Consider the following 57,671-nt stretch of genomic DNA (forward strand, 5'->3'; position numbering starts at 1 on the left):
GACCTGGTGAAGAGAACTGATTTAGAAGAGGAAACAATTCAGGAAGTGAGAGGAATACTAAGCGCTGAGTTTGAATAAATCGCTATATTTGCCCCTCAATGAATTGAATCCGAACAAAAAAAAACGATAAGAAGAGTCCTGTTATATGGCAGTTGGAAAAAGACTTAGTAAAGTAGCACGAGAGTTCAATGTTGGACTTCACACCATTGTGGAATTCCTGCAGAAAAAAGGTTTCAAAGTTGAAACAAACCCGAATACAAAAATATCTGATGATATGTATTCGATTCTGGCACAAGAATATCGTGGCGATTCCCATGTTAAGAAAGAATCGGAAAAACTGGCTAAACTAAAAGAAAAATCAAAGAAAGAGTCCATCTCTCTTTCCGATATCAGAGATGATATTGAGCCGGTTAAAGAAAAAGAAAAACCGGCTGATGCACCGGCTGCCACTAAGGACTCAGGACCCAAAGTTGTGGGTAAGGTAGATCTTGATGCCTTTAAGCCTAAGAAGAAAGAAGCTGCTCCTGCTGAAAAGAAAGCCGAAAAAACGGTAAAAACCGAGAAAGCAGAAAAAGCCGATAAACCGGCGCCGAAAGTAGCAGACGAAGCAAAGGCAAAACCTGCCAAAGCCGAAGAAAAGAAAGAAAAGAAAAAGCCGGCTCCTAAGCCGGAACATATTCCCACCAAGGTAGATCCCGTTGACGAGATGAAGGTAGTGGGTAAAATCGAACTCGATAAAAAACCGACGCAGAAAGACGACAAAGCGCAGGTTACGTCGAAAAAAGACGAAGTGAAAGTAAAGAAAGTAAGCCCCAAAAAGACCGAGGAGGCAAAGCCGGAAGCGCCTGCTAAAGAAGAGGCCAAAACGGAGAAGGATGATTCCTTCAGACCTACTCAGGTGAAGAAGCTATCCGGCCCTACAGTGGTGGGTAAAATTGAACTACCCAAAACACCCTCCAAATCAGATAGTAAAGATGCCAATAAAAACGCCAACAAAAAGCGTAAGCGTAAGCGCATCAAAAAAGATAAAGAGAAGGTTGACATCAACCAGAAGCAGCAAGGCGGACAACAGGGAGCCGGTGGCGAACGTAAAGACCGTCCGCAACGTCAGCGTCCTGCACGCGTGAAGAAGCGTCCGATCAAAGCCGAGGTGAACGAGGAAGATGTGCAAAAGCAAATTAAGGATACCTTGGCCCGCTTAACCTCGAAAGGTAAAAACAAAGGTGCCAAGCACCGCCGCGAGAAGCGCGAACTGCAATCACAGCGTCAGCAAGCTGAGATGGAACAAGCAGACAAGGAAAAGTCAATCCTGAAAGTTACTGAGTTCGTAACAGCGAACGAATTGGCCAACATGATGGATGTGCAGGTAAACCAAATTATTGCTACCTGTATGAGTCTGGGCATGTTCGTATCGATTAACCAGCGATTGGATGCTGAAACACTGGCGCTGGTAGCCGAAGAGTTTGGTTACACCATTGAATTTGTGAGTGCCGAGGTGGTCGAGTCCATCGTAGAGGAGGAAGATAATGAAGAGGATCTGGTAGCACGTCCGCCAATTGTAACGGTAATGGGACACGTAGACCACGGTAAAACGTCATTGCTTGACCACATCCGTAAAGCAAACGTAATCGCCGGTGAGGCCGGTGGTATTACGCAGCACATTGGAGCCTACAACGTAACACGCGAAGATGGTCGTAAGATCACCTTCCTGGATACACCAGGTCACGAGGCCTTTACCGCCATGCGTGCCCGAGGTGCGCAGGTTACCGACATCGCCATCATCATTGTGGCAGCCGATGACAATGTGATGCCGCAGACCACTGAGGCCATCAACCACGCAGCAGCAGCAGGTGTACCGATTGTGTTTGCCATTAACAAGATTGATAAACCGGGTGCTAATCCCGATAAGATAAGGGAAGAACTGGCGAATATGAACTACCTGGTAGAAGAATGGGGTGGTAAATATCAGTGTCAGGAAATTTCTGCTAAAAATGGTGTTAACATCGATGAGCTGCTTGAGAAAGTACTGCTGGAAGCAGATCTACTGGAGCTGAAGGCCAATCCTAACAAGCGTGCCGTTGGTTCTGTAATTGAATCATCGCTTGACAAGGGACGCGGATACGTTACTACCCTACTTGTGCAGACGGGTACAATGCGTGTGGGCGATATGATTTTGTCAGGTTCGCATTACGGTCACGTGAAGGCCATGTTTAACGAACGTAACCAAAAGGTTGACGAGGTAGGACCATCAGAACCAGCATTGGTACTGGGACTGAACGGAGCACCACAGGCCGGCGAACGCTTTAACATTATGGAAGATGAGCGCGAGGCCAAAGACATTGCCACCAAGCGTGAGCAATTGCAGCGCGAGCAAGGCATGCGGACTAAAAAGCACATTACGCTGGATGAGATTGGCCGTCGTATTGCCATTGGTAACTTCCAGGAGCTGAACGTGATTGTTAAAGGTGATGTGGATGGTTCTATCGAAGCACTATCCGATTCATTGATCAAGCTGTCAACGGAAGAAATTCAGGTGAATGTGATTCATAAGGCAGTAGGTCAGATCTCTGAATCTGATATCATGCTGGCTACGGCATCCAATGCCATCGTTATTGGTTTCCAGGTGCGTCCATCGATGGCTGCCCGTCGTATTGCAGAGAAGGAAGAGATCGATGTTCGCCTCTACTCCATCATTTACGATGCCATCGAAGAGCTGAAATCAGCCATGGAAGGTATGTTGTCGCCTGAGATCAAAGAGGAGATTACAGCCACCATCGAAATTCGTGAGACCTTTAAGATTACTAAGGTGGGTACCATTGCCGGTTGTATGGTGAAAGAAGGTAAGATCAAACGCTCCAATAAAATACGCCTGATACGCGAAGGTATTGTGATTTATTCAGGAGAGCTGGGATCTCTGAAACGTTTCAAAGACGATGTGAAAGAGGTTGCTGCCGGCTACGAGTGTGGTCTGAACATTGACAAATACAACGATATTAAAGTGGGTGATGTTGTAGAAGCCTACGAAGAAGTTGAAGTAAGCCGTAAACTGTAAAACAGTTTTACACGATATAGAAAAAGCCCATCCTGACGGATGGGCTTTTTTTGTTGCTACCGACAAGGTACGCCACTCCCTTTTTGCTTGCACCACTAACAGCCTTACGAGCGAAAATAAAAGTGGTAGAAGATGAGTCAGAGAGTAGTGAAAAAAAGGATACGATCTTTATTGTCGTCTCGCAAATAAAGATCGCATCCTTATGTACAACCTTTTAATAATCAATGACTATAGTTGATTTTACGCTTGATTAAATCAATCCTGCCTTTAGTAAATTCTCCAAATCCTCCGGAGTATCAATACCGTGTGACTCTTCTCTTGTCTCTTCTACACGGATGGAATATCCATTTTCGAGCCAACGCAGCTGCTCCAGCGACTCAGCAGCCTCCAGCTGCCCCATGGGTAGTTGAGTGATTTGCATCAATATATCAGAACGATAGCCATACAGACCAACATGGTTATAATAGGGATGCTTCTCTGCCCAGTGGCTTTCTTCTTCCCCACGCAGGTAAGGAATGGGCGAACGACTGAAGTACAGCGCCCTTCTATCTTTACTCAACACCACCTTGGGTTTGTTGGCATTAAACAAATCAGCTGACGAAGTCACAGGTTTTACCAGGGTAGCCAGCTGCGTATCTTCTTGCTGAAAACAATGAGCTACCAAGCCTATTTGACGGGGACTAATAAAGGGTTCATCACCTTGTATATTAATGACTGCATAAAAATCACGCTGCTCCAGTTCCGTTACCCGCTGTAGAGCTTCGGCACAGCGGTCGGTACCACTCTGATGATCTGTCGAAGTCATTACCACACGACCACCAAAGGCAAGAACAGCAGCTTCAATGCGCTTATCATCGGTAGCCACATATACATAATCCAGCTGCTTGCAAGCTTGCTCATATACGCGTTGAATCATTGTTTTGCCACCAATATCAGCCAGGGGCTTGCCCGGAAAACGCGTAGAGGCATAACGGGCGGGTATAATTCCAAGTAAGGTCTTCATAATTGCATCCTTAATTTTTACACAAATGTATATAGTTAAGCCTACTTTTCGCTTTTAAAAGGCAGAAAGATGTAAGCACGCCGCCTACTTTTAACAAAAATTGTTGGCCCTGCATGAAACGAAAACGAAGCAGAATTGTAACTTTGTCAGTTAACACTGCAATAATTGCAGCTTTTTGTTTTAATAAAGCTGATATTGAGATAACTGTATAAAAATGGATTTACAACAAATCAAACAACGATTCGGGATTATTGGCAATTCATTTGGATTGAACCGGGCCATTGATGTGGCCGTTCAGGTAGCACCCACCGACTTATCGGTACTTATTACCGGAGAAAGTGGTACCGGGAAAGAGGTATTTCCACAGATTATTCATCAATCAAGCGCCCGCAAACACGGCTCCTACATCGCCGTTAACTGCGGTGCCATACCCGAAGGCACTATCGACTCAGAGCTATTCGGTCATGAGAAAGGGGCCTTTACCGGCGCCTTGTCCGACCGCAAAGGCTATTTTGAGGAAGCCAATGGCGGCACCATCTTTTTAGATGAGATTGGGGAGCTGCCTTTGAACACACAGGTGCGTTTGCTGCGTGTACTCGAAGCCGGTGAATTTATTAAGGTGGGTTCTTCAAAAGTACTGAAAACCGATGTGCGCGTGGTGGCTGCCACCAATGTAAACATGGAGAAAGCTATTAAAGAAGGAAAGTTCCGCGAAGATTTATACTACCGCCTAAATAGCGTGCCCATCAGCATACCGCCCCTGCGCGACCGTGCCGATGATATCTACCTGCTGTTTCGCAAATTTGCCAATGATTTTGCCACCCGCTACCGCATGCCGGCCATACGCCTGTCGGCTGATGCCAAAGAGATGCTGATGCGCTACCGCTGGCCCGGCAACATACGACAGCTGAAAAATATAACTGAGCAAATATCTGTTATTGAACAACAGCGTGAGATAGATGGTGAGGACATTGCCAAGTACCTGCCCTACCATGCGGGTGATAACCTGCCGGCCATTATTGATAACCATAATAAGGCCGAAACAGACTTTAGCAACGAGCGCGAGATACTCTACAAGGTCTTGTTTGATATGAAAAAAGATATGCACGACCTTAAAAAGCTGGTGCTCGATATGATGGAGAATGGCCATGTTAGCGAACCGGGTGAACATGCCAATATTATTCAAAAGCTTTACCAAGGCGAAGATGGCGATTTTGTTTCGGCCAACAGCAAAGTACCGGCCATGAGTTACTCCTCTCCTGCCCAAAACGAGGCGCAAGGCCCCATTCAGGACACGGAAGAATTTGTGGAGGAATCCTTATCGCTGGCTGATAAAGAAATAGAACTCATAAAAAAAGCCCTGGACAAGTACAATGGCCGCCGTAAACAAGCCGCTGTTGAACTGGGTATTTCTGAACGTACCTTGTATCGAAAAATTAAAGAATATCAAATAGAACGATGAAGATAACAAACATAATAGTGGCGGCTCTGGCTGTCCTTATCATCAGCGCCTGCTCTGTTAGCATGACCATGAGCGGTGCTTCCATCCCGGAAAACATCTCCACCTTCTCGGTGCAGTACTTCGACAACCGGGCACCCCTGATTAACCCGGTGCTCAGTCAAAATTTCACCGAAGGTCTTAAAGACCGTATCTCAAACGAGTCGCGCTTAAAGCTGGTGAATGGAACCGGTAATGTTGATTTCTCGGGTGAGATAACGGGTTACAGTGTACGTCCCATGGCCATACAGGCAGATGCCGTTTCGGCGGAAACACGCTTATCGATGACCATTAAGGTACGCTACAAAAATTACAAAGACCCCAAAGTAAATTGGGAGAGCACTTTTTCAGCCTTCCGCGATTTCCCATCAGATCAGAATATTAATGCTGTAGAAAATGACCTGACGACGGAGATGATTGAAGAGATAACAGAAAATATTTTTAACAAAGCTTTTGCCGACTGGTAGCACAAGACTGGTATTCTGTGTATGAAAAAAACTGACTTTTTTGATTTAGTGGCGCAACCTGCCTTGCTCGATGAATCGTCGTTGCCTGCTTTGCATGAGATTGTTGATGAATTCCCCTGGTTTCAGTCGGCACGCATGCTACTCATAAAAAACCTTCATACCCTGGAACATGTTCGTTTTAATGGAACATTAAAACAGTCAGCTGCTTATATTGCCGACCGCAAGCGTCTGTATGAACTTATTCATACAACAGCTGTGCAGAAAGTGCCCCAGAGCGAAATCATAAAACCGGCAGAACCAGCGAAGAAAACGCAATTGGCAGCGGCTCCTGTTAAAACTGACAAGCCAAGAGCTGGCATGACAGCTAAGGTCAGCTCCGTAAGTGAATATTTTCAAACCGATGATACCTTTGAGACGGAAAATGGTAGTACCATTGACTTCTCTGTGCTCCCCAAGAAAAAACCACTTGAGGAGAAGCCGGCCATGGTAATGCCAAGCGCCGATTTTCTGGGCTATGAATCTTCAGATTTTGTGGGCTATGAACTAAAAGAAAGCATAAATCCAGAGGAAAAAGAGGATGAAAGTCACTCCTTCTCGGGTTGGCTCACCATGCTGCGCCATGCTCCGGCAGAAACCGAGAGCAAACCGGTTATGAAAAAATCACAACAAATTATTGATAACTTTCTACAGATTGAATCGCCACGAATCGTACCCACTCCCAAGGCTCATTCAGATGTAGAAAATACATTATCAGCAGATAACGAACCAGAAAGTAATTCGGGCGACGATTTAATGTCTGAAACATTGGCCGACATTTACATCAAGCAAAAGCACTATGACAAAGCAATTACAATATATGAAAAGCTACGTTTGAAATATCCCGAAAAAAATGTTTACTTTGCACGTCGAATTAGCGATTTAGAAAAATTAACAAATTAAATAACCGAGCAAGATATGTACACTTTTATTTCAATATTAGTAATCTTAGTAAGTATCTTTTTGATCCTTATCGTATTGGTTCAAAACTCTAAGGGAGGCGGTTTGGCCTCTAACTTCTCATCACAAAACCAGGTGATGGGTGTACGTAAAACAACCGATTTCCTTGAGAAAGCAACCTGGACATTAGCCGGTGCCTTATTGGTACTTTCCTTTGTTGCCGTAATGGTACTACCAAAAGGACAAATGGGCGGCGCTGAAATTGATGAGAAACTAAACACTCTGCCTGCACAGCAAGAGATGCAAGCCTTCCCGGCTCCTGCACAAGGTGATGAAGCAGCTAACACAGAAGAGACACCAAGCGAAGATGCCAACTAGGCATATGCTTTAAAAATATAAAAAGAGGAAATCATAAACGGTTTCCTCTTTTTTTTTGCAATAATCCCAAGCTTTGGTATCAGTACTTCCAGGCACTTGCATACTTTGCTACTCTTCCATGCAGCACCCACCCTGCTATTTTGACCCTGTGGCAGCAACCCCCATGTCAGGAATCTGCAAAAAAGTCAGTGAAACTTATAAAAATATGTCATAAATTGCTTTGGCATGCTTTGTGAGTATCAAGCCATCGTAAATTTAAACAACATTAAAAATTAATTGATATGTCAGAATTAAAAGGAAGAATCTTAGCCGGCAAGATACTGGTTAAGCCTCAGGAAGCTGAAACAAAAACAGCTAGCGGAATTATCATTCCTGATTCAGCCAAAGAAAAACCACTACAGGGCCAGGTTGTATTGGTAGGCGATGCTAAGAAAGACGAAGCCATGGAAGTAAAAGTGGGTGACGTGGTTCTTTATGGCAAATATGGAGGTACTGAATTATCCATTGAGGGCGAAGACTATTTATTGATTCAACAATCAGACGTTCTTTACATCCTTTAATTATTAATCCTGAATATTAAAACGAAGAAAAATGGCAAAAGAAATAAAATTCAATATAGAGGCGCGCGACTTACTAAAAGAAGGTGTTGACGCATTAGCTGATGCTGTAAAAGTAACATTAGGCCCTAAAGGTCGTAACGTGGTAATCGACCGCAAATTTGGTGCACCCTCAATCACTAAAGACGGTGTATCGGTAGCCAAAGAGGTAGAGCTGTCTGATCCGTATGCCAATATGGGTGCTCAAATGGTAAAAGAAGTAGCCTCTAAAACAGGTGATGATGCCGGTGACGGAACAACAACTGCTACGGTATTGGCGCAGTCAATCATCAATGTTGGTTTGAAGAACGTAACTGCCGGTGCGAACCCTATGGAATTAAAAAAGGGTATTGACAAGGCTGTTGCTGCTATCGTTAAAAACATTAAAGCGCAGGCTCAGGAAGTAGGTGAACACAGCGAAAAAATTGAGCAGGTAGCTACCATTTCGGCAAACAACGACAATGAGATTGGTAAGCTGATTGCCGAGGCCATGGAAAGAGTGAGCAAAGAAGGCGTTATCACTGTTGAGGAAGCTAAAGGTACGGAAACTACTGTTGAAGTGGTTGAAGGTATGCAGTTCGACCGCGGTTACATCTCTCCTTACTTTGTTACCAACACCGATAAGATGGAGGCTGACCTGGAGAACCCATTCATCCTGATTCACGACAAGAAGATTTCTACCATGAAGGATCTTCTGCCTATCCTTGAACAGACAGCCCAGAGTGGTCGTCCGCTGATGATTATTGCCGAGGATGTTGATGGTGAAGCATTGGCTACATTAGTTGTTAACCGCTTACGTGGTTCTTTAAAAGTAGCAGCCGTTAAAGCCCCTGGTTTTGGCGATCGTCGCAAGGAAATGTTACAGGATCTGGCGGTTCTTACGGGCGGTACTGTTATCTCAGAAGAAACTGGTTTGAAACTGGAAGGTGCAACCATTGAAATGCTGGGTCAGGCTGAAAAAGTAACCATCGACAAAGAAAATACAACTGTGGTGAACGGTGCCGGTGCCAAAGAAGCCATTGAGGCGCGCGCCAACCAGATTAAAGCACAAATTGCCAACACTACATCCGACTACGACCGTGAGAAACTGCAAGAGCGTTTGGCCAAGATTGCCGGTGGTGTAGCCGTATTGTATGTAGGTGCTGCTTCAGAAGTAGAGATGAAAGAGAAGAAAGACCGTGTGGATGATGCCCTGAGTGCAACACGCGCTGCGGTTGAAGAAGGTATCGTTCCCGGAGGTGGTGTTACTTACATCCGCTCTATCGCTGCCCTTGCCGACATTAAAGGTGAGACAGAAGATGAGCAGACTGGTATCGAAATCATCAAGCGTGCCATCGAAGAGCCATTGCGTCAGATTGTATTCAACGCAGGTAAAGAAGGTGCAGTAGTTGTTCAGAAAGTAGCTGAAGGAAAAGATGACTTCGGATACAATGCCCGCTTCGACCGTTACGAGAATCTGCTGGAGAGCGGTGTGATCGATCCTGCAAAGGTAACGCGTATCGCCCTTGAAAATGCAGCTTCCATTGCCGGTATGTTCCTAACTACCGAGTGTGTATTGGTTGAGGAGAAAGAAGAAGCTCCTGCTATGCCTATGGGTGGCGCCCCTGGTATGGGTGGCGGCATGCCCGGAATGATGTAAGCATCAATCTAATAAATATCAAGAGAGGGAGGCTCAAAGGCTTCCCTCTTTTTTGTTTCCGAAATCTTGCTTGAAGGATTACGTTAATTAACTTTTTAGGGAACCGTTCCCTATAAGCGCCTTTGTGTTAGAGAACCGTCCCTTAAAACATCTTGAACGCTCTACAAGTAAAAGGATCGTATCTTAAAATTATGTTGTTTTAGTAAACAATACGCTCCTTTCACCTTGGTGTTTATCTTTAACTCAGCTATGGTCAGGTTTTAATTAATTAAGTATCTTTGTCATCCTTATCTGTTCATTGATAAGCTAATTGACTGAAAGTAACTGTAGATGAAAAATATTCGTAATTTTTGCATTATTGCTCATATCGATCATGGTAAAAGCACGCTGGCCGATCGCCTCTTAGGTTATACTGGTACTGTAACGGGTAAGGCCGCTCAGGATCAGGTGTTGGATGATATGGACCTGGAACGCGAACGGGGCATTACCATTAAGAGTAAGGCCATACAGATGGATTATGAGTTTGAAGGTGAAAAATATGTTTTGAACCTAATTGACACTCCTGGTCACGTGGATTTCTCGTACGAGGTGTCGCGCTCCATTGCAGCCTGCGAGGGTGCCTTGCTTATTGTCGATTCCACCCAGGGTATTCAGGCACAAACCATCTCCAACTTATACCAGGCCATCGAGCACGATTTGACCATTATACCGGTGCTCAACAAAATGGACCTGCCCAATGCCATGCCAGAGGAAGTAGAGGATCAGATCATTGACCTGATTGGCTGTGAGCGCGAAGAGATTATTCGTGCCAGCGGCAAAACTGGCGAAGGTGTAGAAGCCATTCTGGAGGCGCTGATCAACCGTGTACCCGCCCCTGTTGGTAACCCAGATGGTCCGCTTCAATGCCTTATCTTCGACTCGGTATTCAACTCATTCCGTGGTATCATCGCCTATTTTAAAGTTGTAAATGGCAGCATTAAAAAAGGTGATATGGTAAAATTCTTTAACACTGCAAAAGAATATGATGCCGATGAAGTGGGCGTATTGCGCCTGGGTATGGAGCCGCGTAAAGAACTAAAAACAGGTGATGTAGGCTATATTATATCAGGTATTAAAACCAGCCGAGAGGTAAAAGTGGGTGATACCATTACCCATGTTAAAGGAGGCTGCGCCAAAGCTATCGGAGGTTTCGAAGAAGTAAAGCCCATGGTTTTTGCCGGGGTATACCCCATCGATGCAGAGGACTATGAAGACCTACGCGCTGCAATGGAGAAGCTACAGCTGAATGATGCCTCCCTCACCTACGAGCCGGAATCATCAGCAGCGTTGGGCTTTGGTTTCCGATGCGGTTTCCTGGGACTGCTGCACATGGAGATTATCCAGGAACGACTAGATCGTGAATTTGATATGGCGGTGATTACGACCGTGCCCAACGTACCCTATATTGCCCACACCAAAAAAGGTGAAATCATAGACGTACATACGCCATCAGAACTGCCCGAACCCACCATTCTGGAGAAAGTAGAGGAACCTTATATCAGAGCTTCTGTCATTACCAAATCAGAGTTTATCGGTCAGATAATGACGCTTTGCCTTGGTAAACGAGGCACTTTGATGAAGCAACATTACCTGACGGCCGACCGTGTGGATCTGGAGTTTGAACTGCCCCTGGCGGAAATTGTCTTTGATTTTTACGATAAGCTCAAAAGTATCTCCAAGGGCTACGCCTCCTTCGACTATCACCCCATTGAATTCAGAGCGGCCAAACTGGTTCGCCTCGACATACTGCTCAATGGCGAGAGTGTGGATGCACTGTCCTCATTAATTCACTTCGACAATGCTCAAACCTTTGGACGACGCATGTGTGAGAAGCTGAAAGAGCTGATCCCGCGCCAGCAGTTTGACATCGCCATTCAGGCAGCGGTAGGTGCTAAGGTGATTGCCCGTGAAACAGTGAAAGCTGTGCGAAAAGATGTAACGGCCAAATGTTACGGCGGTGATATTTCACGAAAGCGTAAACTGCTGGAGAAACAGAAAAAAGGAAAGAAACGAATGAAGCAAGTGGGTAATGTCGAGGTACCTCAGAAAGCCTTCCTAGCCGTTCTAAAATTAGACTAAACAAAAGACTATACAATTATCATAAAAAATCCCGCCAAGCACTTACTGACGGGATTTTTTTATACGATTGAATTAATTACTCGGCTATAACCCGTTCATATTTTGAAGTAAAACTAATATCATACATCTGTCCGTTATACGCTTCACTAAACGAACCTGTCAGCACTAAAGTCGTATCAGTAAAATTAGCAACGGTTCGCTCGTTAAGCATTCCTTCTTCATCATCGACAACCACTAGGTGAATGGTATTATCGGTAAGGTTGAATAGCCCCTTCTCTTCGGTTATACCTTCAAAGATGATTTCAAAGGTGCCATCCGCATTAAAAATAATGGTTTCATCCAGTTCATTAATCGCTTCTTTTTCACCATTGATGGTTTCAGAACCGCTTACGAAACGCCACTGCCCAACAATATCATTTATAGTTACGTTAATCAGCATCGCTTCACCCTCGTCTTTTTCGCAGCCGGTAAATAACACTGAACTATTAAGTAAGGTTATTAGTACAATTAAAAGTTTTCTGCTCATTGTGATATATTATTTATATAATTAAGGCTGCAAACTTAGAATAAAAAATTACATAATGAAAATACATTATTACTACGTGTGAAGTTATAGCAGGACATGACTTTCAATAGTTCTTTCTCCAACAATAAATTACCAACATTGCAATTTACGCTTACAACATATAACAAAATATAAGGTGCAATACAACGACGATAACAATAATCCTATCAATAGTATTAATACAAAAAAGGCGCAAACCATCACAGCCAGCGCCCTATTCTGAATTTATGATTAATCTATGGACATGTGCGTTTTGCCGGTCCTATCATATTTTCAGGCTTTAAAATTTCCTGCAACTGCTCCTCAGATAGTATTCCTTCCTCCAATACTATCTCATACACGCCCTTACCGGTTTTCAGGGCTTCCTTGGCAATGCGGGTGCTATTTTTGTAGCCAATGTGCGGGTTTAGTGCAGTTACAATACCAATGCTCTTAAGCACCATATTTTCGCATATCTCACGGTTGGCAGTAATACCATCAATGCACTTCGTGCGCAAGGTATCCATGCCACGCATTAAAAACTGTATCGACTCCAGAATACTATGCACCAATACCGGCTCCATCACATTCAGCTGTAGCTGACCCGCCTCAGCAGCGAAGGTCACAGTCAGATCATTACCAATCACCTTGTAACAAATTTGATTCATCACCTCAGGAATTACCGGATTTACCTTACCCGGCATAATGGAAGATCCGGGCTGCATGGGCGGCAAATTTATCTCATTAAGTCCGGCACGAGGGCCTGATGACAAGAGACGCAAGTCATTACAAACCTTCGATATTTTAACGGCCATACGTTTTAAAGCCGATGAGTAGATGACATACGAACCCGTATCGGGCGTCGCTTCAACTAAATCCGATGCCAATACAATGGGGAAACCTGTAATTTCCCGTAAATGCTTAACACAAGCCTCTGAATAACCTTCTACGGAATTAATACCTGTTCCAATAGCTGTAGCGCCCATATTTACCTCCAGAAACAGATTAGCATTTTGTGTTAGCCGCTCAATTTCCTCTGTCAGGGTCATGGCATAAGCACAAAACTCCTGCCCCAATGTCATAGGTACTGCATCTTGCAACTGTGTACGCCCCATCTTTATTACATCGGCAAATTCATTACCTTTCTCTTTGAAAGCATTCACCAAAAGCTGTAAGTGATCAATAAGCACATAATTTTTCCTAATCAAAGCAAGCTTAATGGCCGTAGGATAAGCATCGTTGGTTGACTGCGACAGATTGACAATATCGTTGGGTGAGCAAAACTCATATTGTCCTTTCTCGTGGCCCATGAGTTCTAATGCCCTGTTGGCAATTACTTCATTGGCATTCATATTGGTACTGGTTCCGGCTCCTCCTTGTATCATATCAATGGGGAACTCTTTATCAAAGCGTCCTTCCATCATCTCTTTACAAGCCTGCACAACTGCATTCTTTATCTTGTCATTGACCAGCCCCAACTCATGGTTGGCCTTTATGGCACCCATTTTAACGGCACCCAGCGCCCATATAAAATGACGATAATGGCTCAGGCGAGCGCTTGATATATTAAAATTTTCGACGGCACGTTGTGTTTGCACTCCATAGTATGCATCAACGGGTACTTGCAATTCTCCCAGCAAATCGCTTTCAATACGTGTTGCCATAATGTGTGGTTTTTTAAATGTTTGTCATACAAATATTATTGTTTTTTTCGAAATAGAATGCTGTCATTGGTCACTTTGCAAAGGCAGGCGTAAAGCAGATGCAGGCAGTTTAAAAGCCATCCTAATGCTTTTTCTTTAAACTGCTATAACGCATTTATGGTAGAAGCACAAAAATGATGTTTTACACCCTTTAAGTTTCAAACTGTAAGTTGAGGAGAATACCTGTATTGATATAATTTAGAATGTATATAGATTAAGCTCCTTATTATGTCCAGGTCTATTGGTGATATAAATCGAAAAAAGGAGCCCGTTAAGGCTCCTTTTAAATATGATTACTCGTGAATTTGTTTACTTACTAATCCACATTTTTGTTGACACAAAGTTATCACCATCGTTGCCGAATGCAGCTTGACGCTCCATGGCTGCGTTGATGTGCGCTGTATTGTTCATACGCTCTCTGTCTGGGTAATCCAAACGACGCGGACGAACACCACCAGTTATACCACCATTATGGAATGGGGTTGAGAAGAATGCATCTGGTGTTTGCTCCACACCTGGCTGTGCATCCTTAATGTTTTCCCAGGTATATGCTGGTAAATCAATATCCTTTGAATATGGAATGCCTACTGGAGTTACAGAAACCAGTGACCGGTTCCATAAAGCAAAAGCTTCGTAACCATTGAGGAAAAGCGACTTCCAACGCTCCAAGTGAATTGTTTCAGCCGTTGCCGCCCCTAAATTAGCAATATAAGCAGCTGCCATATCCTCATAAGTGCTTGCATCACCAGTCGTTTCCTTATACATTTCCATGTAAGTAGCAGGTGAAGCACTCTCCTTATAAAGGGCTGGGTACTTGCTCATGTTTAACTCAACAGCTTTTGTCAGGTTAGTAGTAGCATCACCAGGAACACTCCATCCCTTGGCAGCAGCCTCAGCAAGAATGAAATAGGTTTCGTCACCACTAAAGATTACGGTTGGTGCTGTGCGCGAACCTACTGTTTCGGGATTTACAGCACACAGTGTACGGTATTGAGCATAATCAGCATCATACTTATATATATACAGTACTTCTTTCTTATCATTTCTCACTGTATCGTTAACACCAAGGCGAGCAGCATTAACGAACCAGTCAGCATTAACTTCTACTCCTTCAACTTTCATCAGACCTCTTACAGCAGCAGCAGACTCAGCTCCACCTCTCTCTGGATTAAATACCACTGGTTTCCACGCTTCGCCAGGACGGGCAGCTTCTTCAAAAGGATTGAAGTATGTTTGGCCAGTCCATGCTCTGAACTCACCACCCTGACTGATGATTTGACAAGCTGTATAGAATAAACGAGGGTCTTTGTTCTGCTGAGCCATACGCAGGTATTCTTCACCAAGGAAAGCATAGGCGAAACCACCCGCTTTACCATTAATAGCCGAACCAGCGCCATTCTCGTGAATTCCCCACGCACCACCAACTGTGCTATGCTTTAATAAGGCTGCCGATGTTTTAATGTCAACTTCAGTAATGTAACCAGCCGCATTAGCCGCAGCTTCCTCTACAACACCCTGAGCCCAAGCTGCATCAGCAGTAGACGCACGCATACCTATTCTAAGTAACAATGAGTTAGCCAAACGTGCCCAAGCCTCGCGCTGTTCATCAATTGACAGGTGCCCATATACCAAATCATACTTAGAGCCAAATGGAGCGTTCTCACTGCTTAGCAGGATATCTCTGGCGGCTCGTAACTTAGCAACCATGCCTTTGTATACATCTTCCTGCGAATTATACGCGGGGTAGAAAAGCAATTCGTTGAAACCTAAGCCAGCTTCTGAGTAAGGAATGTCCCCGTATAAGTCCGTCAAACGCTGGAAAGAGAGTTCCAACATAATGTCAGACTGTGCCAGTTTGACATCGTTCGAACCATTTTCATCCTTTTCCATTAATTTACGTTGCATATCGCGACCGTCTTTAATGGTGTTGGTGAATAACACTGACCATTTGGCCTCTGAAAAGCCATCTGACAGTCCGAAGCCCTGTCCTGTTGTATAACCACATTGAGTAACCCCAGCAATTGGACCAGTCATGATTAAGTTCCCACGCCACTCTTCATGTCCGTTACCGGCATACAATAACTGTACTTTTCCAAACTGAAATCCAGCGTCCAAATCTTCAACCCGGTTCGGGTTGTCATTAATTTTTTCAAACTCATCGGTACAGGCACTAAACATGGTTAGCACTGCAGCGAATAATAATATACTTAGCTTTTTCATTCTGATTAAAATTTCACGTTAACATTGAAACCAAAGCTTGCTGGTAAAGCCATGTTACCATATTCAATACCCTGACCTCCGTTACTGATTGAGTAAGTGGATTGAGGATCAATATTGTCAGTAGAACGGTAAAGGTATCCTAAGTTTTTACCGAACAAACCTACCGATGCGCTCTTGAAGTACTTAGAGTCTGTAAACAACTGACTTGGCAAACGGTATGACAGACTTAATTCGCGTAACGACACAAAAGAAGCATCATATACAAATAGCTCATCAATTGATGCTAAGGCACCGTAAACATCCTCAGGACGAGCTGTTGTTGTCTGACCTTCTAATTCAGCCGAGCTCCATGCTTGTCCTGCAACGTATTCGCTTCTTCCAAGTGTATTTTCGTGTTTACCCATTGCGTAAGCTGAGGCTTCAGTAGCTGAATAAACTTCACCACCAAACTTAGAATCGAACAGTACGTTTAATGTAAATTGCTTGTAAGTTAAAGTATTGCTCCAACCTAACATTACCGGATGGTAAGCACCACCTAATTTTGTAAACTCGTTAGAAGCCTGTGGCAAACCATTTTTACCGATTACTATCTTACCATTCTCATCACGAACAAAAGTACGCCCCATGATGGCACCATATTCCTCACCCACAGCTGCAATCACATTTACACCAGCTCCACTCATTAGGTTCAACTGAGTTACATCGTCAGCCAATTCGGTTACTTCGTTGATGTTATATGCGAAGTTAAGTGAGGTATTCCATGAGAAATTGGCACTACGGTATGGATTAGCATACAATACAGCTTCCCATCCCCTGTTTTCGATAGAACCTGAGTTAACAATTGCCTCGTTGTAACCTGAAGCATTAGATACATCGATTGGCATAATCTGATCATCAGCTACTGAATTGTAATAAGTTACATCTAAGCCTAAACGGTTATTCAAAAATTTAATATCGGCACCAATCTCATAAGAAGTCATAATAGATGGCTTCAAGGTAGCGTTAGGAATCGTAGCTCCGTCAATACCTGCCACAATATTGTTTCCCCCACCCCATGTTGGATGTGCATTATCATCTGGCTTGTATTGTAACACTAATTGATAAGGATCGGTATCAGAACCTACCTGAGCCCATGAACCACGTACTTTTGCAAAGGTGATCCAGCTTGGCATCTCCACCATTTCAGATACAATCACAGAAGTACTTACAGATGGGTAGAAGTACGAGTTGTTATCAGAAGGTAGTGTTGACGACCAGTCATTACGTGCAGATAAATCAAAATACAACATGCTGCCATAACGGAACTGAGCAGTACTGTAAACAGAATTGATGCGTTTACGGCTATAATCAACAACCTGAGTATTATCGTTACCAAATCCAGGACGTTGTAAATCAGGTAAAGTAAAACCAACAGAGTAAATGCTTAACCCTTCATACTCACGATCCATACGCGAAGCACCAGCATTAACGGTTAAACCAAGTTTATCGGTAAAGTTACGATCATAGTTCAAAAGAAAATCGTAGTTCGACTCCACTTCGTCAGCCTTCATCATACTACCACGACCATCAGTGTAATAAGGTGTTCCAATTGGGTAAACCGACTCGTTAGCAAAGAAAGTCATGTCGCTACCGGCCCTCACCTGAGCGTTTAAGTGGTCTGTAATATTCAGTTTGGCATTCACCAATGACATTACGCGCTTCTTACGATATTGGTGATCAATCTCGTTGGTTGTCCAATAAATATTGCTGTTACCATTAACTCCTAATCCAATTGGCAAACCTGTCACAGGATCTTTATAGTTCCTTAAATCATCAAGCGACACGTTATTAGGCACACCTAACAACTGAGAAGTTGGGTTAAATGGTGTGGCACCCATCATCGCATTCTCAGACTCTTCATCGGTATAAGAAATCTTAGCGTTGATTTCTAAACGGTCGTTAAATGCTTTTGTACCACCAGATACATTAAATGTATTACGGTCGTATGAAGTTCCGGGAACTAAACCATTGTTAGTTGTATTAGAATAAGATAAACGAAGATTCGCTTTCTCTGTATTGTGATTAACAGCTACAGAGTTCGTCCACGTCATACCTGTATCAAAAAATTCGCGTTCATTATCATAAAACTTGTAATCCTTTTGCTGCCCGTTATAATTCACATACGAATTTGTATCACTGTACTTAGCACCCCACATGCTTGTTTGTTCTCTACCTGCATCGATAGTCTGAGGTGCATTCCCTTTGGTACCCTGACCATAAACCTCTTGCCAATTAGAATAAATACGGGCTTTATCGAAAGTAATGTTCGAGTTAAAATCAACAGTAGTACCCTGCTCACCTTTACCTGACTTAGTAGTTACCAGTACTACACCATTGATAGCGCGTGAACCATACAAAGCCGTTGCAGCAGGACCTTTTAGTACTGAGATATTTTCAATATCATCAGCCGAAATACCTGACAAACCGTTTCCTGAGTCAACACCTCCGTTATCCGCGTCATCAGCGTTAGAGAACTGAGTGTTTGAGATAGGCACACCGTCCACCACGTATAAAGGCTCATTAGAACCTGAAAGCACAGCAGCACCACGAATCAGTACAGATGATGAACCACCCGCACCCTGCGATGAAGTATTAATCTGAACACCAGCCATACGACCAGAAAGTGCACCCATTGGGTTAGCATCTTTCATTGTTTCAAACGCTTCTTCACCTACTTCAACAGCCGAGTATCCCAAAGCTTTCTTTTCACGCTTAATACCAAGGGCAGTAACAACCACTTCGTCCACATTCATTACATCTTCCTGCATTGTCACGTCATAAGAGGCATCTGGTGCAACGGTAATTTCCTGACTGGCAAAACCAATAAAAGAATACACAATTACACTATTTGCTGGTACTTCTAAGGTAAATTGTCCATCCAGGTTGGTAATGGTACCGGTTGTGGTTCCTTTAACAGACACATTTACACCTGGTATGCCCATACCAAACTGATCAACAACAGTACCTGATACAGTTACATCACCCTGCTGTACAGCACTCTCATGAGCTGCATCAGCAACAATCACTACCTGATTACCATACAGTTTAAATGTGGCATTTTGAAGCACATCGTTCAGTACCGCTTCAACACTCTGGTTATTGGCCGCTACCGAAACAGTTTGCTGCACATCCACCTGCTCTTCGTTATAAACGAAAACCATTTTACTCTGTGCCTCAATTTCATTAAGACATTCGCGAAGCGTAACCTCGCGTAACTGAAGATTAACCTTTTGCTCTTTCAAACGGATTGCTGCTGACAGCGAATTGGAGCCAAAAATTGTAATTAAACAAGCAATGATGCTTAGCTTAATCAAATTTTTTACCCGAACCGGAAAGAAGGATTTTAATTTCCCAGTGAAATTCATAAATTTGATTGTTTAATTAAATGATTAAAAATTATTCGAAAGGGTGTGTTTTTGACCGAGCGCACCCTTTACTTTATTCTGGTCTATATAATTCTATTCTACTTCCATTTATTTTACATTCAACCCCTACTAAATCACACAAAGCATTTATAACATTCTCTGGTTCTTCTTCCAAAAGAAGCTTACCACTAAGAATATCTGATTCACTAAGCAACTGCTTATCAAAGACTATCTGGTAATTATAATAACACTCTACCTGCCTAATCAATTGGCTGAATGTAGCGTGATTAAGTGTCAGATAACCATCTTTCCAGCTTGTATACAATGCAGGATCAACACTGAATGTACTCATTCTGTTAAGTCCCTTATTCAAGCTTGCCTTTTGCCCAGGCTCAAGCACCACTTTCTGAGCGCTGTTATTATGTTCTATTTGAAGAGAGCCATTAACCAGAACAGCTTCCCCATTTTGCTCACCATCATAAGCATTAATATTAAAAGCAGTACCCAACACAGTATAAGTCATATCATTAGTCAATACTCGAAAGGCCTTACTGGGATTATGTGCCACTTCAAAGTATCCTTCACCTACCAGCATCACTTCCCGCTTATCACTATTTCTAAAATGGTTGGGGAAAATAAGTTGACTCCCTGCGTTTAACCATACCTGCGTTCCATCAGCCAACAATATTTTGGCCGTTTTACCATAAGGAACTTTCAGGGTATTAATGAAAACAGAGTTGCCATTCGGCACTTCATCCACTACTTTATCTTCAACACTCAACTGTTGTCCATTGTGTATCAGCTCAATACTAGCATGGCTTACCGTCGTTTCCATAGTATCCCCACGAGTAGTTGTGATGGTAGTATTCGTTAGCAAATCTTCCTGCTCCATCACAAAAGCAAATAAGTCATTTTCAACAGGTGCCGACGGAATAAGTATATATAGAGTTACTAAAAGCAATATGGAAGCAGCTGATGACAGGAAAATAAGCTTGCGATGACTCTTTTTTTCGTATTGAAAATTAACACCATAACGATCGACAAAACAATTCCATTCATCACCCGCCTCGTGCTCAAGTTCATGCTGGCGGGACAAGCTCTTAAAAATCAACTCGTTCATTTCTGACTGCTTAAGCCATTGACTTAAAGTCAGCATGTGCTGAGCATTAGCAGTACCCGCTAAATAACGCTTTATTAAACTCCTTATATTTTCGCTAACAATCTTCATCCTCTACTACTAATACATGCAAAAGAGCATACCCCCACAAAAAAAATTGATCTTTTTTAATACTAAAAAACAAAAAGTAGTAAAACGAATCCTACTACATGCCGCAACCTAATGCGTAACATTTTATTGGCCAATGTTATATGGCGCTCTACTCCTTTGGTTGTTATATCAAGATGCTCGGCTATTTCGGCGTGGGACTGTCCTTCAATCTTTGCCAAACGAAATACCTCCTTGCGTTTTCCCGGCATTTCATCAATGGCCTTTTTTATTTCATCAATAACATAAAGATCCTGATCCCCAGCTGCTGGCAAATCAAAATCTACTTTATATACATGCTCGATATCCTCACAGTGCTTGGCAAAATCAACAAAGCGAGCATGAACTTCATCTTTCTTCAATACATTTAAACAGGCATTGCGTACTGATCGGAATAACAATCCTTTAAGCGATTGATCACAGTCTATTTCGCTTCTATTGGACCACAATTTAAAAAAAGCCTCCTGAACAATGTCTTCGGCCTCATCGCGCCGAGCCACAAACAGGTTCGCGTAATTTAATAAGCGCTTAAAGTGAGCCATATAGAATTTCTGAAATGCTTTCAGATTCCCTGCTTGTATTTTTTTTGCCGTCTCTTTTCCCCGGATCATAATACACCCTTTAAAAGCATGAATTTAAATAGCTGTTATTTTTACGTTACGAATATAGTCTTCCACCCATCGAAAGGACTCCACAAATGTTCATACTATAAATTACCATCCCATTAAAACACTAAAACCCTCTCCGCCTGATCCTTAAGAGACCTGGCTAAATGAGCATTGTACATTCAATAAGCGCATAAGGAGATGCTTTTAAAGAATTTTAACCCCCCTGAGTAGCTCTTAAAAAGTTAAAAAGTGCAACTTCTTGTGAAGAAGACAGCACAATTTCATTTATTCATCATCAATTATTAGGAGCTTCATAAAGTATTACAAGCCACTGATCAAAAATACATTCGGATCAAATGCAATATAATCAGTTAGATAATCGGCAGACCGAATTACATAAAAAGGCGGCTTAACTATTCAACATTTTAAAACTATCTTTGCAAAAAAAAGAGCCTATGACAACTCGTAAAGTACGCGTGCGCTTTGCGCCAAGTCCTACCGGACCCCTTCATATTGGTGGTGTTCGTACCGCCTTGTTTAATTATTTATTTGCCAAAAAACATGGTGGCGATTTTATTCTTCGTATCGAAGACACCGATTCAACCCGTTTTGTTGAAGGAGCCGAAGAGTATATCAATGAAAGCATGGAATGGTTAGGTATGACCATTGATGAAGGTGTAAAGCAAGGAGGTGACTACGGTCCGTACAAACAAAGCGAGCGTCGAGCCATTTATAAAAAGTATGCCGACCAGCTGATCGAAACAGGCTGGGGCTACTACGCCTTTGATACGGCTGAAGAACTGGATGCCCTGCGTGCCAAAGCCGAGGCTGAGAAAAAAACCTTTGCTTACGATATGCACACGCGTCAGCACCTCAAGAACTCCCTGTCTTTATCGGCAGAAGAGGTGAAACAGCGTATGGAGGCCGGTGAGCCATGGGTGATCCGTTTTAAGATGCCGGAAGATACTACGGTTAAAACCAACGACATGGTAAGGGGCGCAGTTACCTTTAACACCAATACCCTGGACGATAAAGTACTTTATAAAAGTGCCGATCAACTGCCTACCTATCACCTTGCCAATATAGTGGATGACCATTTAATGGAAATTACACACGTAATACGAGGTGAGGAATGGCTACCCTCGGTACCCTTGCACATTATGCTATATCGCGCACTAGGATGGGAAGAAAGCATGCCACTATTTGCCCACTTACCGCTCATTCTTAAACCGACAGGCAAAGGTAAATTATCGAAACGCGATGGTGATAAAGGAGGCTTCCCGGTATTTCCCCTTAACTGGCAGCTGGAGGATGGCATTGCAGCCGGCTACCGCGAGAGTGGTTACTTTCCCGAAGCTGTTATTAACTTATTGGCTTTGTTGGGCTGGAACCCGGGCACTGAGCAGGAACTTTTTACAATGGATGAGCTCATTGAACTTTTCGATATCGAACGGGTGAACAAATCGGGTGCCCGCTTTGATCCTGATAAGGCCCGATGGTTTAACCAGCAGCACCTCGTCCGTAAGTCGGATGATGAGCTGGCCACCCTTTATCAATCAGTACTAAAGGAGCACGGACATACACCGGATACCACTTATGTATCGCAAGTAGTTAGTCTGGTTAAAGAACGTGTTAACTTTGTGAGTGAACTATGGGAACAAAGCGCCTTCTTCTTTGAGGCACCCCTAAGCTATGATGCCAAGGTAGTTAAGAAACGCTGGAAAGGCGATGTACCCGCTTTTATGACTTCCCTGACAATGATTTTGGAGGCCCTGGAAAAATGGGATGCTGAAAGCATAAAGGCCTGCATTGCCGAGCATATTGAAGAGAATGGTCTTGGCTTTGGTTTAGTTATGAACGCCTTCCGCCTGGCTTTAGTGGGTGGTGGTTTTGGCCCCGACCTAATGACCATTGCCGAAATGATTGGTAAAGAAGAAACTATTCAGCGTATTAACAATGCCGTTGAAAAGCTGGCTTAAGAAATACCCATTGATATTTCTTTATTTTTTCAACCACAAATTCCTCAATTATTGGGTTCGTATTGCGAAACTATCTGTTTAAATTGGTGGAATTTGTGGTTCTATATTTTAAAATAAATATTAAAATCGAATTCCCTTATAATTACAAAGTAACACTGGTGATTTAGGGAAACAGTAGGATTTTAGGTGCTTTTCTGAAGTTTAAAACTTTGGAAAAGCAAATATTATTTTCTTCCAAAGTCGGCCGGTATCTCACCCCAGTTTTTGGTATCCCACTTCATAATCTTCACTTGTACCTTATTATTTTTCAGCCACTCCTCGGCCCGGTGTACCAGCTCAAACAGCTCTTTTGTACGAGGTGTCTCTGCCAGCTTTGACTTACATGTTTTTTTCGACACCCAGCCCATAGCTATCTTAGAGTCGGTATAAATGGGCAGATTCAGATTATTCTTCTGCAAATAAGAGATACCATGCACCAAGGCAAGAAACTCACCAATATTGTTGGTGCCCAAATCAAATTTTTTATGAAATAGCTGACGACCATCTTTGGTATATACCCCCTGATACTCCATTACCCCGGGATTACCGCTGCAGGCAGCATCCACAGAAATACTATGCTCCACAATATTCTTACGTGAATTGATGGAAGAAACACCGCCTTTGCTACCTTTGGCGGCTCCTGACATGTATTGCTTATAATCACTGCGAAAAGCTCTTTCAGCCTCTTCCTTACTGGCAAAACCCTTATACTTAGCAGCCGGAAATCCTTTTATCTGCGCCTGACAAGCCGGCCAACTGGAGTATATTCCGGGCATAGCCCCTACCCACACCACGTAAAATTTATTTTTCGCCATAAAATACCGTTTCCTACAAAGATAATTCGATTTCCTATAATCAAAGAATATCCATCTCATCAATCAGGTGGCTGGCGCCTGCCATCTTATCCACTACAAAAAGTACATAGCGTATATCAACACAAATACACTTTTGCAGCTCATGCTCAAAGGCCAGGTCGCCTGTCATGGCCTCCCAGTTACCATCAAAGGCAACACCAATTAAATGACCCTTATCATTAATCACCGGACTACCACTGTTACCACCCGTAATATCGTTGTTGGTAATAAAGCATACAGGCATCTGCCCATTGTCCAGCTGATAATTACCATAATCATTGCCATGAAATAACTCTTCCAGCTTAAGGGGCACTCGAAAATCAGGCCTATCATGGTCATCCTTTTCTATAATACCTTCCAGGGTAGTATAATACTTGAACTTCACGCCATCTTTGGGTTCATAATCACCCACGGTACCGTATGACAGCCGAAGCGTGCTGTTGGCATCCGGATAGACACTGCTATATTGACGCTGCTTAAGGTAACCTTTAACAAGCAATCGCTGAGCTTCATCGCGTTGGCGATTAAGACGATCATGTATATCAATCAACTGATAGAAGTGGGATAGTATTTGATATGAAAAGACGATGGCCGGATCGTCAAAAAAAGCTTCACTATCTCCACTCTCCAACAAAGCAATCATATCTTGCTCGCTTGCCAGTGCCGTCTTTTGATATAAGTCATCTACAAAACGCGACGGATTATCCACATTTTTCTTACCCAGTAAACTTTCCAACTTAGGACGCAGACTTTCATGCGTATTATCCAGGTAATACTTTAGCATTGCCTCAAAAACACGTTGATCAAGACGTGCATCGTAACCCTTGTAAAGAGTTTGTAAGGTATCCAGCGCCTCCTTCATATATTTGGCGTATTGTTCAGATTCCCGAACCTTGGTAAGCTCCATAAATAAGCTGCTTACCTCCAGGGCAAAATTAACAATCTCGGCGCCCTGCAACATGGTCTCCTGGGTTACCGTTTCTGCGTGCGTTAATTTATTCCCTAACAGATAGGAGGCTTCTATCAGCGGCAATACTTTTCCATACTTGGCCCGGCGCGTGGTATCAGCCTGCGCCCATTCACTAAATGCCTGCTCCTTGCTCTTCCGGTTTTGGATTACCGTAAGCTTCTCCAGTGCTTCATTTTGACCAATGGCATACTTCCAGTAATTACTCGATTCTGAATATTTAGCGGCATATTGTATGTTCGTAAAGTCAGAAGCAGCCATAGCTTCCTCCCAAATCCTCTGTTTGATACCGCGTACCTCAGCTACCACAGGGTTAATCACATCCTTTACCTCCTTCACTCCATAGGACGATAGAAAACGCTGTGTATGACCCGGGTATCCCAGCGTCATAGTAAAATCTCCTTTTTGATAGCCCTCCAGACTAATCTGGAAATGCTTTTTGGGTGTAAAGGGAACATTTTCGGGCGAGTAGGGTGCCGGTGATCCATCGGGAGCACTGTAAACGCGAAAAAAACAAAAGTCTCCGGTATGGCGGGGCCACATCCAGTTATCGGTATCTCCTCCAAATTTACCAATGGCAGAAGGTGGTGTGCCTACCAGCCTTACATCTTCATAGGTTTGCGTGATAAACAAAATGTAGGAATTCCCATTAAAGAAGGGTTTTACGGTAGCCTCCAACTGTGTGCGCTCGTGTGCTTCCTTTTCAATACAGGCACTGATACTGTCAACCAGTGTTTGACGGGCCTCTCCCTTCAAAGTATCCAACTGTGAAACAATCTGACGGGTAACATCATGTGCCTCCACTAAAAGAGTGGCCGTTTTACCAGGGTTGGGCAGCTCTTCTTCTGGCGAAGCCGCCCAGAAACCATTCTCCAGATAATTATGTTCCACACTACTGTGTTGCTGTATTTCGTTATACCCACAATGATGATTGGTCAGCAACAAGCCCCTATCACTAATAAATTCTCCGGTGCAAGAGCCTTGGTCCAGCGACACCACAGCATCTTTAAGGGAAGGCGCATCATGACTATAAACGGATGCAAAGGGGATATTCAAACCCTTTTGCTGCATCATTTCCAGCTGGGCATCACTAATCAGGTAAGGCAACCACATGCCCTCATCGGCCTTCATAGCAGGCGACAACAGCATCGTACTTAGTATAAAAAAGAGTAAACGCATTGAGTTAGCTATTTATCAAGAATTGCGAAACTACTAGATTATTAAAGGGATTACTATGACCCGGCCGGTATTTAAGCTATTTTAACAAAATATACATCCTCAAACTAAAAGGGCCGTGCCTTAATGCGCTTTGCACAAAGACACGACCCTTAAGCCTTAACAATATTATGACTGGTTATTTAACCAGTGTCATTTCGTCAATTAGGTTAGTAGCACCTGCAAATTTATCAATAATGAACAGCACATAGCGAATATCCACATTGATACACTTTTGCAATTCTGTTTCAAATGCAATATCACCACTCATGGCCTCCCAATTACCATCGAAAGCTAAACCAAACAGGTGACCCTCAGCATTGATAACAGGACTGCCACTGTTACCTCCGGTAATATCGTTGTTAGAGGTGAAACACACAGGCATATAACCTGCTGCATCGGCATACTGTCCGTAATCTTTATTTTTCCACAACTCTTTCAGTTTAGCAGGCACTTCAAACTCAAAGTTATCCGGATCTTCTTTCTCCATAATACCCTCAACCGTTGTGAAATGCTTATACAACACGCCATCGCGTGGCTCGTAATCACCCACCTTACCATATGATAAACGCATGGTAAAGTTAGCATCCGGATAGAAAACTTTCTCGGGCTGCATCTCCATCAAACCGGCAATAAACAAACGATTATTCTTATCGATGGCCACTGCACTTTCGGCTTCCTTATTCTTTATCTCGCGATATTTATCAATGGATGAAACACCACCAATAAAGGCTAAATCTTTCCGCAGTTCCTTCAATGATGGTTTTTCCAGGAAAGCGTTAAAACGAGCCTCGTCCATAAACAGTGATTTGTTATACAGATAATCAGCAAACTTTTGGAAATCACCCTTAAACTTCTTATTGATGGTCGCATAGAATGAAGGATGATATTGGGCATCAATGTCATCATTATACATCTTCAGCAAAGCACCAATTACCTTACGATCGGTTTCCGGGTAGTAATCTTTGAAGAAAGATTCTCCGGCTGCTTTCAGGCTGGCCACCGCCTTATCAATCTTCTCCTGATCTTCTTCCTCCAGTGCCTTCTCCAAGGCTGTAGCACGGTAGGCAAAATACAAGGCCTCGGCACCGCGCAATTGACACTCGGCAAGGAAAGAAGTGGCTTTTACATAATCAGCACGCTCTGCATAAGCCTTCTCAAGATTGCTGAGTACATTACCGTACTTAGCTTTGCGGGCCGCATCAGCCTTTACCCATTGGGCAAACTCGGCTTCCAGCGCACGCTTCTGCCCCAGCACATCAAGCTTCTCCAGACCACGGTTCATACCAATACTGTTTTTCCAATAGTTTGAGCTACGGGCAAATTTTGAGGCATACTGAATATTCACCTTCTCATCGGCACGCATATCGGCCTGCCAGATATCTTGCTTCACACCGCGTGGCTTAATGCGGGCATGGTTAATAATTTCCATACGCTCGGCGATCCCCCACGATGTAAGGTAACGCTCCGTACTACCGGGGAAACCAATAGTCATGGCATAATCATCCATCTGTACACCCTTTAAAGAAACAGGCAGGTGGTGCGCCGGCTTGTAGGGCTTGTTATCCTTTGAATACTCAGCTGGCTTACCATCAGGTCCACAATACACACGGAACATACTGAAGTCGCCGGTGTGACGGGGCCACATCCAGTTATCTGTATCAAATCCAAATTTACCGATTGACGATGGTGGCGCACCCACAAAACGAATATCCTTAAATGTTTCATAGGCAATCAGGAAGAATTGGTTGCCCTCGAAATAATCTTTAACACTAATTTGGTAGTCATTACCTTTCCGAGCCTCTTCCACCAAAGCAGCAGCCACTTCTTTAATTTTAGCCGCACGAGCCTGCTCACTCATATCATCCGTAAGTTCGGCATTGATGTCGGCAGTAACATCGGTCATATATTTGAGGAAGGTAACCTTAAGCCCGGGAGCCGGTAGTTCCTCCTCATGACTCTTAGCCCAAAAACCATCCTTCAGGTAATTGTTCTCCACAGAGCTTAACTCTTGTATCTTACCATATCCACAGTGGTGATTGGTCAATATCAAGCCCTGGTCAGAAATCAACTCACCGGTACAGCCACCACCAAAAATAACAATGGCGTCTTTCAAACTGCTATTGTTGATACTGTAAACTTCCTCGGCAGAAAGTTTAAAGCCCATCTCCTGCATCTTCTCAATGTTCAACTTATTAATCAGTGGCAATAACCACATTCCCTCATCGGCCTTGGCCAACGGGGCAAACCCCATAACGGCTACAAGCAAAATCGCTGCTATTCTTCTCATTCTGTTACTATTTAATTTTTATTGTCAAAATCAAGCCTAATACACTATATACAAACCACTTGTCATTATATATAAACACCTGGTTTCACAACCTTAATCGTTATATTTTCTTACTTCGCTCAAAGATATAATTTTTGATGAAAAGAAATGATGACTCCTAACACCTACATACCATAGAGAAACACAGGGGATATATTTTTGTTGAATATATGACAAAGAGAATTACTAAGCTGACATGCAAATAAAAATCAATGACTAAAAGATACTTTTATCGCACAATACTCTGTTTTAAAAAATTGTAAAATATTATTTAATATATATATTTGTACACGAATGTTTTAATCTAAATCTAATTGAATATGAAAAAAATTGTTGCAATGATTGCCGTGATGGCAATGGTATCCGTGAGCGCATTAGCGCAAACTTTTGGAGTAAAAGCTGGTGTTAATATCGCCAACATTAAGTATTCGGGCAGCGGCATGAACATCTCTCCTGACTCAAAAGTTGGTTTAGCAGTTGGAGCTTTTGCCAAATTCGATATTACCGAGGCTTTTGTAATTCAACCAGAATTGCTCTATTCAGAAAAGGGTGCGAAACTTGATATAAGCGAAGGTGGTGAGAGATATAAGTCAACTATGAAATTAAATTATTTATCAATTCCTGTAATAGCTAAGTATTACGTAGCAGAAGGATTTAGCCTACAAGCAGGCCCACAGTTTGACTTTTTATTATCAGCAAAAGAAGATTGGGATGCGACTATTGGTGGAATGTCTGAATCAGGTGAGGATGATATTAAAGAAGATGTTACAGGTCTTGATTTCGGCCTTGCCTTAGGTCTTGGTTATGAATTTACTTCGGGTCTTGGTATTGATGGCCGTTACATCATTGGTCTTTCTGAACTGGCAGATAATCCGGAAGAAGGGGTTGACACAAAATCAAAAGGGTTTCAATTTACATTGAGCTACTCATTCTAATAAAACAATGAATACTTAAAAACCGGCGCAAGGCCGGTTTTTTTTATTTGAATAAACTCATTTGCTCATCCAGCAGGCGAAAGCTTTTACGGTGGATCGGTGTGATACCATGCGCCTTTATGCCCGCACGATGAGCCTTTGTGGGATAACCTTTATTTTTATCCCAGGCATAATGTGGATATTGCTCATGCATGGCCAGCATAAATTCATCGCGATGTGTTTTGGCCAACACGCTGGCTGCCGCAATGGACAGGTACTTGCCATCACCTTTAACAATGCAAGTGTGCTCAATGCCTTTGTAGGGAATGAAGCGATTGCCATCAATCAGCAAATGCTCAGGCTTTGTAGTAAGCTGATCAACGCTGCGGTGCATCGCCACATACGAAGCCTTGAGGATATTGATCTCATCTATCTCCTGATGATCGACAAAGGAGACCGCCCAAGCCACGGCTTCCTTTTCAATAATAGGGCGCAGCGTCTGTCGTTGTTTTTCCGTTAGTTTTTTTGAATCATCCAGCAGCGCATGACTAAAGTCGGCAGGCAAAATTACGGCCGCAGCCACCACCGGGCCGGCCAAACACCCACGACCGGCTTCGTCGCAACCGGCTTCCATCACATCACTATTTAAAAAAGGCAGTAGATTAGCCATTATAAAATTCCTTACTAATGATACTTCTCAACACTGCTTACTCACTGTAAATAACTTCCAGAACAGTCTGTCCAACAGCTTTCAGCGTATTTTTATTAATATTATCCATGGTGTCGTTGTGCGTATGCCAGTAATCGCCAAAGCCATGGCGCGCATCAGGATTGTATTGGATGATATTAACACAAGGAAAGTTACGCAAGTTGGTCACATAGACATGATCATCGGTAATCCACCCTCCACGATCCTTTTTAAAGTGATAACCATATCCCAGCTGATGCGCCGTATCCCATATATACCTAACCAAGCCGGGATCATAATTCATTGAATGCTGTTCCTGATAAAAATAAGCATCGGGTGCCCCCACCATATCCAACAAGATTCCATAGAGCGCACGATAATCGGGGGTATGGGGATGCTTGCCCCAATACTGCGAACCTAAACACCAGGTATCGTCCTTGGGTGAAAGATTCAGGTGAGCAGGCTGCCCATAGTCTTCGGCATCGAAAAAGATAATATCGATACCCACATTGACGGGTTGCTGCTGCAGCTGACGGGCAATTTCCAACAGCACCCCTACTCCGCTTGCTCCATCGTTGGCGCCGTCAATAGGTTGATTGCGCCTAGCGGCATCCGTATCGTAATCGGCAAAGGGTCTGGTGTCCCAGTGAGCACAAAGAAGCACTCGCCTTTTGGCTCCCGGATTATATTGTCCAATAATATTTTTGGCATGCAACACCGTATTGTCAAAGGCAATTACCTTGGCTTCCTGCACAACCACCTCTGCACCAAAGCGGCGCAACTGCTCACTTAAATAAGCAGCACAAGCAGCATGCTCCTCGGTGTTGGGCACGCGCGGTCCAAAAGCCAGCTGCTCAGCAATATAATGATAGGCCGAATCACTGTTGAAAACCGGTGCTGCTACTTTGGTAGCTTTAGTTGACGCCCCTTGTTTCGTATTATCGCCCTTTAAGAAATCACAGCCCGACAAAAATACTCCGGCCAACAAGCCACAAACTAATAGTGCAGAAGTTAATAGTTGCTTCATATCTTTACTTTATGCTCCATTCGAAGCCATCTTTTGTATCTTTTATTACCACACCCAAGGCCTGTAGCTCATCACGAATCTTATCGGCAGTGCCCCAATCCTTATTGGCCTTTGCATCGTTGCGTAAATTCAATAACAGATCAATCGTATTGGATAAGAGGGCATCGTCTCCACCATGTCCGCTCTCTGTTTCTTCTACCGACAGCCCCAGCACATCCACTACCATGGTATGTATCAACTCTTTCAGGTCTGTCACATCATCGGCTGTTAGGCTCGCCGTACCTGCCACAACACTATTGATGCTCTTAACAAGCTCAAATAAGTGAGCAATCAATATGGGTGTATTCAAATCATCATTCAGCGCTGCATAGCACTTGTTACGCAGCTCATTCACACTAAAAGATGAAGCGGCAGATGCTTCGAGCTTATCAAGCTTGCGGTAGGCCTCCATTAATCGTCCCAGCCCTTTTTCTGATGCCTGCAATGCATCGTTGGAGAAATCCAGCGTACTTCGGTAGTGCGCCTGCAGGATGAAGAAACGCACAGTCATAGGACTATAGGCCTGCTCCAACTTTTCATGATTACCGGTAAATAGCTGCTCCAAGGTAATAAAGTTACCCAACGACTTACCCATCTTTTGACCATCGATAGTAATCATATTATTGTGCATCCAATAACGCGCCGGGGTGTGACCGTGCGCCACTGTGCTTTGCGCTATCTCACATTCATGGTGAGGGAACAAAAGATCCATGCCTCCACCGTGAATATCAAATTCCTTACCCAGATATTTGGCACTCATGGCCGAGCACTCGAGATGCCAACCGGGGAAACCATCGCTAAAACGCGAAGGCCAGCGCATGATATGTTCAGGAGCTGCCTTTTTCCAAAGGGCAAAATCGAAACTGTTTCGTTTCTCAGTCTGCCCATCCAGCTGACGTGTTGTACTCAATAGATCTTCAATATTACGCCCCGAGAGCCTACCATAATGATGACTCGAGTTATATTTCTCAACATCAAAATAAACGGAACCATTGCTTTCATAGGCAAGCCCCTTGGCCAATATATCTTCTACAATCTGCAGTTGCTCAATAATGTGTCCTGAAGCACGCGGTTCAATACTGGGCTTTTCCACATTCAGCAAATCCATGTAATGATGGTAGCGATCGGTATAAAACTGCACTACCTCCATGGGCTCCAGCTCTTCTAGGCGAGCTTTTTTACCAATCTTATCTTCACCGCTGTCGGCATCACTCTCCAGGTGACCCACATCGGTAATGTTACGCACATAGCGTACCTTATAACCACTATGCTTTAAATAACGAAATAATACATCGAAAGTAATGGCCGGACGTGTATGTCCCAAATGCGGATCACCATACACCGTTGGACCACAAACATATAAACCCACATGATGGGGGTTAATGGCTTGAAACTCTTCTTTTTTTCGGCTTAGGGTGTTGTATATAAATAACTTATTCTCCATTGGGTTGAACCATTTTTTAAACAAGCCGCTAAATTACAAAATTCTAACGCTTAATGGCACCCAATTGTGGTTTAAATAGTCCTAAAGCTTATCTTCGGTTTTCACAATGTCACCATTCTGATAATGCACAACTTTGATGAGCTGATGATCCTCATCATAGAACGAGTGCGTGCCAGTAAAAATTTTACCATTCACAAAAAAGCCTTGCTTTTCAGCCTGCCCTTTCAGGTTGTACACTGTGTGCTGCCCGGTACCATTAAACTCCGCTACCGTTCGGTCTACGGCAGCTACCTGCTGTGGGGCGCGCTCATCGGTAAGCACGGTCGTCGTTACCGCCACATTTTCCCGAAACTCGCCATCATCGTACACACGCTCGGTAATCAGGCGTCCTCCGTCATCATATATTCTTAAAGTACCTGTGGCTTTACCCTTTTTCCAAACACCCGAGTATTTTAAGGTTCCATTATCATGATAGTATTTTTGTGCACCACTACGCTGCCCATCCTCATCATAATTCCAATCGTAGGCCAAACTGCCACTTATATTGTAAAAACGGTAGTTGCCCTGCCAATGATCGATGTGCCAGTTGCCCTCTTCCGACAACAAACCATTCTCGTAATAAAACTGAGCAGGACCAATGGCCTTACCTCCCTGATAACTAATCCTATGTTTTACATTACCATTGGGATAATAAGTAATCCATAAACCCTCTTTTTGATTACTCACAAACTTACCTTGCTCCACAATCTTATCACCCTTATCATTAAAAGAAAGCCACAGCCCCTGCTTTCGATTTTGGTGATCAACAACATTAATGGTATCTCCCTGATAAAGCACAAATGATTGCGCACTGACACCAATTGTAAAAAACAGAAATAGATTTATAAAAGCGTATCGCATTCTCATATTTTGGATGTGGTGTAACTTATGTTCTAAATCTTTTATACCGTAATAAGGGCAAAAAGGTTATCATAAAGGCAATACAATTTGAAACCAAATTAATTTTATACCTTTGATTAATTAAAGCGGCAAATTGTGTTCGCACCTGCGAAACTCTTCAAATGCATGCCTAATCAAACCCATCCTAAACAAGAATAAAAAGACAATGGGAAAAAGCAAAAAGAAAAAACACTCACGTAAAAGTGAGCTTCGACAATTAATACAGGGACTATTTTTCAATAACCCCAAACGAACTTATAATTACAAACAGGTATCCACCACCTTGGAGGTAAAAAAGAAGACTGGGCGGCAACAAGTTCAAATCATTCTTAACGAACTTTTTGAATCGGGTTACCTCACAGAAGTTGCGGCCGGCAAATATAAGTTATTAAGCCGCGGTTCCACCCTAACAGGTGTGGTTGACATGACCGCCTCAGGCTCGGCATACGTTGTTCCGGACGAAGAAAACGAAGGTGGCGATATCTTTATCCCCCGCAATAACATGAACCATGCGCTAAATGGCGATCATGTAAAAGTATTTATGCATGCTCGACGACGCAACCGACAGCCCGAAGGAGAAATCGTTGAAATATTGAAACGCCGCCGTGAAACGTTTGTGGGGGTAATGCAAGTTTCGCGTGGACTGGCATTTCTGGTTGTTGACGACCGTGTGATGCCGCATGACATATTTATCCCGGCGAGAGGACTAAAGGGCGCTAAAGATGGACAAAAAGCCGTTGCACGCATTGTGGAGTGGCCCGAACGTGCCAAAAACCCCATTGGCGAAGTAGTTGATGTATTGGGTGATGCCGGCGACAACCAGGCCGAGATGCATGCCATTCTGGCTGAGTTTAACCTGCCCTACCGCTACCCTCAACAGGTAATTGATGAAGCAGAAACCATTGATGCCACTATCTCGCAAGAAGAAATAAAAAAACGCCGCGACTTCAGGCAAGTGACCACCTTCACCATCGACCCAGCCGATGCCAAAGACTTTGATGATGCCCTATCGGTACAAAAACTGGATAACGGCAACTGGGAGGTGGGCGTTCACATTGCCGATGTAACCCATTATGTGGAGCCCAAGACCTTACTTGAACAGGAAGCCTTCGAGCGGGCTACTTCGGTTTATCTGGTAGATCGTGTGGTACCCATGCTACCCGAGCGCCTGAGTAACTTCATCTGCTCACTTCGACCCAATGAAGAAAAACTATGCTTCTCGGCCGTGTTTGAGATGGATGACAAGGCCAATATAATCAACAGTTGGTTTGGCCGAACAGTAATTAATTCCGATCGGCGTTTTACCTACGAGGAGGCGCAAGAAACTATTGAAACAGGAAAGGGTGACCTGTCCGATGAGATACTCACCCTCGACAGGCTGGCCAAAGCTCTGCGTGAAGAACGCTTCAGAGCAGGATCGGTTGGATTTGAGCGGGTTGAAGTTCGATTTAATATTGATGACAAGGGTAAGCCCATCAGTGTATTCTTTAAAGAATCGAAAGATGCCAATAAGCTGATAGAAGAATTTATGCTCCTGGCCAATAAACACGTGGCTCAACTCATTGGCAATAAAGAAATGGACAAGGGGCGCCGCGGAAAAGCAAAAACCTTTGTTTACCGTGTGCACGACGTGCCTAATCCCGACAAATTTGAAAATTTTGCATCCTTTGTGCGACGCTTTGGCTACGAAGCCCTACCCAAAGGTACAGAGTCGGTGAGTGCCTCGCTAAACAGGCTACTGGACGAAGTAAAAGGCAAGGGGGAGCAAAACATGATTGAGACCCTGGCCATCCGCACCATGGCCAAAGCCATTTATACCACACACAATATCGGCCACTACGGACTTGGATTTAAGCACTATACCCATTTTACATCACCCATCCGTCGCTACCCTGATATGATGGTGCACCGCCTGCTACAGCGCTACCTGGATGGCGGTCGATCGGTAAATGAAGATGACTATGAAGATATGTGTGAGCACAGCTCGGATATGGAACAACGGGCTGCCGACGCTGAAAGAGCATCCATCAAATACAAGCAGGTGGAGTTTATGAAAGACCACATTGGACAGGAGTTTACGGGGGTTATCTCGGGCGTTACGGAGTGGGGGCTCTACGTTGAAATCATTGAAAATAAATGCGAAGGAATGATACCCATTCGCGATTTAGACGATGATTTTTATGTATTTGACGAAGAAAATTACTGCATTGTTGGCCGCCAATACAACCGCAAATATCAGTTGGGCGATCAATTAGATATTGTAATTGCCAATGCTAATCTGGAGAAAAAACAACTGGATTTTGCTCTGGCTGAAAAACAAAGCGATTCGACTAATTAATTCGACAATCTGTAAGTAGTATATAGTCAAGTAGGTGACGAATTGTTTTTTAGAACCTATTATTAAAATGGTTTTGATTCCGCAAAAAGTATTTTTAATTTTGCGGAATAACCACAAAATAAAAAAATCGGGATGACAGTAGGTGTAGGGTACCCTTCGGAAACCAACAGCGATGGCATGCGTGTTGCTATCATTGAATCGGCAAGAGAGTTATTTGCCAAGTTCGGTTACAAGAAAACAACCATGGAAGATATAGCGAATGCTTTGCGCAAAGGCAAGAGTTCGTTGTACTACTACTTTAAAAATAAAGAGGAAATTTTCCAGGCGGTAATTGAGCTGGAAAAAGAAATGCTGTTTAATCAGCTGAATCAAGTCGTAGCCTCCGATCTACCGGCCAAAGATAAGATGAAAGAATATGTGGTAACCCGCATGAAAACTATCCATCAGCTTGAGAATTACATGAAGGTACTGAAGGATGACACACCGGGTGCCTATAATTTCTTCGACAAATTAAGAGGGAAAGGAGAAGCAGAGGAAACACAGCTGCTCACCCGCATCATTGAAGAAGGACAGATGGATGACAGCTTTTTGGTGAAAAACGTTCAGATGGCTGCCGTAGCCATTGCCATCGCCCTCAAGGGTCTGGAAGGCCCACTTTTTAAGGCCATGGATCACTTTGACGATTTCATGGTGCAGATCGATAATATTTTGAACATCTTATTTTTTGGCATCGTTAAACGATAAACATCAAAAACATTAACCACCACACAAGATTACCACGCTATGCCAATTAAAATACCCGATGCACTGCCGGCACGCCATGTACTGGAGAGTGAAAACGTATTTGTCATCGGCGAAACAAGGGCCTTACATCAGGACATAAGACCACTTAAAATACTGATACTAAATTTAATGCCCCTTAAAATAGCCACAGAGACACATCTACTAAGGGCGCTGTCCAACAGCCCCTTACAGGTAGAGGTGGATTTCCTGATGACCTCCAGCCATGTATCGAAAAACACGCCGCGCGAACACCTTTATGCATTTTATAAGGTATTTGACGAAGTGCGCAGCAATAAGTACGATGGCATGATCATCACCGGTGCGCCCGTCGAGCTTATGAACTTTGAAGACGTTAACTACTGGCCTGAACTGACTGAGATTATGGACTGGAGTACACAAAATGTAACCAATACTTTCCATATTTGCTGGGGTGCACAGGCCGGTTTATACCATCACTACGGAATTAAAAAATATGAACTGAGTAAAAAGTTATTCGGCGTTTTTAAACACACGGTTGAAAAACCGCAAGAACCCCTGATGCGCGGCTTCAATGACGTTTTTCATGCCCCCCACTCGCGTTATACAAAAGTAGGTGAAGAAGAAGTTAATCAGCATCCGGGGCTGGAAGTTTTGTCGCACTCTGACGAGGCGGGGGTTTACATTATTCAGTCGATAGACCGACGGCAGGTATTTGTTACCGGCCACTCAGAATATGATGCCTTAACATTAAAGGAGGAATATGAGCGTGATCTGGCAAAGGGCTTAAACACTGCCCTCCCGGTCAACTATTTTCCCGACGATAACGCGGCTAATGCGCCCCAGGTACTCTGGCGAAGTCATGCCAGCCTACTTTACTCCAACTGGTTAAACTATTATGTGTATCAGGCCACCCCTTTCCGGCTTGATTAAATTGAGGAATAATGAAAGAGCTTTTTGCAACTGATTTGGACGGCACCATACTCGCCCGTCAGGCCGACTTTAACACAGCCGATGTGCAGGCGTTAATACAGATGGGCGAACGCGGCATGATTCGTATAGTGGCGACCGGACGCACCCTATGCTCTGCCCTGAATGTATTACCTCACGACTTCCCCATCGACTACCTGGTATTCTCTTCGGGAGCCGGCATCTACTGTTGGAAAGAAAAAAAACTGCTCCTAACCAGACACCTGGGCTATGAGAAAACATGCGCGGTGGTGAAAGTATTTCAAAAACATCATATTGAATACACCCTGCACCATCCCATACCGGATAACCACCTGTTCTTTCATCCGGAAGGTAATGACCCGCATCCTGACTTTGAGCGCTATCTGGAATTTAACCAACCGCATGCTGAGCTAATCAACGGAAGCGTGCCCCTGCTCGACTATACACAAACACTGGCTTTTATTCCCAATATGAATACTTTCAACACCATTGCTAAAGAACTGAAAGACGTTAAAGTAGTAAGAGCCACCTCACCCATTGACAACACTAGTATTTGGATGGAGTGTTTCCATAAGGATGTGTCGAAAGCCAGCGGAATAATGGAAGTATGCTATATTGAAGACATCGACAAACATAACGTCACCGTGGTGGGCAACGACTACAACGATCTGGATATGCTCAATGCCTTTGACAATTCCTTTGTTGTTAGCAATGCCCCTGATGAGTTAAAGGCACAATACGATTGCCTGGTGAACGTATGGGAAGCTCCCCTTGCCCATTGGCAGAATCGATTTACTATTTAATCTCGGCCGATAAGGGATATCGGGTATTGACAGCATCTACAAATACAGCCTTCACAGAACCAATCAGAATTTTGGCTTCCACAACAATGGGAATACGGTTGGCATCGTCGGTTACCCAAACCGTCATGTCTTCACCACTTTTAAAAATGGTACCCTCAACCAACAAGGGTGAAAACTTAAGGCAACGAAAACGACGGCCGTCGCGGTTTTTGATAGTTTCCTTACCAAGATAGCGGATATAGATATCATGAATTTCACCATCCACCACCATGCTAATGGGTATTTTCTCATTCTCACGGTATTGTTCGTAGTCTATATTGCGGGCTTTGTACACCATGGTTAACAAATCGAAGGAGCAATCTTTCCACAGCAAGGTGGTATCTCTTTGGGGCTCCTTTTCCTTTTGTATGCTAGCGACTATGCTACGCTGCTCACGATTAAAGCGATATAAATAATTGGCATGATAGCTTCCCTCATTGGTCACCCGCTTAAACTCATAGGGCTCCAGGTGCAAAGTATCCACCTTGGTTTCAAAAGTATCCCTTACCTTAAACAAAAAATCGTAGGATTTATAAGTGGCTCCGTGTGCTTTCAAATGGTAGGCCGGAGAGGTATCCACCGTAGTGGGCTCCACCTCAAAAGACACCTGACCGGCATTAATCCAGATAAACCCCCAATTATAATAAGCATGGTAACGCACAAGCTCACCCGCTTTAAAGGCTGTATTTGTATCCTTACACTGCGCACCAACATGCATGGTAAGTACCATTAGAAGAACTGCCGTAATCAACTTCTGCATAAACTATTATTTAGGCTGCCTTCTAATCAAAAACAATGCCTTTTTCTGAAAACTCCAACTTTTCACCACTATCAGCATCTCCCTAAGCGATGAACTTTGTATAATTAAATCACTAGTTATTTATTCACCTTCCCTATTTTGGTCTCTATCGAGGCAATTTTACCTGCCATGCGCTGTCCTTTATCTTTTTGCGCATCAATAGTGATTGAACAATAAATACGATTGGAAACAGGCGCTAGTATATCATAGCTTTCCTGCACCACCTTTAGTGCCTCGGCCATAGTATCTGCCTCAATGGTAGTACCCATGGGATTTAGCTTATAATTAAGACCACTGTCTTTAATATGAGCGATAACCTGGCTCACATATTCACTCACGCTGTCGCCCTTATCGGTGGGAAACATGGCAAAATTAAGTAGTACTGACATTACTCTTCTTTTTTCTTAGGTTTGCGAAACTGTTTCGAGAACTGATCGACGTTAAACGATGTTGGATCCCAAGTCTTATAGTCTTCCTCCCAGTTTTTTCTAATCTTCAAGCGCCGTGGGAAATACATCATCGCCTCTGGCTGTATTCGTTCATAGTAATCACCGCTATCCCACCTTCCATTTTTATTTTTATCCACTACGATACGCAGCATGTACTCACCAGGATTAATATAACGAAAGCCAATCTTACCACTTTCGTTGGGTATGTAAGTCTGCTGCACAACAGCCTCCTTTCGATTCAATAGCTGCACTAACCAGTCGTCCTGTGCATTTAGTATCTGAATTCGTATCAATCCATAGCTATCCAGTGATTTCACCGAAAACTGCAGGTTAATGGAATCATTGTTCAGCCCATAAATATCGTAGATAGCTGCCGAATCGATAATCATCTCATACTTAACACCCGGCTCCCACTCATTTCTGATGGTGTAATCAAGAATGGAACGCTCGTCATGAATCAGTTCAAAATCTTCCTGCTCAGGAATGGTGTCCTTGTGATTAAACAGGGTAATAGCTTGCGTATTGAAACTTGTTGCTGGCGCTGGCAACGAAAAATGATACTCCCCAAACACTTCCAGCTTACTCTTTACATTGCGCAGTTGAATAGTAGGAACCGGCTCAGGTGCGTCATCCTTTTTTCGCTTCTTCTTTTTGGTATCTTTTACTTCAAAGAAATACATGGCAATGGTATCCGTCTTTGTATAAAGCTGATCCAACGAATCACACATTGAATAGCTTAAAGACACGGACAATGAGTCCTGATTGTAAAAGCTGCTATCGGCCACCCAAAAAGTAACGGTATCATTATTAAGCGACCGGTCCATAATAAACACATCCTGCTTCTCCTCGTGTCCGGTCAGTGCCAGGCGAGCATCATCCTCAAGCGGACGGTTAAAGTAGTAGGTCAGCTTTGCCCGCTCTTTGCGCTCTTCGCTCAGCAGGTACTGTTCCTTATAGTCGTGCTGAAACTTAAACAGCAGAAGACTATCCGGCGTGTAAACCAGTTTTTCGTAATAGTGTACTGAATCTGTTTCCAGTGAATCAACACGGATCGTATCGGCGAACTGTCGATACTCAAAGCCGGGCTCTACAATTATTTCAGACCAGGCCATTGATTCACCGGGCTGATCAAACTTATGATTCCTATTGGCATCATCCAGGGCATAGATACGATATCTACCGGGGCTCACATTGCGAATATTAAAGCGCCCCTGCGCGTTCGTTTTGGCCATTCGGATAGGCACTAACTTCTGAATAGCAGTATCGTTCAGGTTATTGTGCAGATATACCAGCACGCCTTCCGAGGGTGACAAGTCATCGGCATCATATAAATTACCAGACACCTGAAGCGAATCGATGTATTCGCCTGTTGAAAAAGAAAAAGCATAGTTTTCAAGCACATTCCCTTCGTTATTATCCACAATGGCATCGGCAAAATCAAGCGTGTAAGTAGTATTGGGCTGAAGATCCTCTTCAAAAGTCACCTCCAGTTTATTACCCCTTGCTTCCACAATAGGCTGCTCATTAACCGGTGGCGACACAATAAATTTGCTCCGGTAATCCTTCAGCTGAATCAGCTCATCAAACTCTATGTAAATGGTTTTCTTTTTGTAATTAAGTGCATTGGCGCTAGGTATGGACTTAACTACACGCGGGGGTGTTTCATCCTTTTCGCCCCCGGTAGGCATACCTACATTGGCGCAATACCAAAAAAGTTGCGATATGGCAATAAGCACTACGAGCTGAAATATCTTTTGCTTCAAAACAGAGATTTTAAAATTCTTCACAAATTTATAAAGATTATGCATTATCACGACAATAAAAAACCCCACAGACTATTCCTATGCCAAATAGCTAGCCAACAAGGCCAATAACGCACATTGCAGAGCCGTTAAAAAATAATAACTTTGCGCATTGACTTTTTAGAAGACGCTTGATTATGGATAATAACACGGGAAAGCCTACATCGAACAAATTAATTTACATCATTGGTGGTATCGCTCTGGCGATCATTGCCATTTTGTTGTTCTTATTTCTCTCTAACAGGCAAGAGTACAAGGCAGTGGTTGAGGAAATGACGGAAGAAAAACTATTGCTAACCGAAGAGTTTCAGTCATTGGCAACTGACTATGATTCCTTGCACAGCAACAACGACACCCTTAACCTGATGCTTGAACAGGAACGTGAAAAAATTACACACCTCATCGAAGAGATAAAAACCATCAAGGCCACTAATGCCCATAAAATAAGGGAATATAAGAAAGAACTATCAACACTGCGTGGCGTGATGAAAAACTTTGTGGTGCAGATTGATTCGCTCAACCGACGCAACGAGGAGCTGGTACAGGAAAACATCCAGTACCGTAAGGAACATCAAAAAATAACAGAGTCCTACAAAGAACTGGAACAGAAGAAAAAGAAGTTGGATAAAAAGGTTGAAATTGCCTCGCAACTTGAAACACGAAATATTGAAGTAAGCGGACTCAATGCCAGGGGCAATGACACCAAAAAAGCCCGCAACGTTTCTAAAATTCGCGTTTGCTGCACCGTAGAAAAAAACATAACAGCACAGGTGGGCATGAAAAGCATCTACATACGCATATTGCGACCTGATGAGGCACTTCTTCTCACCTCCCTCGACAATGTATTTGAGTACGAAGATGAAGAAATCAACTACTCGGCCAAGCGCGAATTTGAATACGGAGGCGAAGATGTTGATGTGTGCATTTACTACCCAGCTGCCGATGGCGAGTTACTAAAAGGCATTTACACCGTCGACATTTTTGTTGATGGCTTTAACATTGGCACCAACACTTTTGAATTAAAATAAAATTAACAAGGAACGATCTCATAAAAAACGGGAAGCAGTGCTTCCCGTTTTTCTTTCCTGACAAGCAGCGATTGTATTCCACTTGCCTTCTCTTATTTGTGCCGGCTATGCCAGCTTTCGCTTCTTGTAGTAGAAGCTCTCTTCTGACTCGGATGTGATATACTCTTTTTTCCGGTTGGCCTTTGGGGTAGCTTTCATCGAAGCTGCCGGATAATTCAGGAAACCCTCGTAAAACTTTACTTGCTCAAAATAATTCAACCTTAGCTTGGTGGGGCTCATCAAATACTTACGCGTCCAAAAATTAAGCGGCTTTTGCACATCCACCACCTGCAAGCCCTTTATCTTTAAGAAGTAATCCAACAACAAAACATCATTATATTTATTTTTTGTGATTACTTGCAAACGGTGCATAATAAAATCACGATCCTCTTGTCCATTGGGAAACAAAATTGCCTCCAAAGCTTGTGAACCCCAATGTTCAGCAAGCTTTACTAATCCCTTTTTCCAAAACCAGAGGGCAAAGCCCAAAACAAGAACCAATAATATCGTTAGCGTCATCTTATTTTTTTATTAATCCGTAACTCTCTTCCGGATTGGGTTATGAATAGGTTCAGCAATTGACGTATGAACATTTAACCGATATGTTTCATTTGACAGATGCTCCGCTTACTAATACTCACACAAGCCTTAAAGGTTACAATTTTATTGATGAGGCAATATATTCTGCTGACCAAGTTGGAAAAAATGGGTTTAAGCTACTCACGCTTAGTTGCAGGCAGGTAAATCGGGAAGACAAAAAACACTTTTAACATGAGAACTGACCACCTTCGGCTGCGTAAATAAAATATCACTGAGCGAACAATCCTCTATGGCATCCTGCTGCATCCAGCGAAAACCAAAATAGAGGGATGCACGCCTTGCCAGGTACTCCTGCTCAAATTGCCCGGGGGTAGGAATCAACAGGGCTCGTTTATTGCACACCATCAAATCCATAAGGGTGGAATATCCCGACCGACAGATAATATGTTCACTATTACAAATGAGCGACTTCAATTGGGCAGAATCGCAGTGTGGCAGGAAAATAAGGTTGTCCTCGTGCTTAATACTGCGTTTGGGCTGTCCACAGAGTATCACCGCTCGACGTCCCGTGCCTTTAAAGCGGGCTACCAAAAGATCCTCCAGCAGGCTGCGCTGTGGCTCGGGACCCGACAGTATAAGCAATACATCGGCTTTTATTACCGCGCATTTTGCAAACATCGGCACTTGCAATCGCGAGACAAGACCCACATACTGAATGGAAAGCCCTACAAAACCGCGGGACAGATCGCCCGATAAATTATTTGGCGGACTAGCATCCGGCACCCAACACGCATCGAAGCGTGATAACAAGCAACGGCTGATAAAGTTGGTAATAGGCCGAAGAAAGGCCAGCTTTTGACCCGGATAAGGTCGGGTTTGATGAGTGATAATAACAGAACTGACCTTCCCGCTACGAAAACCATAACGATTATCAGAGATAATAAGGTCTATATCATACTCTTTAACAATGCGTTGAACCTGCTGATAATCCCTAAGCATAAACTTCAAGAACGACGGAATCTGCTTTATCAAAACAGGCCACTGCCGCTGCCCTTCCGCCAAACGAACCTGAAAGCCTTTTGTTGGGATGCTGAGCAGCGAGGGGAAAACTTCTTTCAGAATATGCAGAGAAGGTTCCTCACCGGCCAGCAATACCGTATGCCCCTGACGCAGCAAGCCATCGATCACCGGAACAAGACGTGTAGCATGCCCTAGTCCCCAGTTTAGAGGACTCACCACAACGCGACGGTATGATCCAGAGATGCTCATTATTTTAAAAAGTCTTGACTAGCTTAGCCGGATACAGACACCTCAAGTCCCAATGCCTCCACACGGGCAGCAATGGCCTTTAGTTGCTCAATCGCTACTTTTCTGAGCCCTTGATGCGGCGTGTCACGTTCTATAGTATAAATCATTACTTTACGCGGCTGTATCCTTTTTAGCACCGATAACCAGGCCTGAATATCTGCATCACCTGTATTGTCAATGATCTGACCATCTACCTCGCCCAGCACAAACATGGTTTGTATAATCAATCGCCCCTTAAAAGCACAGAGCTGATCTAAGGTCTTTTCCAGACTAAAAGGATAGTTGGGCTGATCCAGCTGCTGAATGGTTGTTTCAATACCGGCATCGAGCTTTAGAATATTATCATCCACTTTATTCAAAGCCTCCACAACATCAGGCCGATCTAACCTGGATGCATTGGAGAGTACCGCAATGCGCGCCGCTGGACAGTGTGCATTACGAAGAGCAATGGTGTCGTCAATCACAGCCTTAAATTCAGGATGCAGGGTAGGCTCACCATTTCCGGCAAAGGTAATCACATCAGGCTTAACCCCCTCCTGCCCCATGGCCTTTAACTTCTTATCCAATGCTGCTTTTACCGCCTCGCGGGTGGGCATCTCACCCCGCTTATCCCCCAGCTGCCCGTTCAAACCGCACTCACAATAAATGCAGTCGAAAGAACATATTTTCTTATTAACCGGCAGTAGATTCACACCCAGAGAGATACCCAGTCTACGACTCTTCACCGGCCCAAATACAATTTCATCAAACAGAAAAACAGACATGCGCTAATTTTTTATGCAAATCTAGTGTATTGGGTGTTAATAACATGGTCAGAAGCCAATGATTTGAGTCATTGCTAGGATCTTTTTACCAAACATGGGGAAAACATCAAGGCATTTCTCACAACCAACTAAATTATTATCTTTGATCACTTGAATTTTAGGTGACTTCATGAAGTTTAGCGAAGTAATAGGACACGAACGAGTTAAAAAACATTTGATAAGCATGGTGCAGGAAAACCGCGTTAGCCATGCACAAATGCTATGCGGCCCCAGCGGTGTAGGAAAAATCAACCTGGCATTGGCATTTGCTCAATATCTGAACTGTCAGCACCGGCACGATAATGATTCCTGCGGCGAGTGCCCGGCATGCCGTAAGTATTCTCGCTTGGTGCATCCTGACTTACATTTTGTGTTTCCGGTGGTAAAAAGCACCAAGCATAAAAACCCGGTGAGTGACACTTACATCAACGAATGGCGACAATTCGTCTCATCCAGGCCCTACTTCAATATCCGCCAGTGGTTTAATTATCTCGACGCCGATAAGCAGGGCTTGATATACAGCCAGGAGAGTCAGGAAATTATAAAAAAGCTCAGTCTAAAAACTTTTGAAGGCAAATACAAAGTAATGATCATCTGGTTGCCTGAAAAGATGCACCTGGCAGCAGCTAACAAACTGTTAAAATTACTCGAGGAACCGCCTGAAGGGACTGTCTTTCTGCTGGTATCGGACAATCCCAACGATGTATTAGGCACCATACAAAGCCGCGCACAGCGCCTTAACGTGCCCCCACTGTCGAATGAAGAAATTGCCGGGGCGCTTCAAACACAACATGGGGTAAGCCCCGATGAGGCTGCCAACTTTGCCAAGCTGGCGGGTGGCAATTACGTGGCGGCATGTGAAATTGTGGAGCAGGATGAGGAACGCACTTATTTTTTTGATAAGTTTGTAAGTATGATGCGTTTGGCATACGGCCGCAAACTCTTTGATTTGATTGATTGGTGCGATGACATGAACCGGCAATCAAAGGAGCGTCAGAAAAATTTCTTTGACTTTTCCCTGCGCCTCATACGCGAAAATTTCATGATGAATATTCAGGAGCCGGAACTGTTGTACCTCACTCCTGATGAAGAAAATTTCTCAGCACGTTTCGCTCCGTTTATCAACGATGGCAACGTGCTTCAGCTATGCGAAGAATTTAGTTTAGCCCATTCTCATCTTGAACAAAATGGGAATGCACGTATTATATTAATGGATTTGTGCCTAAAAGTAATAATGCTGCTCAAGCAGTAAGGTGCGATTCACAAGGCCACAGAGCCTTTTATTTTTTTATATATGGAAGAAGTTATTCAAGATACAGAAAAAAAGGGCTGCTCCAATTGCTCAAGCCGCTGTGGTAAACTGAATGTTTACGACTGGCTGGAGGATCTGCCCGACAGCATCAACAGTACCGATATTGTAGAGGTGCAATTTAAAAATACACGTAAAGGCTACTACCGTAACAGCAATGCCTTACGAATTCAAAAAGGCGATATTGTAGCCGTTGAGGCCTCGCCCGGCCACGACATCGGCACCGTTACCCTCACCGGCGAACTGGTTCTGTTACAAATGAAGAAGCACAATATCAACCTTGATACTTTTGAATTTAAGCGTGTTTACCGTAAAGCCAAGGCTGCTGACATTGAAAAATGGGAAGAGGCGCATAAGCTGGAGCACGAGACCATGCTGGAGTCGCGTCGCATAGCCGAACGCCTGAAACTGAATATGAAGATTGGTGATGTAGAGTATCAGGGCGATAAAACAAAGGCCATCTTTTATTACATTGCCGATGAGCGTGTTGATTTCCGTCAGCTCATTAAGGTACTGGCCGAAACCTTTCGGGTGCGCATTGAGATGCGTCAGATCGGAGCTCGTCAGGAAGCCGGTCGTATCGGCGGTATTGGCCCCTGCGGACGTGAGCTGTGCTGCTCTACCTGGATGACCAATTTTGTATCGGTCACCACCAACGCTGCACGCTATCAGGAAATTTCCCTAAATCCGCAAAAACTGGCCGGACAGTGTGGGAAGCTAAAGTGCTGTCTCAACTACGAACTGGATGCCTATATCGATGCTCAGCAAAACTTTCCGAAAACCAATATTGTGCTGGAAACAGTGGATGGCAGCTATTACCATTTCAAAACCGACATCTTCTCAGGTACCATGCAGTACAGTACCGACAAGGATATACCGGCGGGTATTGTTACCGTATCGGTAGATCGCGTAAAAGAAGTGATTCGCCTCAACCGGAAAGGAAAAAAAGTTGATAAACTGGTGAATGATGCACCTAAGCTGGCGGTGAGTGAACCCACCTACGACAACGTAATTGCACAGGACAGCCTTACGCGTTTTGACGAGCAGAAACGAAAAAAACGCCGTCCCGGCAAACGGCGCAATAATCCGCAGCAAGAAAAAAAACAAGCACCAAAGCAAGGTGATAAGAAACAGCAGGGAGCCACAGCACAATCACGCAATGGCAACAAAGCATCGGGCAACAAACCCAAGCGTCGCTATAAACCCAATAATCAACGTAAACAACAAGGGGGCAATGGGCAAAATAAGAAACAGTAGTCTCATCATAACGCTTGTGGTGGGTCTTATTACCTTCGCAAGCTGCGATCAGAAAGCTGTGTTTGATGAGTATGTAACCATACCGGCAGGCGGATGGAATCTTGACTCAATGGCAGTATTTAAGGTGGATATTGAAAGTGCTGCGCAGCAATACAATGTGATTGTTAATGTGCGCAACCGTTCTAACTACCCCAACAGCAACCTGTGGCTCTTTATCGATGTCATCAGTCCATCGGGACAGGTCGTGCAGGATAAGTTGGAGTGTCGCCTGGCCGACGATGCAGGGCGATGGCTGGGAGCCGGATGGGGTGACCTGTTTCATGTACAGGTGCCCTATCAGACGAATGTGAAATTTGCGGAAACCGGGCAATACACCTTTCGTATTGTACAAGGCATGCGCGATATTGATATTAAAGGCATACACAACATTGGCTTACGAATAGAAGAAGCCGAAGCTGCAAAAGAATAAGTTAAAGTGGGAAAGAATAAGTTGAAGAAGTTTGCCGAGATGGCAACTTATGATCATGTATTTGAAGCTGATTATAGCGACCTAAAAGGTGAATCCTTTTTTCAGAAAGGGAAATGGCACCAGTCATTTTTTAAAAATAACAATCCGATAGTGTTGGAGTTAGGATGCGGAAAAGGCGAATATACAGTTGGCCTCGCCGAACTTTTTCCGGATAAGAATTTTATCGGAATTGATATTAAAGGAGCACGCATGCATCGTGGGGCTACCGATGCCAAAGATAAGGGCCTGAAGAATGTGGCCTTTGTGCGCACACGCATCGAATTCATCACAGCGTTCTTTGCCGAGAATGAAGTGGATGAGATATGGCTGACTTTTCCCGATCCACAAATGAAAAAGGTCAATAAGCGCCTGTCGTCCACGCGCTTTCTTCAACTGTACAAGCAATTTCTAAAACCCGGTGGATTAATACACCTGAAAACCGATTCACATTTTCTATATACCTATACGGCTGCCATGGTAAAAGAAAACCAACTGCCGGTAGAAGTTAACGAAACGGATTTATATGGTTCGGGCTACAATGACCCCATCCTATCCATTCAAACCTATTACGAATCCAAGTGGATCAACCATGGCTTATCTATCAAATACCTTCAGTTTCATCTGGATGATCGTGATAATTGGATAGAGCCCGAGATAGAAATTGACTTTGATGATTATCACAGCGCCGGCAGGGGTGTTAAGGTAAAAGCGTCACTCACACGTCATGCTGATGCCCGCCGCAAGGGAAAATAAAACAGCATGGCCAATTCAGACTTCTTCCATCGCGTGTATCAGGTTGCGGAACTAATTCCACATGGCAGGGTAACAAGCTATGGCGCTATTGCCAGGTATTTGGGCAGCACACGGGGCGCTCGCATGGTGGGTTGGGCCATGAATAAATGTGGCAGCTGGCACCGTTTTGTGCCAGCTCACCGCGTGGTCAACAGTAAGGGGTTGCTCACCGGCAAGCACCATTTCCCCGGCGGTGAAACCATGAAAGAGTTATTGACCAACGAAGGCGTCTTAGTGAAAGATAATCAAATCATCAACTTTGCAGATGTATTCTGGGATCCATCACTGGAATTGCTGTAAAGCATCTATAATACAAACCTAAAGAGAAAGCAATTTCTCTTTTTTTTTATACTTTTGAGTCTAATTTTTACAAGGTTTAAATAAAGATAAGCAATGGAGTACTATCCAAATCTCATATTAGACGCCCTTAAGCACGTAGTGCATCCGGGCAAAGGGAAAGATATTGTGTCGCTGGGAATGGTAGAAGACGACCTTCGTATTGACGGCAAGCGCATCAGCTTTAGCCTGTTGTTTGAACGGGCTAACGACCCCATGGTAAGTGCTTTGAAAAAGGCCTGCGTGCAAGCTATTAAAACCTACGTGGATGACGCTGCTGATATTGAAGGAAACATTTACGTAAAAGTAAAACCTAAGCAAAAACCGGTGGAGACACAAGCACTGCCCGGCGTAAAAAATATTATTGCTGTAGCCTCGGGCAAAGGCGGTGTTGGCAAATCAACTGTCACCTCTAACCTGGCGGTGGCACTGGCCAAGGCCGGATATGCGGTAGGACTGCTTGATGCCGACATATACGGCCCTTCGGTGCCCATTATGTTTCAAACAGAGGATGCCCGGCCAGTCTTAGAAAAAATTGACGGCAAAGACAAGATTCTTCCCGTTGAGAAGTATGGCGTTAAGATGTTAAGCATCGGCTATTTTGTAAACCCCGATGATGCACTTATCTGGCGAGGCGCTATGGCTACTAATGCCATCCGACAGTTAATCAACGATGGCAACTGGGGCGAACTCGATTACTTGCTCATAGATCTGCCCCCGGGAACAAGCGACATTCACCTTACTATAGTTCAAACCATTGGTATTACGGGTGCTGTCATCGTATCTACACCTCAAAATGTAGCGCTGGCCGATGCGGTTAAAGGCGTTAGCATGTTCCAAAGCAAAAATATACAGGTACCGGTACTTGGCCTGATAGAAAACATGGCATGGTTTACACCGGCGGAATTACCAGATAATAAATATTACATTTTTGGAAAGGATGGCGGAAGCAAGCTGGCCCATAAAATGGGCATTCCGTTACTGGGACAAATCCCACTGGTGCAAAGCATTCGCGAGGGTGGCGATGCCGGCGAGCCCGCTGCCTTAAATGAGCAATCCATGACCGGCATTGCCTTTGCCAATTTGGCTGAAAAAGTAGTGGTGCAGGTGGAACAGCGCAATGCCTCCATGCCCAAAACAAAAATTGTAGAAATTAAAAACAAATAAGCCATGGGAGAAGATAAAGCACAGGTACTCCAGCAGGTTGAGGCAGCTTTGGAGGAAATTCGTCCTTACCTTAAAGGAGATGGTGGCGATATAAGTCTTATCGACATCACCGATGATTATGTAGTGAAAGTGCGCCTTGAAGGATCATGTGATGGATGCCCACTAAGCATGCAAACCCTGAAAGGTGGTGTGGAAATGGTGGTGAAAAAATCAGTGCCTCAAATTACCGAAGTGGTAGCGGTAGAAAACTAACAGTAAGCTTTGTAGCTTCTATTAATTAGATACTTAAGGAACGGCTCTTTGCATGTGTAACCTGATAGAGAACCGTTCCTTAAATCGTTTTTCACTCGGCCGACCAGCTCCGAACAATAGTTGCTTCACCACTTGAAAAAGTGTTTTCACGATCCAGCTCAGTTTGTGTCTCAAATTCATCACCAAACTCCTCATCCATACTCACAAAGCCAAAATCTTTGTCTTTAACTTTACGCAAAATCTTACCAATAGCGCCCAGCGCATATTTAGATACCACCAGCCACGGAGCACCTGTAAGCCCCAGCACATCTGTAACAACACCCACAGCGTCGCTACCCAGTTCCTTTTGTATCTCACCCAACATTTCGCCGGTATCGCGCACACTTTTGCGGGTATGCCGCAGGTACACACGCACGCTCATCCGACGGTCGGCCGGCATATCACGCTCAAGCACAAAAAAGCCATCAGTACTCTCGCCCTTAGGCTCAAAATGAAGCACATTACCCTGTGATGGGCGCAGGCGAATAATATCACTTGTAGGTAAAGTGGTAATTACCATTTTATCCGCTTCAGTAGGATGTTCTGCCACAATAACGAAGTACAGTTTCCAACGCTCTTTGGGGCGATGAATGGTCAACTTCTCAAATTCTAATCGGATTTTTGTCATAATATTCGAGTTTACATCTGATTAATAAATACATTTTCACAGAACAACATCCCTACAGCTATTCAATGGTCTGCTTGCGGTTAGCATTGACAAACAAAATGTCACCCATATCCTCATAACCCACAAACACATCAGATCCTGAATGCTTGGTCTGTTCTTCGCGGAAACCGATAATCGTCAGACCGGCGCCGCCCGATCGCTCTTTTATCAGGTGCTTCACCGAAGTAGTTTCATCTTGCGGTATAATTTCGATATTGGAAAGCGTGATGGGCAGGCGTCCTGTTTGCACCAACTCACGCAACTGCTGACGCATAGCTTTCACTTCTTCTTTATTGCAGATGCTAAATATTTTTACAAACCCCTTTTTCCAATCGGGATGAGCCAGAATAATAAAACCCAGCAGTATCATCAAGTTGGCGTTTAAAATATCGATGGGACGAATCCAAATATGAATACCATTTTTAAAACGTGTATTTTTATTGGCATCGGAAAATACGCATACATCATAATCGCCGGCTCGCGTAAGGCTAATATTATCCAGTATTGCCTCTATTGCGTCCGGCTCGTTGCGACGATATTCAAACACAATCATATTATTCTCCATACCACTGATACTAGGGCTCTGAATAGCCTGCGCAATAGCTGTGGTGTAGGAAGGCGATATCATGCAATCAACAAATAAGCTACTTTCGTCATCGTGATGCTCACCAATTAACTTATCCACAATCACCCTTGCCTCAGCATGAGTATTTTTTGAGTAGTAGCCTTTCAGAAAGTGAAAATATGTACCAAAGCCATGTTTGTAGGATATCCACTTCATCAAATCAAACACCTTACTGTGTGTAAATGAGTTAGAAGAGATACAAATGGCTGCCGGCCGCCATTCCTCGTCATCGGCATTACGGCTTCTGTTTTTTTGCAGGTAAAGCTGAATACGCCGGCTTAACTGAAACAAGGCACCTAAGAATATCTTTTGCAGTCCACCCCGCTCCTTATGAATATGGTTAAGATAAATGTACAAAAGAGTAATAAAAACATAAGCCACGATGGTATAAACCGCATCTATTTTAAACATGATCCATACCGAAAGGAGGAAGCCGATGAGGGAGATGCCCCAATGCGATTTAAACTGCGGACGATAAGATGGGGAAGCACCAAAGTGATTTAAAAAGGAAATAAGACACAAAGATCCATAGGTAATCATAAAAAACATGGAGATGATGCGCGCCACAAAATCAACTTCCCCCATTAAAACAAATACAAGGGCAATACCGATGGTGAGCAAGGTAGCATTATAAGGCTCGTTCTCGTCGCCCTTACCCTTTGCCAGCCAATGATTAAAGCGCCTGCCTGGAAAGCTCCGGTCGATGGCAAGTGCCTGAATGGTGCGCGGAGCAACCAGTACCGAACCAATGGCCGATGAAATAGTAGAAGCACCCAATCCTAAAGGTATGACAATGGCTCCCAACACAGCCACATTCACCATGGCCAGTTGTGACTCACTTAGGTCCTCAGGAGATTGCGAAACAGAAAATTTATAAATGATAAACACATAAATAAGCATTCCGATCAGCGTGCCCCACAGTGTACCGCGAGGTATTGATTTCTTCGGATTTTTAAGATCACCGCTTAAACCAACGCCGGCTGTCATACCGGTGAAGGCTGGGAAACAGATGGCAAACCAAACAAAAAACTGATTCCGGTTCGAAAACACAAAGTTAGCGCCCGGATCTCCGCTGGCAAGAAAATCGGTTTGCCCCAGAAAAAACATTGTGATGGAAATAAACAAAATGGCAACCACAAAATAGAGCGTCTTTACACCCATATCAGAACCCTTTTTGAGCACGATAAAAGCCAGTACCAACAATGCCGGCACGCTAATCACCTGACGCGGCAAATACAAGGCAAAACGACTATTCACCCAGTTAAACAAGGGCTCAAAGGCCTCAGTAAGAGCAATCACATAGAAGGCCACACTGATAGCCTGCGAGAAAAAAAGAGCAATCCCAATGGTGGCACCAATATTTAATCCAAACGACCGGGATATAATAAAATACTCTCCTCCTCCCTCAACACGTGTATTGGTAGCAATTTCTGATATGGCCAATGCCGTTGGTATGGTTATCATATGACCTAGTACAACAATACCCAAAGCTCCGTAAAAGCCCAAATTACCAACAGCCATACCAAAACGAAGAAATAAAATAGCACCCAAAATAGTAGAGATGGCCGTAAAAAATACCGGTGCGGTGCCAAATCCCTTTTTTCCCTTGTGTGAACGCATAAATAACGATTGCTAAAACATAATAAGGCGTTTTCCCATCATCAATAAATCGAAAGTGGACATCACCTATACAAAAATAAAAATAGGAATTATTTCAATAACATTCATTAATTTTATTAGGCAAAAAGACGATACAAACAAGCAATACAAGGATTGATAATTTAAACGCTTCGTTTATTTTTGTCACTCTAACACATTATGCACGATGGATACATTTTACATTGACTCGCTGGATAAGATAGATGCTGTAGCAGCCGACTTTTTAGCGAAATACAAAGATGACAGGGTAATGGCCTTTTACGGTCCTATGGGGGTTGGCAAAACCACATTTATCAAGGCCTTGTGCAAAAGCCTGGCGGTTGAAGATACGGTGAACAGCCCCAGTTTTGCCATTGTCAATGAATATCACCGCACGGACGATCGCATCGTCTATCATTTTGATTTTTATCGATTAAAAGAAGAATCGGAAGCCTACGACATGGGATACGAAGACTATCTGTATTCGGGGCACCATTGCATGATTGAATGGCCAGAGAAAATTGCTTCACTCCTGCCGGATGGACGCCTGGAGCTGCGTATTGATGAAATGGAAGATGGAAGGCGACAAATTTTAGTGGAGAAGAAGTAAGACACTCAATAACTTCACCATTTTTTTACTATCTTCATGCCACTATATTATCCGAATAGCCAAAGCCACGCGCTTAATCCCGTTCGGAGCCGGTAAACAAACAACTATGATGGGTGACAAAACCTCTTATTTTCCGCTGGGTCAGGCCAATTTACTGCCACGCGAAGAAATGCTTGAAGTAGGCAGGCCCAAAAAAAAGCTGTCCATTGGCATCCCCAAGGAAACTTCGCAGTTCGAGAATCGCGTGGCGCTGACTCCTCAAGGCGTGGAATTGTTAGTTGCCAATGGACACACCGTAATTTTTGAAACGGGTGCAGGTGACAGAGCCCATTATTTCGATCATGACTTTGCAGAGTGCGGAGCACAAATAGTCAGTCAGAAATCAGCAGCATTAAAAGCTGACATTATCCTTAAGGTTTCATCTCTTACCAATGATGAGCTCGAACAGCTCAGTCCCAATCAACTCATCATCTCCTTACTCAACCTGCATAACCAATCGCGCAGCTCCATTCAAAAAATGCTTGACCGACGCCTAAACGCCATTGCCTTTGAACTTCTGAAAGATGACAATGGCTGTTACCCGGTAATACGCAGCATGAGCGAAATTGAAGGTACCACAGCCGTAATGGTAGCCGGTGAATACCTAAGTAAGGCACATAACGGCAAAGGTGTTTTACTGGGGGGTGTTACGGGTATTTCGCCCTCCGAGCTGGTGATACTGGGAGCCGGCACCGCAGCTGAATATGCTGCCAAGGCTGCCATAGGGCTGGGCGCCTCCGTAAAGGTGTTTGATAACTCCTACCACGACCTGCGCGAGTTGGAGCGTAATGTAGGTCAACGAATATTTACTTCGGTACTTCATCCGCAGGCACTAAGTAAAGCCTTACAAAGTGCCGATGCCGTTTTAGGTAATCTGCGCTATTTACAGCCGGGACGTGCCTTTATTATCACAGAAGAGCAGGTGGCGCAAATGAAAAAGGGCTCCATCATCATCGATCTGAGCATGGATGAAGGCGGGTGCTTTGAGACAAGCCGCTGCACCAACCTAGATGACCCGGTATATATCCGGCATGGCATTATTCACTACTGTGTGCCCAACGTTGCTTCGCGGGTATCGCGCACATCATCCATTGCCTTAAGTAATATTTTTGCTCCAATCATATTGCGGCTTGGCGAAGCTGGCGGAGTCCATCATCTTATTAAGGAAGATGTAGGACTGAGTCATGGCATGTATCTGTACAAAGGAATATTAACCAATAGTCATATCGGCCGTCATTTTAACCTCCCCTACAAAGATATTGGATTGTTAATGGCTGCATTTTAAAACCGGGGATTGGCTAGAGAATAGTATTAAGTTTTGAAAATTCCACACCAATTAACCATTCACATCAGTGTTGTTTTTGATACGCTTTCACCACGTTTGCGGGTTTTCTGAAAAGGGATGACAAAACAAAACTGCGCTCCCCCTGAGTAGGCAGTATCCAGCCATATTTCACCCCCCAGCGTATCGATGTATTTCTGCGATATGGCAAGCCCTAAACCGTTGCCTCCAAACTCTCGTGTATGGGAGGTTGAGACCTGTCTGAACATATCAAAGATAATTTCCTCCTGCCCCTGCGGCACTCCCCTTCCTGTGTCTCTCACATAAAACAACAGGCGATCATCCGATAGAGTATACCCAAACTTAATCCATCCCTCAGCCGTGTATTTAACCGCGTTATCAAGTAAATGATTAAGCACCTTAAGAAGTCCCTGCTGATCAGTTATTATATCGTCGTCTTCATCTTCAAAGCCCTTTTCCAAATAAAGCTTAATGGGCTTTTGCATCAGTTTCACCTCACGCATATAATGCATCAGCATATTTTCAAGCAGTTCATTCAATCGAAAACGCTTGGGACCTTCCTGAATCAAACGTGTCTGCAATTTAGAAATATCGATCAGGTTATCCATAACCTTAAGTAACTGCATGCCATTAAGATTAATAATACCAATATACTCCTCCCGCTCTTCCCGGCTCAGTGATTCTGTCCGCAGCAATTCAGAGAAACCAAGAATCACATTCATGGGCGTCCTTATCTCGTGACTCAGGTTGGCTAAAAAAGTAGATTTAAGGTGATCATTCTCTCTGGATTTTTGCTGTGCCTCGCTGAGTTTTTGAAGCGACACATCCAGTTCGTCATTCTTTCGTTTTAACGTCAAATGCGTTATCTCCAGCTCTTTATTTCGAACACTCAACTCCTCCTTGGCCTTCAGGTGCTCTATTTCACTACTCATCCGAGGCGTAAACATATAGGCCAGCGACTCCACCACTTTGGCATCTTTCAACGGCTTTTTGTACAACGCAATAAAAATTCCATTGGGCTGATAGCCGGCATTAAAGAGTGGAATACCAATGTAACCTTCAATCTTATGCTCACCAATCAGGCTATCACTAGGAAACTGCTTCCAGGCATCCACACTTATGCGACAGGAATTTTTACCAATCACATTTTCACACGGCGTATTTTTCAAGCTGTAATGCGCTTTATCCAAAACCTTTTTACCATCAGTAAAAGCAATGGATTCAACCGCGTTCTCATCGGGCAGATAACGCGCAATAATAATATAGTCGGCCTCTACAAGCCTGCATAACTGAAGAGCTGCAGCATCGAAATAGGCCTGACCAATATGCCGATTAACGGGCGTAACAATATCATGAATTATCGGAGCGACTCTTTTAAATCGCCTTAAGAGTGACTTTTTGTTAAAAAACAAGTTCTTCAACTGCATACCTTCGTTCATTATAAGGTTTTTAAAGTACAGAAAAAGACGGGACCGTTAAACATTTTTTTGACAAATGGTTTACTTTAAACGTTTGATGCCCTGTTCTGCCCAATAAAAAAAGACTGGTTAAGCACAAACAGACAGCCCAGCATTGATTAATTATTCATCGCAATCCTAGGCAATGGC

Annotated in this window: 49 protein-coding genes (2 of these 49 cut by a window edge); 25 read left to right on the forward strand and 24 right to left on the reverse strand. The window is 43.7% G+C overall.

All coding sequences use genetic code 11. The features are described from left to right. Both nusA and infB read left to right on the forward strand, forming a co-directional pair. Positions 1-78 carry the 3' end of a transcription termination factor NusA gene (nusA, locus tag ACRD7A_RS07810; protein ID WP_430810816.1) on the forward strand. 1,158 nt of this gene lie to the left of the window's left edge, so 78 of the gene's 1,236 nt are visible here — the last part of the coding sequence; its start codon lies off the left edge, out of view; the stop codon is at positions 76-78. A gap of 67 nt (positions 79-145) precedes the next feature. Further along, a complete protein-coding gene (gene infB / locus ACRD7A_RS07815) occupies positions 146-3,052 on the forward strand; it encodes a translation initiation factor IF-2 (protein ID WP_430810815.1) in 2,907 nt (968 codons plus the stop codon). A gap of 250 nt (positions 3,053-3,302) precedes the next feature. Here infB and kdsB read toward each other — a convergent pair whose 3' ends face one another. Then, complete coding sequence (kdsB, locus tag ACRD7A_RS07820; RefSeq protein WP_430810814.1) at positions 3,303-4,055, reverse strand: 3-deoxy-manno-octulosonate cytidylyltransferase; 753 nt, start codon at positions 4,053-4,055, stop codon at positions 3,303-3,305. Positions 4,056-4,269: 214 nt separating this feature from the next. On the opposite strand from kdsB, the gene ACRD7A_RS07825 reads away from it, so the two are divergent. The 7 genes from ACRD7A_RS07825 to lepA all read left to right on the forward strand — a co-directional run bounded on the left by ACRD7A_RS07825 (position 4,270) and on the right by lepA (position 11,687). Beyond that, positions 4,270-5,517 carry a sigma-54 interaction domain-containing protein gene (locus ACRD7A_RS07825; protein WP_430810813.1) on the forward strand — a complete coding sequence of 416 codons (1,248 nt, stop codon included), beginning with the start codon at positions 4,270-4,272 and terminating at the stop codon, positions 5,515-5,517. Beyond that, positions 5,514-6,020, forward strand: coding sequence for an LPS assembly lipoprotein LptE (lptE, locus tag ACRD7A_RS07830; protein WP_430810812.1), 507 nt, complete (start codon positions 5,514-5,516; stop codon positions 6,018-6,020). The genes ACRD7A_RS07825 and lptE overlap by 4 nt, the downstream gene beginning before the upstream one ends. A 21-nt stretch (positions 6,021-6,041) precedes the next feature. Continuing rightward, positions 6,042-6,959 (forward strand): tetratricopeptide repeat protein, encoded by a 918-nt coding sequence (locus tag ACRD7A_RS07835; RefSeq protein ID WP_430810811.1) that lies wholly within the window; start codon positions 6,042-6,044, stop codon positions 6,957-6,959. A gap of 15 nt (positions 6,960-6,974) precedes the next feature. Further along, positions 6,975-7,334, forward strand: coding sequence for a preprotein translocase subunit SecG (gene secG, locus ACRD7A_RS07840; RefSeq protein ID WP_430810810.1), 360 nt, complete (start codon positions 6,975-6,977; stop codon positions 7,332-7,334). Between the two features lie 281 nt (positions 7,335-7,615). Continuing rightward, positions 7,616-7,894, forward strand: coding sequence for a co-chaperone GroES (locus ACRD7A_RS07845; protein ID WP_430810809.1), 279 nt, complete (start codon positions 7,616-7,618; stop codon positions 7,892-7,894). A 31-nt stretch (positions 7,895-7,925) separates the two neighbouring features. Continuing rightward, positions 7,926-9,569, forward strand: coding sequence for a chaperonin GroEL (gene groL, locus ACRD7A_RS07850; RefSeq protein ID WP_430810808.1), 1,644 nt, complete (start codon positions 7,926-7,928; stop codon positions 9,567-9,569). Between the two features lie 330 nt (positions 9,570-9,899). Beyond that, positions 9,900-11,687: a translation elongation factor 4 gene (lepA, locus tag ACRD7A_RS07855; RefSeq protein ID WP_430810807.1), complete on the forward strand. Its 1,788-nt coding sequence runs from the start codon at positions 9,900-9,902 to the stop codon at positions 11,685-11,687. Positions 11,688-11,763: 76 nt separating this feature from the next. On the opposite strand, the gene ACRD7A_RS07860 is transcribed toward lepA, so the two are convergent. The 6 genes from ACRD7A_RS07860 to ACRD7A_RS07885 all read right to left on the reverse strand — a co-directional run bounded on the left by ACRD7A_RS07860 (position 11,764) and on the right by ACRD7A_RS07885 (position 21,433). Beyond that, on the reverse strand, positions 11,764-12,213 hold the full coding sequence (locus tag ACRD7A_RS07860; RefSeq protein ID WP_430810806.1) for a lipocalin family protein: 450 nt from the start codon (positions 12,211-12,213) through the stop codon (positions 11,764-11,766). 275 nt (positions 12,214-12,488) lie between these two features. Then, a complete protein-coding gene (gene aspA, locus ACRD7A_RS07865) occupies positions 12,489-13,895 on the reverse strand; it encodes an aspartate ammonia-lyase (protein WP_430810805.1) in 1,407 nt (468 codons plus the stop codon). Positions 13,896-14,243: 348 nt separating this feature from the next. Further along, the gene (locus tag ACRD7A_RS07870) at positions 14,244-16,154 is read right to left on the reverse strand and encodes a SusD/RagB family nutrient-binding outer membrane lipoprotein (RefSeq protein WP_430810804.1); all 1,911 of its coding nucleotides are present in this window, start codon (positions 16,152-16,154) and stop codon (positions 14,244-14,246) included. Positions 16,155-16,159: 5 nt separating this feature from the next. Beyond that, entirely contained in the window at positions 16,160-19,558 is a 3,399-nt protein-coding gene (locus ACRD7A_RS07875) for a SusC/RagA family TonB-linked outer membrane protein (RefSeq protein ID WP_430810803.1), read from the reverse strand. A 73-nt stretch (positions 19,559-19,631) separates the two neighbouring features. Next, positions 19,632-20,678 carry a FecR family protein gene (locus ACRD7A_RS07880; RefSeq protein ID WP_430810802.1) on the reverse strand — a complete coding sequence of 349 codons (1,047 nt, stop codon included), beginning with the start codon at positions 20,676-20,678 and terminating at the stop codon, positions 19,632-19,634. 170 nt (positions 20,679-20,848) lie between these two features. Then, positions 20,849-21,433: an RNA polymerase sigma-70 factor gene (locus ACRD7A_RS07885; protein WP_430810801.1), complete on the reverse strand. Its 585-nt coding sequence runs from the start codon at positions 21,431-21,433 to the stop codon at positions 20,849-20,851. A gap of 452 nt (positions 21,434-21,885) precedes the next feature. Here ACRD7A_RS07885 and gltX point away from each other — a divergent pair, with 452 nt between their 5' ends. Continuing rightward, positions 21,886-23,409, forward strand: a complete 1,524-nt coding sequence (gene gltX, locus ACRD7A_RS07890; RefSeq protein ID WP_430810800.1) for a glutamate--tRNA ligase — start codon at positions 21,886-21,888, stop codon at positions 23,407-23,409. Positions 23,410-23,633: 224 nt separating this feature from the next. Here gltX and ACRD7A_RS07895 read toward each other — a convergent pair whose 3' ends face one another. The 3 genes from ACRD7A_RS07895 to ACRD7A_RS07905 all read right to left on the reverse strand — a co-directional run bounded on the left by ACRD7A_RS07895 (position 23,634) and on the right by ACRD7A_RS07905 (position 28,774). Continuing rightward, positions 23,634-24,263 carry a ribonuclease H1 domain-containing protein gene (locus ACRD7A_RS07895; protein WP_430810799.1) on the reverse strand — a complete coding sequence of 210 codons (630 nt, stop codon included), beginning with the start codon at positions 24,261-24,263 and terminating at the stop codon, positions 23,634-23,636. 40 nt (positions 24,264-24,303) lie between these two features. Beyond that, complete coding sequence (locus ACRD7A_RS07900; RefSeq protein WP_430810798.1) at positions 24,304-26,448, reverse strand: S46 family peptidase; 2,145 nt, start codon at positions 26,446-26,448, stop codon at positions 24,304-24,306. 175 nt (positions 26,449-26,623) lie between these two features. Continuing rightward, a complete protein-coding gene (locus tag ACRD7A_RS07905; protein WP_430810797.1) occupies positions 26,624-28,774 on the reverse strand; it encodes a S46 family peptidase in 2,151 nt (716 codons plus the stop codon). 359 nt (positions 28,775-29,133) lie between these two features. Between ACRD7A_RS07905 and ACRD7A_RS07910 the strand changes: the two genes are divergently transcribed. Then, on the forward strand, positions 29,134-29,748 hold the full coding sequence (locus ACRD7A_RS07910) for a porin family protein (protein WP_430810796.1): 615 nt from the start codon (positions 29,134-29,136) through the stop codon (positions 29,746-29,748). A gap of 43 nt (positions 29,749-29,791) precedes the next feature. Here ACRD7A_RS07910 and rnhB read toward each other — a convergent pair whose 3' ends face one another. The 4 genes from rnhB to ACRD7A_RS07930 form a co-directional block, all read right to left on the reverse strand. Then, positions 29,792-30,397: a ribonuclease HII gene (gene rnhB / locus ACRD7A_RS07915; RefSeq protein WP_430810795.1), complete on the reverse strand. Its 606-nt coding sequence runs from the start codon at positions 30,395-30,397 to the stop codon at positions 29,792-29,794. Between the two features lie 37 nt (positions 30,398-30,434). Further along, positions 30,435-31,442: a M28 family peptidase gene (locus ACRD7A_RS07920; protein ID WP_430810794.1), complete on the reverse strand. Its 1,008-nt coding sequence runs from the start codon at positions 31,440-31,442 to the stop codon at positions 30,435-30,437. Positions 31,443-31,446: 4 nt separating this feature from the next. Beyond that, entirely contained in the window at positions 31,447-32,925 is a 1,479-nt protein-coding gene (cysS, locus tag ACRD7A_RS07925) for a cysteine--tRNA ligase (protein WP_430810793.1), read from the reverse strand. 81 nt (positions 32,926-33,006) lie between these two features. Further along, positions 33,007-33,831 (reverse strand): toxin-antitoxin system YwqK family antitoxin, encoded by an 825-nt coding sequence (locus ACRD7A_RS07930; RefSeq protein WP_430810792.1) that lies wholly within the window; start codon positions 33,829-33,831, stop codon positions 33,007-33,009. 199 nt (positions 33,832-34,030) lie between these two features. On the opposite strand from ACRD7A_RS07930, the gene rnr reads away from it, so the two are divergent. From rnr to ACRD7A_RS07950, 4 genes are all read left to right on the forward strand, one after another. Continuing rightward, complete coding sequence (gene rnr, locus ACRD7A_RS07935) at positions 34,031-36,202, forward strand: ribonuclease R (protein WP_430810791.1); 2,172 nt, start codon at positions 34,031-34,033, stop codon at positions 36,200-36,202. Between the two features lie 132 nt (positions 36,203-36,334). After that, the gene (locus ACRD7A_RS07940) at positions 36,335-36,946 is read left to right on the forward strand and encodes a TetR/AcrR family transcriptional regulator (protein WP_430810790.1); all 612 of its coding nucleotides are present in this window, start codon (positions 36,335-36,337) and stop codon (positions 36,944-36,946) included. Positions 36,947-36,985: 39 nt separating this feature from the next. Next, positions 36,986-37,894 carry a homoserine O-acetyltransferase MetA gene (gene metA, locus ACRD7A_RS07945; protein WP_430810789.1) on the forward strand — a complete coding sequence of 303 codons (909 nt, stop codon included), beginning with the start codon at positions 36,986-36,988 and terminating at the stop codon, positions 37,892-37,894. Positions 37,895-37,905: 11 nt separating this feature from the next. Beyond that, entirely contained in the window at positions 37,906-38,715 is an 810-nt protein-coding gene (locus ACRD7A_RS07950; RefSeq protein WP_430810788.1) for an HAD family hydrolase, read from the forward strand. On the opposite strand, the gene ACRD7A_RS07955 is transcribed toward ACRD7A_RS07950, so the two are convergent. From ACRD7A_RS07955 to ACRD7A_RS07965, 3 genes are all read right to left on the reverse strand, one after another. Continuing rightward, positions 38,708-39,514, reverse strand: a complete 807-nt coding sequence (locus tag ACRD7A_RS07955; RefSeq protein ID WP_430810787.1) for a DUF3108 domain-containing protein — start codon at positions 39,512-39,514, stop codon at positions 38,708-38,710. The genes ACRD7A_RS07950 and ACRD7A_RS07955 overlap by 8 nt on opposite strands. A gap of 116 nt (positions 39,515-39,630) precedes the next feature. Next, the gene (locus ACRD7A_RS07960) at positions 39,631-39,942 is read right to left on the reverse strand and encodes an MTH1187 family thiamine-binding protein (protein WP_430810786.1); all 312 of its coding nucleotides are present in this window, start codon (positions 39,940-39,942) and stop codon (positions 39,631-39,633) included. Next, positions 39,942-41,765 (reverse strand): Ig-like domain-containing protein, encoded by a 1,824-nt coding sequence (locus ACRD7A_RS07965; protein ID WP_430810785.1) that lies wholly within the window; start codon positions 41,763-41,765, stop codon positions 39,942-39,944. Before ACRD7A_RS07965 ends, ACRD7A_RS07960 begins: the two co-directional genes overlap by 1 nt. 176 nt (positions 41,766-41,941) lie before the next feature. Between ACRD7A_RS07965 and ACRD7A_RS07970 the strand changes: the two genes are divergently transcribed. Continuing rightward, positions 41,942-42,832, forward strand: a complete 891-nt coding sequence (locus tag ACRD7A_RS07970) for an MCP four helix bundle domain-containing protein (RefSeq protein WP_430810784.1) — start codon at positions 41,942-41,944, stop codon at positions 42,830-42,832. A gap of 105 nt (positions 42,833-42,937) precedes the next feature. On the opposite strand, the gene ACRD7A_RS07975 is transcribed toward ACRD7A_RS07970, so the two are convergent. The 3 genes from ACRD7A_RS07975 to ACRD7A_RS07985 form a co-directional block, all read right to left on the reverse strand. Beyond that, positions 42,938-43,390, reverse strand: coding sequence for a hypothetical protein (locus tag ACRD7A_RS07975; RefSeq protein ID WP_430810783.1), 453 nt, complete (start codon positions 43,388-43,390; stop codon positions 42,938-42,940). 207 nt (positions 43,391-43,597) lie between these two features. Further along, on the reverse strand, positions 43,598-44,680 hold the full coding sequence (locus ACRD7A_RS07980; RefSeq protein WP_430810782.1) for a glycosyltransferase: 1,083 nt from the start codon (positions 44,678-44,680) through the stop codon (positions 43,598-43,600). Between the two features lie 23 nt (positions 44,681-44,703). Continuing rightward, a complete protein-coding gene (locus ACRD7A_RS07985; protein ID WP_430810781.1) occupies positions 44,704-45,483 on the reverse strand; it encodes a radical SAM protein in 780 nt (259 codons plus the stop codon). A 169-nt stretch (positions 45,484-45,652) separates the two neighbouring features. Here ACRD7A_RS07985 and holB point away from each other — a divergent pair, with 169 nt between their 5' ends. From holB to ACRD7A_RS08020, 7 genes are all read left to right on the forward strand, one after another. Beyond that, entirely contained in the window at positions 45,653-46,774 is a 1,122-nt protein-coding gene (gene holB, locus ACRD7A_RS07990; RefSeq protein WP_430810780.1) for a DNA polymerase III subunit delta', read from the forward strand. A gap of 42 nt (positions 46,775-46,816) precedes the next feature. Next, entirely contained in the window at positions 46,817-48,088 is a 1,272-nt protein-coding gene (locus tag ACRD7A_RS07995; protein WP_430810779.1) for a PSP1 domain-containing protein, read from the forward strand. Continuing rightward, positions 48,066-48,557: a gliding motility lipoprotein GldH gene (locus ACRD7A_RS08000; protein WP_430810778.1), complete on the forward strand. Its 492-nt coding sequence runs from the start codon at positions 48,066-48,068 to the stop codon at positions 48,555-48,557. The genes ACRD7A_RS07995 and ACRD7A_RS08000 overlap by 23 nt, the downstream gene beginning before the upstream one ends. 6 nt (positions 48,558-48,563) lie before the next feature. After that, positions 48,564-49,349, forward strand: a complete 786-nt coding sequence (trmB, locus tag ACRD7A_RS08005) for a tRNA (guanosine(46)-N7)-methyltransferase TrmB (protein WP_430810777.1) — start codon at positions 48,564-48,566, stop codon at positions 49,347-49,349. A gap of 6 nt (positions 49,350-49,355) precedes the next feature. Beyond that, a complete protein-coding gene (locus tag ACRD7A_RS08010) occupies positions 49,356-49,688 on the forward strand; it encodes an MGMT family protein (RefSeq protein ID WP_430810776.1) in 333 nt (110 codons plus the stop codon). Positions 49,689-49,781: 93 nt separating this feature from the next. After that, positions 49,782-50,891 carry an Mrp/NBP35 family ATP-binding protein gene (locus ACRD7A_RS08015; protein WP_430810775.1) on the forward strand — a complete coding sequence of 370 codons (1,110 nt, stop codon included), beginning with the start codon at positions 49,782-49,784 and terminating at the stop codon, positions 50,889-50,891. Positions 50,892-50,894: 3 nt separating this feature from the next. Then, positions 50,895-51,143: a NifU family protein gene (locus ACRD7A_RS08020; protein WP_430810774.1), complete on the forward strand. Its 249-nt coding sequence runs from the start codon at positions 50,895-50,897 to the stop codon at positions 51,141-51,143. Positions 51,144-51,234: 91 nt separating this feature from the next. Here the strand turns inward: ACRD7A_RS08020 and ACRD7A_RS08025 are convergent, their stop codons facing one another. Beyond that, the gene (locus ACRD7A_RS08025; protein ID WP_430810773.1) at positions 51,235-51,810 is read right to left on the reverse strand and encodes a hypothetical protein; all 576 of its coding nucleotides are present in this window, start codon (positions 51,808-51,810) and stop codon (positions 51,235-51,237) included. A 58-nt stretch (positions 51,811-51,868) separates the two neighbouring features. Next, positions 51,869-54,094 (reverse strand): APC family permease, encoded by a 2,226-nt coding sequence (locus ACRD7A_RS08030; RefSeq protein WP_430810772.1) that lies wholly within the window; start codon positions 54,092-54,094, stop codon positions 51,869-51,871. Between the two features lie 205 nt (positions 54,095-54,299). On the opposite strand from ACRD7A_RS08030, the gene tsaE reads away from it, so the two are divergent. Both tsaE and ACRD7A_RS08040 read left to right on the forward strand, forming a co-directional pair. Further along, a complete protein-coding gene (gene tsaE, locus ACRD7A_RS08035; protein WP_430810771.1) occupies positions 54,300-54,722 on the forward strand; it encodes a tRNA (adenosine(37)-N6)-threonylcarbamoyltransferase complex ATPase subunit type 1 TsaE in 423 nt (140 codons plus the stop codon). A gap of 106 nt (positions 54,723-54,828) precedes the next feature. Beyond that, the gene (locus tag ACRD7A_RS08040; RefSeq protein ID WP_430810770.1) at positions 54,829-56,046 is read left to right on the forward strand and encodes an alanine dehydrogenase; all 1,218 of its coding nucleotides are present in this window, start codon (positions 54,829-54,831) and stop codon (positions 56,044-56,046) included. A 59-nt stretch (positions 56,047-56,105) separates the two neighbouring features. Here ACRD7A_RS08040 and ACRD7A_RS08045 read toward each other — a convergent pair whose 3' ends face one another. Both ACRD7A_RS08045 and ACRD7A_RS08050 read right to left on the reverse strand, forming a co-directional pair. After that, complete coding sequence (locus tag ACRD7A_RS08045) at positions 56,106-57,503, reverse strand: GAF domain-containing sensor histidine kinase (RefSeq protein WP_430810769.1); 1,398 nt, start codon at positions 57,501-57,503, stop codon at positions 56,106-56,108. Positions 57,504-57,659: 156 nt separating this feature from the next. Then, positions 57,660-57,671, reverse strand: the 3' portion of a protein-coding gene (locus ACRD7A_RS08050) for a hypothetical protein (RefSeq protein WP_430810768.1). Its footprint extends 204 nt past the window's final position; 12 of the gene's 216 nt are visible here — the last part of the coding sequence; the start codon falls outside the window, past its right edge — the gene reads right to left on this strand; the stop codon is at positions 57,660-57,662.

Source organism: Carboxylicivirga longa, assembly GCF_050589825.1.
Lineage (GTDB): Bacteria > Bacteroidota > Bacteroidia > Bacteroidales > Marinilabiliaceae > Carboxylicivirga > Carboxylicivirga longa.

Bases quoted from the DNA above. Each gene is read 5' to 3' on its own strand.
- infB (WP_430810815.1), top strand. From the start codon at position 146: ATGGCAGTTGGAAAAAGACTTAGTAAAGTAGCACGAGAGTTCAATGTT.
- kdsB (WP_430810814.1), bottom strand. From the start codon at position 4,055: ATGAAGACCTTACTTGGAATTATACCCGCCCGTTATGCCTCTACGCGT.
- ACRD7A_RS07825 (WP_430810813.1), top strand. From the start codon at position 4,270: ATGGATTTACAACAAATCAAACAACGATTCGGGATTATTGGCAATTCA.
- lptE (WP_430810812.1), top strand. From the start codon at position 5,514: ATGAAGATAACAAACATAATAGTGGCGGCTCTGGCTGTCCTTATCATC.
- ACRD7A_RS07835 (WP_430810811.1), top strand. From the start codon at position 6,042: ATGAAAAAAACTGACTTTTTTGATTTAGTGGCGCAACCTGCCTTGCTC.
- secG (WP_430810810.1), top strand. From the start codon at position 6,975: ATGTACACTTTTATTTCAATATTAGTAATCTTAGTAAGTATCTTTTTG.
- ACRD7A_RS07845 (WP_430810809.1), top strand. From the start codon at position 7,616: ATGTCAGAATTAAAAGGAAGAATCTTAGCCGGCAAGATACTGGTTAAG.
- groL (WP_430810808.1), top strand. From the start codon at position 7,926: ATGGCAAAAGAAATAAAATTCAATATAGAGGCGCGCGACTTACTAAAA.
- lepA (WP_430810807.1), top strand. From the start codon at position 9,900: ATGAAAAATATTCGTAATTTTTGCATTATTGCTCATATCGATCATGGT.
- ACRD7A_RS07860 (WP_430810806.1), bottom strand. From the start codon at position 12,213: ATGAGCAGAAAACTTTTAATTGTACTAATAACCTTACTTAATAGTTCA.
- aspA (WP_430810805.1), bottom strand. From the start codon at position 13,895: ATGGCAACACGTATTGAAAGCGATTTGCTGGGAGAATTGCAAGTACCC.
- ACRD7A_RS07870 (WP_430810804.1), bottom strand. From the start codon at position 16,154: ATGAAAAAGCTAAGTATATTATTATTCGCTGCAGTGCTAACCATGTTT.
- ACRD7A_RS07875 (WP_430810803.1), bottom strand. From the start codon at position 19,558: ATGAATTTCACTGGGAAATTAAAATCCTTCTTTCCGGTTCGGGTAAAA.
- ACRD7A_RS07880 (WP_430810802.1), bottom strand. From the start codon at position 20,678: ATGAACGAGTTGATTTTTAAGAGCTTGTCCCGCCAGCATGAACTTGAG.
- ACRD7A_RS07885 (WP_430810801.1), bottom strand. From the start codon at position 21,433: ATGATCCGGGGAAAAGAGACGGCAAAAAAAATACAAGCAGGGAATCTG.
- gltX (WP_430810800.1), top strand. From the start codon at position 21,886: ATGACAACTCGTAAAGTACGCGTGCGCTTTGCGCCAAGTCCTACCGGA.
- ACRD7A_RS07895 (WP_430810799.1), bottom strand. From the start codon at position 24,263: ATGGCGAAAAATAAATTTTACGTGGTGTGGGTAGGGGCTATGCCCGGA.
- ACRD7A_RS07900 (WP_430810798.1), bottom strand. From the start codon at position 26,448: ATGCGTTTACTCTTTTTTATACTAAGTACGATGCTGTTGTCGCCTGCT.
- ACRD7A_RS07905 (WP_430810797.1), bottom strand. From the start codon at position 28,774: ATGAGAAGAATAGCAGCGATTTTGCTTGTAGCCGTTATGGGGTTTGCC.
- ACRD7A_RS07910 (WP_430810796.1), top strand. From the start codon at position 29,134: ATGAAAAAAATTGTTGCAATGATTGCCGTGATGGCAATGGTATCCGTG.
- rnhB (WP_430810795.1), bottom strand. From the start codon at position 30,397: ATGGCTAATCTACTGCCTTTTTTAAATAGTGATGTGATGGAAGCCGGT.
- ACRD7A_RS07920 (WP_430810794.1), bottom strand. From the start codon at position 31,442: ATGAAGCAACTATTAACTTCTGCACTATTAGTTTGTGGCTTGTTGGCC.
- cysS (WP_430810793.1), bottom strand. From the start codon at position 32,925: ATGGAGAATAAGTTATTTATATACAACACCCTAAGCCGAAAAAAAGAA.
- ACRD7A_RS07930 (WP_430810792.1), bottom strand. From the start codon at position 33,831: ATGAGAATGCGATACGCTTTTATAAATCTATTTCTGTTTTTTACAATT.
- rnr (WP_430810791.1), top strand. From the start codon at position 34,031: ATGGGAAAAAGCAAAAAGAAAAAACACTCACGTAAAAGTGAGCTTCGA.
- ACRD7A_RS07940 (WP_430810790.1), top strand. From the start codon at position 36,335: ATGACAGTAGGTGTAGGGTACCCTTCGGAAACCAACAGCGATGGCATG.
- metA (WP_430810789.1), top strand. From the start codon at position 36,986: ATGCCAATTAAAATACCCGATGCACTGCCGGCACGCCATGTACTGGAG.
- ACRD7A_RS07950 (WP_430810788.1), top strand. From the start codon at position 37,906: ATGAAAGAGCTTTTTGCAACTGATTTGGACGGCACCATACTCGCCCGT.
- ACRD7A_RS07955 (WP_430810787.1), bottom strand. From the start codon at position 39,514: ATGCAGAAGTTGATTACGGCAGTTCTTCTAATGGTACTTACCATGCAT.
- ACRD7A_RS07960 (WP_430810786.1), bottom strand. From the start codon at position 39,942: ATGTCAGTACTACTTAATTTTGCCATGTTTCCCACCGATAAGGGCGAC.
- ACRD7A_RS07970 (WP_430810784.1), top strand. From the start codon at position 41,942: ATGGATAATAACACGGGAAAGCCTACATCGAACAAATTAATTTACATC.
- ACRD7A_RS07975 (WP_430810783.1), bottom strand. From the start codon at position 43,390: ATGACGCTAACGATATTATTGGTTCTTGTTTTGGGCTTTGCCCTCTGG.
- ACRD7A_RS07980 (WP_430810782.1), bottom strand. From the start codon at position 44,680: ATGAGCATCTCTGGATCATACCGTCGCGTTGTGGTGAGTCCTCTAAAC.
- ACRD7A_RS07985 (WP_430810781.1), bottom strand. From the start codon at position 45,483: ATGTCTGTTTTTCTGTTTGATGAAATTGTATTTGGGCCGGTGAAGAGT.
- holB (WP_430810780.1), top strand. From the start codon at position 45,653: ATGAAGTTTAGCGAAGTAATAGGACACGAACGAGTTAAAAAACATTTG.
- ACRD7A_RS07995 (WP_430810779.1), top strand. From the start codon at position 46,817: ATGGAAGAAGTTATTCAAGATACAGAAAAAAAGGGCTGCTCCAATTGC.
- ACRD7A_RS08000 (WP_430810778.1), top strand. From the start codon at position 48,066: ATGGGCAAAATAAGAAACAGTAGTCTCATCATAACGCTTGTGGTGGGT.
- ACRD7A_RS08010 (WP_430810776.1), top strand. From the start codon at position 49,356: ATGGCCAATTCAGACTTCTTCCATCGCGTGTATCAGGTTGCGGAACTA.
- ACRD7A_RS08015 (WP_430810775.1), top strand. From the start codon at position 49,782: ATGGAGTACTATCCAAATCTCATATTAGACGCCCTTAAGCACGTAGTG.
- ACRD7A_RS08020 (WP_430810774.1), top strand. From the start codon at position 50,895: ATGGGAGAAGATAAAGCACAGGTACTCCAGCAGGTTGAGGCAGCTTTG.
- ACRD7A_RS08025 (WP_430810773.1), bottom strand. From the start codon at position 51,810: ATGACAAAAATCCGATTAGAATTTGAGAAGTTGACCATTCATCGCCCC.
- ACRD7A_RS08030 (WP_430810772.1), bottom strand. From the start codon at position 54,094: ATGCGTTCACACAAGGGAAAAAAGGGATTTGGCACCGCACCGGTATTT.
- tsaE (WP_430810771.1), top strand. From the start codon at position 54,300: ATGGATACATTTTACATTGACTCGCTGGATAAGATAGATGCTGTAGCA.
- ACRD7A_RS08040 (WP_430810770.1), top strand. From the start codon at position 54,829: ATGATGGGTGACAAAACCTCTTATTTTCCGCTGGGTCAGGCCAATTTA.
- ACRD7A_RS08045 (WP_430810769.1), bottom strand. From the start codon at position 57,503: ATGAACGAAGGTATGCAGTTGAAGAACTTGTTTTTTAACAAAAAGTCA.